At 61.8% G+C, this 57,471-nt stretch carries 51 protein-coding genes; 23 read left to right on the top strand and 28 right to left on the bottom strand.

Features of this window, described 5'->3' with window-relative positions; genetic code table 11:
- Positions 1–105: 105 nt before the first annotated feature.
- Both SM765_RS19145 and SM765_RS19140 read right to left on the bottom strand, forming a co-directional pair.
- Complete coding sequence (locus tag SM765_RS19145; RefSeq protein WP_065272151.1) at positions 106–465, bottom strand: flagellar export chaperone FlgN; 360 nt, start codon at positions 463–465, stop codon at positions 106–108.
- Positions 462–767, bottom strand: coding sequence for a rod-binding protein (locus SM765_RS19140; protein WP_274831681.1), 306 nt, complete (start codon positions 765–767; stop codon positions 462–464). The genes SM765_RS19145 and SM765_RS19140 overlap by 4 nt, the downstream gene beginning before the upstream one ends.
- Positions 768–1,289: 522 nt before the next feature.
- Between SM765_RS19140 and fliK the strand changes: the two genes are divergently transcribed.
- The 3 genes from fliK to SM765_RS19125 all read left to right on the top strand — a co-directional run bounded on the left by fliK (position 1,290) and on the right by SM765_RS19125 (position 4,250).
- Complete coding sequence (gene fliK / locus SM765_RS19135; protein ID WP_274837900.1) at positions 1,290–2,618, top strand: flagellar hook-length control protein FliK; 1,329 nt, start codon at positions 1,290–1,292, stop codon at positions 2,616–2,618.
- Positions 2,619–2,621: 3 nt separating this feature from the next.
- Complete coding sequence (locus tag SM765_RS19130; protein WP_065272154.1) at positions 2,622–3,302, top strand: FlgD immunoglobulin-like domain containing protein; 681 nt, start codon at positions 2,622–2,624, stop codon at positions 3,300–3,302.
- Between the two features lie 132 nt (positions 3,303–3,434).
- A complete protein-coding gene (locus tag SM765_RS19125; RefSeq protein WP_274839014.1) occupies positions 3,435–4,250 on the top strand; it encodes a phosphotransferase family protein in 816 nt (271 codons plus the stop codon).
- Here the strand turns inward: SM765_RS19125 and SM765_RS19120 are convergent.
- The 5 genes from SM765_RS19120 to SM765_RS19100 form a co-directional block, all read right to left on the bottom strand.
- Positions 4,223–5,545: an NAD(P)/FAD-dependent oxidoreductase gene (locus SM765_RS19120; protein WP_274837902.1), complete on the bottom strand. Its 1,323-nt coding sequence runs from the start codon at positions 5,543–5,545 to the stop codon at positions 4,223–4,225. The genes SM765_RS19125 and SM765_RS19120 overlap by 28 nt on opposite strands.
- Positions 5,545–6,360 carry an ABC transporter permease gene (locus SM765_RS19115; RefSeq protein ID WP_065272157.1) on the bottom strand — a complete coding sequence of 272 codons (816 nt, stop codon included), beginning with the start codon at positions 6,358–6,360 and terminating at the stop codon, positions 5,545–5,547. Before SM765_RS19115 ends, SM765_RS19120 begins: the two co-directional genes overlap by 1 nt.
- The gene (locus tag SM765_RS19110) at positions 6,357–7,238 is read right to left on the bottom strand and encodes an ABC transporter permease subunit (RefSeq protein WP_065272158.1); all 882 of its coding nucleotides are present in this window, start codon (positions 7,236–7,238) and stop codon (positions 6,357–6,359) included. The genes SM765_RS19115 and SM765_RS19110 overlap by 4 nt, the downstream gene beginning before the upstream one ends.
- Complete coding sequence (locus SM765_RS19105) at positions 7,238–8,365, bottom strand: ABC transporter ATP-binding protein (RefSeq protein WP_274829389.1); 1,128 nt, start codon at positions 8,363–8,365, stop codon at positions 7,238–7,240. The genes SM765_RS19110 and SM765_RS19105 overlap by 1 nt, the downstream gene beginning before the upstream one ends.
- Before the next feature lie 111 nt (positions 8,366–8,476).
- Positions 8,477–9,562, bottom strand: coding sequence for a polyamine ABC transporter substrate-binding protein (locus tag SM765_RS19100; RefSeq protein ID WP_065272159.1), 1,086 nt, complete (start codon positions 9,560–9,562; stop codon positions 8,477–8,479).
- 141 nt (positions 9,563–9,703) lie between these two features.
- Between SM765_RS19100 and SM765_RS19095 the strand changes: the two genes are divergently transcribed.
- The 6 genes from SM765_RS19095 (at position 9,704) to SM765_RS19070 (ending at position 17,473) form a co-directional block, all read left to right on the top strand.
- Complete coding sequence (locus tag SM765_RS19095; RefSeq protein WP_274829391.1) at positions 9,704–10,390, top strand: GntR family transcriptional regulator; 687 nt, start codon at positions 9,704–9,706, stop codon at positions 10,388–10,390.
- 65 nt (positions 10,391–10,455) lie between these two features.
- Positions 10,456–11,850 (top strand): aspartate aminotransferase family protein, encoded by a 1,395-nt coding sequence (locus SM765_RS19090; RefSeq protein WP_274837903.1) that lies wholly within the window; start codon positions 10,456–10,458, stop codon positions 11,848–11,850.
- A 347-nt stretch (positions 11,851–12,197) separates the two neighbouring features.
- Positions 12,198–13,298 carry an ABC transporter ATP-binding protein gene (locus SM765_RS19085; RefSeq protein ID WP_274829392.1) on the top strand — a complete coding sequence of 367 codons (1,101 nt, stop codon included), beginning with the start codon at positions 12,198–12,200 and terminating at the stop codon, positions 13,296–13,298.
- Positions 13,299–13,382: 84 nt separating this feature from the next.
- The gene (locus SM765_RS19080) at positions 13,383–14,483 is read left to right on the top strand and encodes an extracellular solute-binding protein (RefSeq protein ID WP_065272162.1); all 1,101 of its coding nucleotides are present in this window, start codon (positions 13,383–13,385) and stop codon (positions 14,481–14,483) included.
- A 129-nt stretch (positions 14,484–14,612) separates the two neighbouring features.
- Positions 14,613–16,292, top strand: a complete 1,680-nt coding sequence (locus tag SM765_RS19075) for an ABC transporter permease (protein ID WP_274829393.1) — start codon at positions 14,613–14,615, stop codon at positions 16,290–16,292.
- Positions 16,293–16,297: 5 nt separating this feature from the next.
- Positions 16,298–17,473: an ABC transporter permease gene (locus SM765_RS19070; protein ID WP_065272164.1), complete on the top strand. Its 1,176-nt coding sequence runs from the start codon at positions 16,298–16,300 to the stop codon at positions 17,471–17,473.
- Between the two features lie 78 nt (positions 17,474–17,551).
- On the opposite strand, the gene SM765_RS19065 is transcribed toward SM765_RS19070, so the two are convergent.
- From SM765_RS19065 to dapE, 5 genes are all read right to left on the bottom strand, one after another.
- Positions 17,552–18,898, bottom strand: coding sequence for a lytic murein transglycosylase (locus SM765_RS19065; RefSeq protein ID WP_274837904.1), 1,347 nt, complete (start codon positions 18,896–18,898; stop codon positions 17,552–17,554).
- 131 nt (positions 18,899–19,029) lie between these two features.
- A complete protein-coding gene (rnr, locus tag SM765_RS19060; RefSeq protein WP_274831674.1) occupies positions 19,030–21,315 on the bottom strand; it encodes a ribonuclease R in 2,286 nt (761 codons plus the stop codon).
- A gap of 50 nt (positions 21,316–21,365) precedes the next feature.
- Positions 21,366–21,962, bottom strand: coding sequence for a TIGR04282 family arsenosugar biosynthesis glycosyltransferase (locus SM765_RS19055; protein WP_274837905.1), 597 nt, complete (start codon positions 21,960–21,962; stop codon positions 21,366–21,368).
- A 1-nt stretch (position 21,963) separates the two neighbouring features.
- Entirely contained in the window at positions 21,964–22,389 is a 426-nt protein-coding gene (locus tag SM765_RS19050) for a GNAT family N-acetyltransferase (protein WP_274837906.1), read from the bottom strand.
- Positions 22,386–23,531, bottom strand: a complete 1,146-nt coding sequence (dapE, locus tag SM765_RS19045; RefSeq protein WP_274837907.1) for a succinyl-diaminopimelate desuccinylase — start codon at positions 23,529–23,531, stop codon at positions 22,386–22,388. The genes SM765_RS19050 and dapE overlap by 4 nt, the downstream gene beginning before the upstream one ends.
- Positions 23,532–23,895: 364 nt before the next feature.
- Here dapE and SM765_RS19040 point away from each other — a divergent pair, with 364 nt between their 5' ends.
- Together SM765_RS19040 and SM765_RS19035 are read left to right on the top strand one after the other, a co-directional pair.
- Complete coding sequence (locus SM765_RS19040; RefSeq protein ID WP_274837908.1) at positions 23,896–25,467, top strand: Hint domain-containing protein; 1,572 nt, start codon at positions 23,896–23,898, stop codon at positions 25,465–25,467.
- A 168-nt stretch (positions 25,468–25,635) separates the two neighbouring features.
- The gene (locus tag SM765_RS19035; protein ID WP_065272171.1) at positions 25,636–26,664 is read left to right on the top strand and encodes a transporter substrate-binding domain-containing protein; all 1,029 of its coding nucleotides are present in this window, start codon (positions 25,636–25,638) and stop codon (positions 26,662–26,664) included.
- A 21-nt stretch (positions 26,665–26,685) separates the two neighbouring features.
- Here the strand turns inward: SM765_RS19035 and SM765_RS19030 are convergent, their stop codons facing one another.
- Positions 26,686–27,033, bottom strand: coding sequence for a DUF8846 family protein (locus tag SM765_RS19030; RefSeq protein ID WP_065273666.1), 348 nt, complete (start codon positions 27,031–27,033; stop codon positions 26,686–26,688).
- Between the two features lie 186 nt (positions 27,034–27,219).
- On the opposite strand from SM765_RS19030, the gene SM765_RS19025 reads away from it, so the two are divergent.
- Complete coding sequence (locus tag SM765_RS19025; protein ID WP_065272172.1) at positions 27,220–28,791, top strand: choice-of-anchor L domain-containing protein; 1,572 nt, start codon at positions 27,220–27,222, stop codon at positions 28,789–28,791.
- A gap of 15 nt (positions 28,792–28,806) precedes the next feature.
- Here the strand turns inward: SM765_RS19025 and hutC are convergent, their stop codons facing one another.
- Positions 28,807–29,508 (bottom strand): histidine utilization transcriptional repressor HutC, encoded by a 702-nt coding sequence (gene hutC / locus SM765_RS19020; RefSeq protein WP_274829401.1) that lies wholly within the window; start codon positions 29,506–29,508, stop codon positions 28,807–28,809.
- A 77-nt stretch (positions 29,509–29,585) separates the two neighbouring features.
- A complete protein-coding gene (locus SM765_RS19015) occupies positions 29,586–30,953 on the bottom strand; it encodes a formimidoylglutamate deiminase (protein WP_274837909.1) in 1,368 nt (455 codons plus the stop codon).
- A 74-nt stretch (positions 30,954–31,027) separates the two neighbouring features.
- Here SM765_RS19015 and hutI point away from each other — a divergent pair, with 74 nt between their 5' ends.
- The 4 genes from hutI to hutU are packed head-to-tail and all read left to right on the top strand — an operon-like array spanning position 31,028 to position 36,205.
- The gene (gene hutI, locus SM765_RS19010) at positions 31,028–32,242 is read left to right on the top strand and encodes an imidazolonepropionase (protein ID WP_274837910.1); all 1,215 of its coding nucleotides are present in this window, start codon (positions 31,028–31,030) and stop codon (positions 32,240–32,242) included.
- A complete protein-coding gene (hutH, locus tag SM765_RS19005) occupies positions 32,239–33,762 on the top strand; it encodes a histidine ammonia-lyase (RefSeq protein ID WP_274837911.1) in 1,524 nt (507 codons plus the stop codon). Before hutI ends, hutH begins: the two co-directional genes overlap by 4 nt.
- Entirely contained in the window at positions 33,759–34,541 is a 783-nt protein-coding gene (gene hutG, locus SM765_RS19000) for an N-formylglutamate deformylase (RefSeq protein WP_274837912.1), read from the top strand. Before hutH ends, hutG begins: the two co-directional genes overlap by 4 nt.
- On the top strand, positions 34,538–36,205 hold the full coding sequence (gene hutU, locus SM765_RS18995) for a urocanate hydratase (RefSeq protein WP_274829406.1): 1,668 nt from the start codon (positions 34,538–34,540) through the stop codon (positions 36,203–36,205). Before hutG ends, hutU begins: the two co-directional genes overlap by 4 nt.
- A 55-nt stretch (positions 36,206–36,260) precedes the next feature.
- Here the strand turns inward: hutU and dapD are convergent, their stop codons facing one another.
- From dapD to SM765_RS18980, 3 genes are all read right to left on the bottom strand, one after another.
- Positions 36,261–37,088: a 2,3,4,5-tetrahydropyridine-2,6-dicarboxylate N-succinyltransferase gene (dapD, locus tag SM765_RS18990; RefSeq protein ID WP_065273668.1), complete on the bottom strand. Its 828-nt coding sequence runs from the start codon at positions 37,086–37,088 to the stop codon at positions 36,261–36,263.
- A 108-nt stretch (positions 37,089–37,196) separates the two neighbouring features.
- Positions 37,197–37,796, bottom strand: a complete 600-nt coding sequence (locus SM765_RS18985; RefSeq protein ID WP_065272178.1) for a GntR family transcriptional regulator — start codon at positions 37,794–37,796, stop codon at positions 37,197–37,199.
- A 38-nt stretch (positions 37,797–37,834) separates the two neighbouring features.
- Positions 37,835–38,764, bottom strand: a complete 930-nt coding sequence (locus SM765_RS18980) for a threonine/serine dehydratase (protein ID WP_065272179.1) — start codon at positions 38,762–38,764, stop codon at positions 37,835–37,837.
- Positions 38,765–38,909: 145 nt separating this feature from the next.
- On the opposite strand from SM765_RS18980, the gene SM765_RS18975 reads away from it, so the two are divergent.
- The gene (locus tag SM765_RS18975; RefSeq protein WP_274831662.1) at positions 38,910–39,758 is read left to right on the top strand and encodes an LOG family protein; all 849 of its coding nucleotides are present in this window, start codon (positions 38,910–38,912) and stop codon (positions 39,756–39,758) included.
- A gap of 65 nt (positions 39,759–39,823) precedes the next feature.
- Here the strand turns inward: SM765_RS18975 and SM765_RS18970 are convergent, their stop codons facing one another.
- Complete coding sequence (locus SM765_RS18970; protein ID WP_065272181.1) at positions 39,824–40,042, bottom strand: hypothetical protein; 219 nt, start codon at positions 40,040–40,042, stop codon at positions 39,824–39,826.
- Positions 40,043–40,310: 268 nt separating this feature from the next.
- On the opposite strand from SM765_RS18970, the gene SM765_RS18965 reads away from it, so the two are divergent.
- Positions 40,311–41,606 carry a type I secretion protein gene (locus tag SM765_RS18965; protein ID WP_274837914.1) on the top strand — a complete coding sequence of 432 codons (1,296 nt, stop codon included), beginning with the start codon at positions 40,311–40,313 and terminating at the stop codon, positions 41,604–41,606.
- Positions 41,607–41,677: 71 nt separating this feature from the next.
- Here the strand turns inward: SM765_RS18965 and rlmN are convergent, their stop codons facing one another.
- Both rlmN and SM765_RS18955 read right to left on the bottom strand, forming a co-directional pair.
- Complete coding sequence (rlmN, locus tag SM765_RS18960) at positions 41,678–42,862, bottom strand: dual-specificity RNA methyltransferase RlmN (RefSeq protein WP_274837915.1); 1,185 nt, start codon at positions 42,860–42,862, stop codon at positions 41,678–41,680.
- A gap of 179 nt (positions 42,863–43,041) precedes the next feature.
- Complete coding sequence (locus SM765_RS18955; protein WP_274829412.1) at positions 43,042–43,575, bottom strand: invasion associated locus B family protein; 534 nt, start codon at positions 43,573–43,575, stop codon at positions 43,042–43,044.
- A gap of 182 nt (positions 43,576–43,757) precedes the next feature.
- On the opposite strand from SM765_RS18955, the gene SM765_RS18950 reads away from it, so the two are divergent.
- Positions 43,758–44,756: an asparaginase gene (locus SM765_RS18950; protein ID WP_274829413.1), complete on the top strand. Its 999-nt coding sequence runs from the start codon at positions 43,758–43,760 to the stop codon at positions 44,754–44,756.
- Positions 44,757–44,950: 194 nt separating this feature from the next.
- On the opposite strand, the gene SM765_RS18945 is transcribed toward SM765_RS18950, so the two are convergent.
- The 3 genes from SM765_RS18945 to SM765_RS18935 all read right to left on the bottom strand — a co-directional run bounded on the left by SM765_RS18945 (position 44,951) and on the right by SM765_RS18935 (position 47,768).
- Positions 44,951–45,673: a TSUP family transporter gene (locus SM765_RS18945; RefSeq protein WP_065273669.1), complete on the bottom strand. Its 723-nt coding sequence runs from the start codon at positions 45,671–45,673 to the stop codon at positions 44,951–44,953.
- 59 nt (positions 45,674–45,732) lie between these two features.
- Positions 45,733–46,608, bottom strand: a complete 876-nt coding sequence (gene serB / locus SM765_RS18940) for a phosphoserine phosphatase SerB (protein WP_274829414.1) — start codon at positions 46,606–46,608, stop codon at positions 45,733–45,735.
- A 119-nt stretch (positions 46,609–46,727) separates the two neighbouring features.
- A complete protein-coding gene (locus tag SM765_RS18935) occupies positions 46,728–47,768 on the bottom strand; it encodes an AI-2E family transporter (RefSeq protein ID WP_274829415.1) in 1,041 nt (346 codons plus the stop codon).
- A gap of 259 nt (positions 47,769–48,027) precedes the next feature.
- Between SM765_RS18935 and SM765_RS18930 the strand changes: the two genes are divergently transcribed.
- Both SM765_RS18930 and serA read left to right on the top strand, forming a co-directional pair.
- Positions 48,028–49,173, top strand: a complete 1,146-nt coding sequence (locus SM765_RS18930; RefSeq protein WP_274829416.1) for a phosphoserine transaminase — start codon at positions 48,028–48,030, stop codon at positions 49,171–49,173.
- A gap of 142 nt (positions 49,174–49,315) precedes the next feature.
- Positions 49,316–50,914: a phosphoglycerate dehydrogenase gene (serA, locus tag SM765_RS18925; RefSeq protein WP_274837916.1), complete on the top strand. Its 1,599-nt coding sequence runs from the start codon at positions 49,316–49,318 to the stop codon at positions 50,912–50,914.
- An 80-nt stretch (positions 50,915–50,994) separates the two neighbouring features.
- On the opposite strand, the gene SM765_RS18920 is transcribed toward serA, so the two are convergent.
- Positions 50,995–51,582: a hypothetical protein gene (locus SM765_RS18920; RefSeq protein WP_368981696.1), complete on the bottom strand. Its 588-nt coding sequence runs from the start codon at positions 51,580–51,582 to the stop codon at positions 50,995–50,997.
- A 30-nt stretch (positions 51,583–51,612) separates the two neighbouring features.
- Between SM765_RS18920 and SM765_RS18915 the strand changes: the two genes are divergently transcribed.
- Positions 51,613–52,344, top strand: coding sequence for a metallophosphoesterase family protein (locus SM765_RS18915; RefSeq protein WP_274837917.1), 732 nt, complete (start codon positions 51,613–51,615; stop codon positions 52,342–52,344).
- A 268-nt stretch (positions 52,345–52,612) separates the two neighbouring features.
- Here SM765_RS18915 and tdh read toward each other — a convergent pair whose 3' ends face one another.
- From tdh to SM765_RS18900, 3 genes are all read right to left on the bottom strand, one after another.
- The gene (gene tdh / locus SM765_RS18910; RefSeq protein WP_274837918.1) at positions 52,613–53,668 is read right to left on the bottom strand and encodes an L-threonine 3-dehydrogenase; all 1,056 of its coding nucleotides are present in this window, start codon (positions 53,666–53,668) and stop codon (positions 52,613–52,615) included.
- Positions 53,665–54,852, bottom strand: coding sequence for a glycine C-acetyltransferase (locus tag SM765_RS18905; RefSeq protein ID WP_274837919.1), 1,188 nt, complete (start codon positions 54,850–54,852; stop codon positions 53,665–53,667). Before SM765_RS18905 ends, tdh begins: the two co-directional genes overlap by 4 nt.
- A gap of 229 nt (positions 54,853–55,081) precedes the next feature.
- Entirely contained in the window at positions 55,082–55,648 is a 567-nt protein-coding gene (locus SM765_RS18900; RefSeq protein ID WP_274835441.1) for a helix-turn-helix domain-containing protein, read from the bottom strand.
- A 108-nt stretch (positions 55,649–55,756) separates the two neighbouring features.
- Here SM765_RS18900 and SM765_RS18895 point away from each other — a divergent pair, with 108 nt between their 5' ends.
- Complete coding sequence (locus SM765_RS18895; protein ID WP_065272194.1) at positions 55,757–56,932, top strand: acetyl-CoA C-acyltransferase family protein; 1,176 nt, start codon at positions 55,757–55,759, stop codon at positions 56,930–56,932.
- The last annotated feature ends 539 nt before the right edge of the window (positions 56,933–57,471 follow it).

The following is a 57,471-nucleotide window of genomic DNA, read 5'->3' as shown; positions in this document are numbered from 1 at the left end:
CCACCTCGTTTCCCGAGGCGCAAGCGGACTTTGTTGTGGAGTTTGCTAAAGGAACCCTAATTGCGAGATAAAGCTTCTGTGATATCCTCTTTTGGTTGTATTTCCTTACGCGCGTCTCTCGAGTTTCTGGTCCAAACGGGTGCCATAGCGGGTCTTGCGGCCCGCGCTGTCATATACGTCCAGACCTTTGCGAACCCGGCGCAATTCCGCCATACGTGTTGCGACCGAGCGGATGCCTTCCATGGCGCTTTCCAGAAGGTCCTGATTACGCGTGACCTTGCTTTGCACCTTCGAAAGGGTTTGGCGTTCCAGATCGGAAAAACTGTTGAGCGCTTCGATCGCCTGTTCTTTTCGCGCAAGGATGGCTTCCATTTTTTTCAAATCGCCGTCCATAAGGGCAGCGCGCTCTTCGTCGAGGATGGTATCCAGTTCATCGATGAGGGTCTGGGGATTTTGGTCAGTCATTTCTGAGATTCCTTCAGTGCGTGATAGAGTGATTCGGCGAGCCCGATGCCGCCGGCTTTTGCAATTTGTTCTGCCTGGGCACGGACCAGAAAGCTGGAAAACTGTTCTTCTCCAGCACCGCCGCCGCCAAGTCCTTCGCGTGATTCACCAAGCCCCGCAGATTTCAACATTTCCGCCAAAAATGAAGCTTCTAGCTCGAGCGCCGCCTTGCGCAGAGGGTCATCTTGCGGGGGCTGTTGCACGGGCTGGGGCTTGGCCTGCGGCAGGGCCTGTGACAGGGGGGATATGGTTGCATTCGGCATTTTGGCCTCGGTCTGACAGAAACTACGAATTGCTTCGATTTTTCTGAGACTGCGACATAACCGGTTAAAATTGCCGTAACCGCTTTGAGGTAGAAGGGGGTATCGAGATAGAACGTCTGGAAACCCATGCATACCACATCACTCATAGGTCAGGCCCTTGGCGGAGCCACAGGCAGCAAGACCTCCCCAGCGCAGGATGCTCCGAAGAAGACTCAGGATCGTTCGTTCGCAGATTATGTAAATGACGCATCCTCCAAGCAGGAGGCGGCACAGTCCCAAACATCAGAAACAATCGATAGCGGCATAGCGGATCAGGCTGATTCTCAGGCTGCTGTTGAGGCGGATAGCGCGTCCGCCAGCTCAGAGGACGCGGTTGCCGATCAGGCGACGGGAGAATCGACCGGGAGCGCAGCGGGAGAGGATGTTGAAACGCCGAGCGAAGCGGCCATTTCGGCAGGACATGCGGCTCTGGATGCGGAAAAACGGTCTGCCAGGTCTGCAGATCTGCCTGAAGGTGCGCGCGTGGGGCAGAAGATAGGTCAGGGAGCTGTCGCCGGATCGGCGGTGGCAGAAGACGGCGAAGCAGCCGCTTCAAAAGCGGCCGGGAACACGACAGCTCAGACGGCAGGCGAGGAAAAAGCGCAAGGTCCGGCTGCCGCAGGCGCAGCCTTTGCCGGACGAGAGACGATTGAAAACCAGGCCCCGGCGCGGGCGGCACAGTCAGGTGGTAAAGCCACCGCGGGCGGTGGCGATGTGAAGGTCGGCGAACAGTCGGCCATGACGGTCAATACCGAAGCGGCCCAGGAGGAGGGAGCAAGCCCCGCCAGAACGCAGACCGGAGCCGCAGATCAGGCCGTCGCCAGAGTGGCTCAGGACAAGCCAGGCGCTGCGGCGGCAACCCCGGCCAGCCCTGCAACCGCGGCTGACGCGACCAAATCCGCGACACCGGCTAGTCCGGCAGAGGCGAAAGCATCGTTGAAAGCAGAAGAAAAGGCGGCTGACGCCCGGATGGCTGCAGCAGACAAGGCGACGCCCGCTGCCGCTGCCGCCGCGAGCAAGACATCTTCCGCCGACAGCGTGCCGAAGTCTGTGTTCCAAATGCAGGTCGAAAACGCAGAAGCCGGGGATTCCCGCAAGGCGCGCTATCGCACCCGCAATGGTGATGCGCAGGCCGCTGCCGAAGTGGCCAAGGCATCCACTGCCGCTGCGGGTGTCCAGACAAACGCGGCCACTGCAGTCAACGCAACCACCAATTCCGCCATTGCAATGATGCAGGCGTTGCAGGCAGACACCATGAAACTGTCGCAGGCGCCGGGGCTGCTGGGGGATTCATCCGGTAGCGGGTTGAGCATGACAGCAGATCTTCCCGGGCTGCCGCAGCTTCTGACCGAAGCGGTGTTCCAGCCCGGAATTACGCACCGACCGGAAACCCCGCGTATGATCGCTTCGCAAATGGCCGAAGCATTCGTGGCGAAAGGCGACCGGAACGTGGATGTTTCACTGAACCCCGAAGAGCTGGGCAAGGTGAAGATGCGCGTTGCGACCAGTGAAAACGGCATCACCATGATCATCCAGACAGAACGCCCGGAAACTGGCGATCTGATGCGTCGGCATATCAATGAGTTGGCCGAGGAATTCCGCCGCATGGGGTTCCAGGACATCTCGTTCGAATTCAGCAGCGGTGATTCCGCGGGCGGTCAGGCGCAGCAGGGACTGGGCGATGGCACCGGTGCCGGGACCGGGCATGGCGCCTCGACCGGGGCCACCGATATGAGCGCGACCGATGAGGTCGCTGAAACACAGATACAGAACCTCCGGTTGGGCTCGACCGGCGTTGATATGAGAGTTTGAACCATGACAGATGCTGTAAGCGCGGCCAGTGCCGCGACAACGACACAGGCCAGCGCCGCGAAAGCCACGCGTCCGACCGGACTGGCTTCGGACTTTGAAACCTTCCTGAAAATGCTGACCGCCCAGGCGCGTTATCAGGATCCGCTGGAACCGCTCGATTCGACGGAATATGCATCACAGTTGGCGCAGTTCTCGATGGTGGAGCAACAGGTTCAGGGCAACGATCTGCTGCTCGCCATGCAGAATCAGCTGGGCCTGTCCAACATGGCGGCGATGTCCGGCTGGGTGGGCATGGAGGCCCGCGTTGCGGCGCCGGGTTATTTTGACGGATCCTCTCCGGTGGTTGTGGCCCCCAATCCGGCGGCTGCTGCGGATCAGGTGACAATGGTCGTCACAGATGCTGATGGGACCGAAGTCGCTCGTATCAACCTGCCTGTTTCGGCGGAGCCCTATTCTTGGGATGGCACCGATCAGGAGGGCAATACGCTCGAACCCGGCAGCTATGCCTTCACCATCGAAAGCAGCCGTGACGGCGATGTTCTGCTGACGGATCTGGCCGAGGTCTATACCAAGGTGACGGAAACCCAGATGCAGGGCGGCGATGTGGTCTTGATCACCGAAGGCGGCTCGGCGATCTTGGCATCCACTGTGACGGGGCTTCGCGACGCTCCGGCCGAGACCTGACAATAGGGCAGGGACCGCCGGAACATCGGGGGGCATCGTCCCCTGATACCCTCGCATTTCGCCGGGGGATGAAGACTGGAGCGGACCCTGTCAGCCAAATCGCCTGAATTTCACAGCAGATTCTTTACGTATCTGAACGCCTCGGGATTTGAGGCGCGCGCCCCCCGGATCCTGACCGGGGGGCGTTCGAATCATGTCTGGCGCATGGGCGATTTGGTGGTGAAATTGTTCGAGCCGGGACGAAAAAATCCGCTGTTTGCCAATGATCCCTTGCGGGAAATTGCAGCGCTTTCGGCCTTGTCTGGGACCGGAATGGTGCCGCATCTGGTCACTTCTGGTCATTTCGAGGGGCGCCATTGGTTGGCCTATTCTCATATTGAGGGCGCTCCCTGGCAGCGCGGTGCTGCCGAAGTGGCCCGGCTGCTTGGCAGGTTGCATGATCAGCCGGTTTTCGCAGGCGTTCCCGCAGGCGTGAATGGCAGCGCGATGCTGACGGCGCAGACCGAAAGCATCCTGTCCCAAACCCAAGGTGGCGCGGATCTGCGCGCGTTGCGCCCCGCAGGACAGGTGTCGCCCGCCTCCCGGACCAGCCTCATCCATGGTGATCCGGTGCCAGGCAATCTGGTGGCGCATGACGGAACACTGACCCTGATCGACTGGCAATGCCCGCAGAAAGGCGATCCGGCCGAGGATCTGGCACTTTTTCTGTCGCCCGCAATGCAATTCCTGTACCGCGGCAAAGTCTTGAGCCGCGCGGAGGAGGCCGCCTTTCTTGCGGCCTATCCGGACCGGCAGGTCGTCGAGCGTACAGAGGCCCTGAAGCCCTGGTTCCATTGGCGCATGGCAGCCTATTGTCTGTGGAAAGCGGAGCAAGGCGGGGCACAGGACCGGGCCGCAATGCAGCTGGAGATCGCCGCGCTTCAGTCCATCATCCCTAGCACCGCATAGGCGGGCGGCATCACCACCCGGCGGGCGCGGCCAAAGGGGAATTTCCCCATGCTCTGAACAACGGGTGAATAGGGCAGATCAGGTTGCTTTCCCTGCACCAGATCAGCCAGCAACCGACCGGAATAGCTGCCCATGGCAACCCCATTACCGTGATAGCACAGGCCCGCGAACATCCCTTTTTCACCGGGCACCGGCCCGACAAACGGCACCAGATTGCGCGCCATGGAGACCATGCCAGACCAGAAATGCGTGCCTTCCACTGTGCTCCATTCGGGGAACATGATGTCAAAATGCTGACGCAGTGCACGGCGAATCGCGGTTTCGGAACGTGGCGAGGCAAAAAGCCCACCCCGCATGCCAAACAGGAACCGCCGGTCCGGCATCAGCCGGAAATAATGCAGCAGGTTGCGGGTATCAAAGGCCATCTGATCGCTGAACCAACCCTGCGCCTGAAGCTCCTCATCGCTGAGTGGGCGGGTCACCATCACTGTGGATTGCGCCGGGATATAGCGGCCTGACAGCCAGTCCGGAAGCCCGTCCCAGGAATAGCCGTTCGTGGCCACGATCACCTGATCGGCGTGCAAAGCACCGTCTGGTGTTGTCAGGATATGCCCGCCGCTCGATGCGCGGCTGAGTCCGGTGACCGGGCTGTTCTGAAACAGGCGGGCCCTGGCAGATTGCGCGGCGCGGGCGATGCCGAACAGGTATTTGCGGGGATTGAGACCGAATCCCACCGGGGTAGTCAGGGCGCCAAAAAAGCCGCCGTTCATTCCGTTCGCGGCCAGTTCATGCTGTTCCAGCAACTGCGGTGAGCCGCCCGCAGCGGCAATCTCATCGGCCTGTCGGCGCAGCGCCTTCATGGCGCGCGGGCTGTGGGCCATCTGGGTTTCGCCATCCGAGTGGGTATCGGCATCGATCTGGTGACGGTCCAGCAGCTGGCGCACCAGATCGACGGCGGCGACCTCACCGGCATCATAGATGTCGGTCGCCTCGGCGCCGAATTTGCGTCGCATGGCAGCGCCCGACAGCTTGGCACCGCCGATACAGCAAAAACCGCCGTTGCGTCCGGAGGCACCCCAGCCGGGTGTTTCAGCTTCAAGCAGGGCGACCTTTGCTCCGGCCTCGGCCAAATGCAGGGCGGCGGACATGCCGGTGAAACCGCCGCCGATAATTGCGACATCGGCTGTCACCTCACCGGACAGCCTGGGCCAGTCGGGGGCAGCAATGGTTCCATCCCACCAGCAGCCGTCCCGCGGGCCCGGGCCATAGGCGTAGTCAGAGAAGATCCGCCGCATCAGGTCCGCGCCGCCGCCTGTTCATCCCGTTTCTGCCGCACCATCTGGTGTTTCGTCACCAACGAGGCCGAAATCACGCCGATGGTGACAATGGCAATCATGATGGTCGACAGCGCGTTGATCTCTGGGGAGACCCCAAGGCGCACCGCCGAAAAGATCTTGATCGGCAGGGTGGTGGCCGCTGGTCCCGAGGTGAAAGAGGCAATGACCAGATCATCGAGCGACAGGGTAAAGGCCAGCAGCCAGCCCGAGATCACCGCAGGCGCGATGATGGGCAGGGTCACCAGACGGAATGCCTCCGCCGGGGAACAGCCCAGATCCAGTGCGGCCTCTTCCAGCGACCGGTCGAATGTCACCAATCGCGAGGAGACCACCACCGACACGTAGCACATGGAGAAGGTGGTATGCGCCAGAACGATGGTCAGAATCCCCCGGTCCAGCCCAATGCCGATGAACAGCAGGAGCAGCGACAGACCGGTGATTACCTCGGGCATCACGAGGGGTGCGTAGATCATCCCGGAAAATAGGGTGCGGCCAAAGAACCGCCCGCCGCGCACCATGACATAGGCGGCCATGGTGCCAAGGACCGTCGCGATGGTCGAGGAGAAGACCGCGACCTTGATGGTGACCCAGGCGGCGTTGAGGAAGGCCTCGTTCTGCATCAGCTCGCTGTACCATTTGGTCGAAAAGCCCGCCCAGACGGTGACCAGCTTGCTTTCATTGAAGCTGAAGATCACCAGAATCACCATCGGCACATAAAGAAAGGCAAAGCCAAGCGTCAGCGAAACGGTATTGAACCAGCTCATCCTGTTCATTGTTCGGCCTCCTGCTGTTTCTGCTGGTTGCGTTGGAACAGCACGATGGGAACGATCAAGAGGAGCAGCAGCACTACCGCCACGGCCGAGGCAACCGGCCAGTCCCGGTTCGAGAAGAACTCTTCCCACAGAACCTTGCCGATCATCAGCGTGTCGGATCCGCCGAGCAGAGACGGGATCACGAACTCGCCCAAGGTGGGGATGAAGACGAGGAAACAGCCCGCGATGATGCCGGGTTTCGACAGCGGGATGGTCACCAGCCAAAAGGCGGAGAGCCGCGAACAACCCAGATCCTCGGCCGCTTCGATCAGCGATTCATCCATCCGCTCTAGCGCGGAATAGATCGGCAGGATCATGAAGGGCAGGTAGGTATAGACCACGCCGATATAGACGGCGGTATTGGTGTTGAGGATGGTCAGCGGCTCGTTGATGATCCCCAGCCACAACAGCAACTGGTTGAGGAACCCTTCGTTCGACAGGATGCCCATCCAGGCGTAGACGCGGATCAGGAAGCTGGTCCAGAACGGCAGGATCACCAGCATCATCAGCGTCGCGCGCCATTCGGACGGCGCCCGCGCCATGCCGTAGGCGATCGGATAACCCGCCAGCAGCGTCAGCACTGTCGAGAAGAAGGCGATCTGCAGCGAGCTGAGATAGGCTTTCCAGTATAGATCGTCCTGTGTCAGCCAGACAAAGTTTTCAAAGTCCAGCTCGGACAGGAAGGTCCAGATGCCCGTCGCCCAGTCGAATTGCGGCATATAGGGCGGGCGCGCCAGCGCCACATCCGAAAGCGAGATTTTCAGGACGATGGCAAAAGGCACCAGAAACAGCGCAAAGAGCCACAGGTAGGGGACAATGATCAGGGCAAAGCGGCGCATCAGTTCGCCAGCAGGACGCCTGCCGTGGCGGTCCAGGACAGCCAGACAGTGTCTTCCCATGTAAAGGCCCGGCGCGAGATGCGGCGGGTATTGGCGGCCTGCGCCTTGATCACCGCGCCAGAGGGCAGTTCAACGTGATAGGTCGAGATATTACCGAGATAGGCAATGTCGAGGATCTTGCCCTGCACCGCGTTATCGGCGCCTTCGGGACGGTCTGCCGTGATGGTGACCTTTTCCGGGCGGATGGCCAGATGTGCGGTCTGCCCGTCCGAGAACGTGTTGGGGGTTTTGACCGTCAGCGGTTCCTGCCCTTCTTTCCAGTTCAGGGCATAGCTGTCTTCGCCGGTGGGCGTGACGGTGCCGTCGATGATGTTCACATCACCGATGAAATCGGCGACGTAAACGGAATTGGGGGTCTCGTAGATGCGATCCGGGGTGGCGACCTGCATGATCTTGCCGTTGTCCATCACCGCAACGCGGCTGGCGACGGTCATCGCCTCTTCCTGGTCGTGGGTGACGATGACAAAGGTGGTGCCAGTCTTCTCCTGAATGTCCATCAGCTCGAACTGGGTGTCCTGGCGCAGCTTCTTGTCGAGCGCACCAAGGGGTTCGTCCAGCAGCAGCAGTTTTGGCGCCTTGGCCAGCGACCGCGCCAGTGCCACCCGCTGCCGCTGTCCACCCGAGATCTGGTGCGGTTTGCGGCGGGCGAATTTTTCCAGCCGGGTCAGGCGCAGCATGTTCTCCACCCGCTCGGCGATGTCGTCCTTGGGCATGCCTTCGCGTTTGAGCCCGAAGGCGATATTGTCCCAGATGCTGAGATGCGGGAACAGCGCGTAGGACTGGAACATCATGTTCACCGCGCGCTTGTTCGGCGGCACCGGGGCGATATCCTGACCGGCGAGATAGATCTTACCTTCGGTCGCGGTTTCAAACCCGGCGAGCATCCGCATCAGCGTGGTCTTGCCGCAGCCCGAGGGGCCAAGAAGCGCGAAGAACTCCCGCTCGTATATACCGATTGTCAGATCGTCGATTGCGGTGAACTCACCAAAGCGTTTGGTGACATTTTGGAACTCGATCAGAGGCTTGGCCTCGGGGTCGTTCCAGGGTTCAAAAACGGGAAGTGTCAATCCGGCCCCCTGCGCGGTCCAGGTCCAAAGCGGCACTGGCCCCTTTGGAAGGTGTATTGGCATAGCCCGGCAGGGCACAGGGTGCGCCCTGCCGGATCAGGCGATATCGGATCAGGTGCCCGACTTGATCTTGGTCCACAGACGGGTCACGACGCGCTGCACCTTGGGGGCATAGGGCGTGGTGGTGAACAGGTTGGCCAGGGTGGCTTCATCCGGGTAGATCGCCGGATCGCCGATCACGTCCTCAACCAGGAATTCCTGCGATGCCTTGTTGCCGTTGGCGTAGTAGACGTAGTTTGATGCCGCCGCCATGTTCTGCGGGTCCATGATGAAGTTCAGGAACACATGCGCCGCATCCGGGTTCGGGGCGTCGACCGGAATGGCCATCTGGTCGAACCACATCTGGGCGCCTTCGACGGCCGCATGATAGGCGATTTCGACGCCATTGTCGGCTTCGGCGGCGCGGTCGCGGGCCTGCAGCACGTCACCGGACCAGCCCACTGCCACGCAGATGTCACCATTCGCCAGCGCGTTGATGTATTCGGAGGAATGGAATTTCTGGATATAGGGGCGCACCGCCATGAAGACGCCTTCGGCCTTGGCGATCACGTCCGGGTCATGGCTGTCGGGATCTTCGCCGATGTATTTCAGTGCAGCGGGGATCATTTCTGCCGGGGCATCCAGGAAATGGACGCCGCATTCGGCCAGTTTTTCCATGTTGTCGGGGTTGAAGACCAGCTCAAGCGAGTTGATCGGGGCATCGTCGCCCAGCAGTTCCTTGACCTTGCCAACGTTCACACCGATGCCGGTGGTGCCCCACATGTAGTTGATGGAATAGGCGTTGTCCGGGTCGTACTGTTCGGTGCGGTTTTCGACCACATCCCACATGTTCTTGTGGTTGGGCAGCTTGGACATGTCCAGTTTCTGGAAAGAGCCTGCCATGATCTGGCGCTGCAGGAAGGTGCCGCTGGGCACCACCACGTCATAGCCCGACCCGCCGGCCAGCATTTTGGTTTCCAGAAGTTCGTTGCTGTCGAATACATCGTAGATCAGATCGATCCCGGTCTCTGCCTCGAACTTTTCCAGAAGGGCTTCGTCGATGTAGTCGGACCAGTTATAAACGCGCACCTCTTCCGCGATGGCGGCCGTGCTGCTAAGGGCAACGACGGCGGTCAGTGTCATCGTCTTGAGTGTCATGAGTATCTCCCTGTGCCTGCCGGTTTCATTGCCCGGCTGGGGTGGATTTGATCAAGTTTTGCCTCGTGGGGCAATACTGTTTATGTTTTCACCGGGTGGTTCTTGGTGCAAGCTGCCCAAAAACTAGGAGGATACCCCAAGGTGACAGAGATCACATCTTCGGCCCAGAATGCAGAAGACGGCGCGGCGAAAACGCCGGCCCATGAGGCCGTGTATCAAAAGCTGCGCGCGCAGATCCTGTTCGGTGAACTGGCGCCGGGGCAGGCGGTAACAATCCAGGGTTTGACTGCGGCTTTGGGGGTTGGGATGACACCGGTCCGCGAGGCGATCCGCCGACTTATCTCGGATGGGGCGCTGGTGTTTCAGGGTAACCGGCGTGTTTCCGTTCCCTTGTTGCGGACATCGGATGTCAAAGAGCTTATTTTCGCAAGAAAAACAATTGAGTGTGAGCTTGTCAGGCTCGCAACAACACAGGTTTCGGACGCCGATATCGCTGAGCTGGAGCGCATCGACACGGCGCTGGATCAGGCGATTTCCGCAGGCGATGTGCCGGGGTATCTGGCGCAGAACTACAGTTTCCACACCGCATTATACAGTCGCGCCGCCGCTCCGATCCTGACCGATCTTGCGGATCGCCTGTGGCTGCGCTTTGGCCCGTCCCTGCGGGTGGTCTGTGGCCGCTTTGGCACCCAGAGCTTTCCGGACCGTCACAAGGACATCCTTGAGGCCTTGCGTCGCAGGGATCCCGAAATGGCTGCTTTGGCGATGGAGCGGGACGTTTGTCAGGGCATGGATCAGGTCAGCATGGGGCTGGATCCGGACAACTGATTCGATTGACACCGTGAAATTTGATCATATTCTGGGGCCAATCTCTTATTTTTGGAGCGACTCCCATGAATGCGATCACCAACCACATGCCGACGGCCGAATTGCAGGCCCTGGACGCCGCGCACCACATGCATCCCTTCACCGCCAATGGTGAACTGGCGGAAAAAGGCGCCCGGATCATCACCCGCGCGAGCGGTGTCACGCTGACCGATAGTGAAGGCAACGAGATCCTCGACGCGATGGCGGGCCTGTGGTGCGTCAACATCGGCTATGGCCGTGACGAGCTGGCCGATGTCGCCGCGCGCCAGATGCGCGAGCTGCCTTATTACAATACCTTCTTCCAGACCTCGCATGTGCCGGTCATCGCTCTGGCCAACAAGATTGCGGAACTGGCGCCCGGTGATCTGAACCATGTATTCTTTGCCGGGTCGGGATCTGAGGCGAATGACACCAACATCCGCATGGTGCGTCACTACTGGGCGCTGAAAGGCAAACCGACCAAATCCATCATCATCAGCCGCAAGAACGCCTATCACGGCTCTTCGGTTGGCAGCGGCAGCCTGGGCGGGATGTCGGCGATGCATGAACAGGGCGGCCTGCCGATCCCGGATATTCACCATATCAACCAGCCGCATTGGTGGGCCGAGGGTGGTGACACCTCCCCCGAAGAGTTCGGCCTGCAGCGCGCGCAGGAACTGGAACAGGCGATTCTGGAACTGGGCGAAGACCGCGTCGCAGCCTTTATCGCAGAACCAGTTCAGGGTGCGGGCGGCGTCATTGTGCCCCCGGAAACCTACTGGCCGGAAATTCAGCGCATCTGCGATAAATACGAGATCCTGCTGATCGCGGATGAGGTGATCTGTGGCTTTGGCCGCACCGGCAACTGGTTTGGCAGCCAGACCATGGGCATCCGCCCGGACATCATGACCATCGCCAAGGGGCTGAGTTCGGGCTATGCGCCGATCGGCGGCTCGGTGGTGTCAGATGAGGTCGCCGCCGTGATCGCGAGCGACGAATTCAACCACGGCTATACCTATTCCGGGCACCCGGTGTCCTCGGCGGTGGCGCTGGAAAACCTGCGCATTCTCGAAGAGGAAAACGTGGTTGGTCACGTGCAGGATGTGGCTGCGCCCTATCTGAAAGAGCAATGGGAGGCGCTGATTGATCACCCGCTGGTGGGGGAGGCCAAGATCGTTGGCATGATGGGCTCAATCGCGCTGACACCGAACAAAGAAGCGCGGGCTGCCTTTGCGGCACCTGCCGGAACGGTGGGCTATATCTGCCGCGAGCGGTGCTTTGCCAATAATTTGATCATGCGCCATGTGGGCGACCGGATGATCATCTCTCCTCCGCTGGTCATGACCCCGGCCGAGATCGATACCCTGATCGAACGAGCCCGCCTGTCGTTGGACGAATGCTATGCCGCACTGAAAGAGCAAGACCTGCTGCACAGCGCCTGAACTTAAGCGCAAACACCGAATTTCGGCAGGAAAGCGGTGTTTGGCATGCATTATTTGCCTGAAAAACAGGCCCTGTGCCGGAATCAAAGGATCTTCCCGGCGCAGGGCCTTTTCTTGCACATTTTCGTGAAAGGGAGCCCGTGGCAGAGGATTCTCCTGTATGATCATTTAAAATATGCCGCAAATTCTGCTTTTGCGGTCGCAATCGGTCCGATCCGCTGAAAGCTAGTCCCTAAGCTAGTTTCAAGCACTGAAAGGACGATCCGGTTGCATCCACCATGGTGGGTATGTTTACATCAGTGCAACGAGTGCAGACCAAACTGCCAAATTAACACGGGGAGCCTGTTTTGGCTGATGCGTCAAACAGTGATGCGTTCGTTGAATTCGAACGTGTCCAAAAGAGTTATGATGGCGAAACGCTCGTCGTCAAAGACCTTAACCTGGTGATGCCTAAAGGTGAGTTTCTGACAATGCTTGGGCCGTCTGGCTCTGGCAAGACAACTTGCCTTATGATGCTTGCCGGATTTGAAACCGCCACCCACGGGGATATCCGTCTGGGCGGTGTTTCGATCAACAACATTCCGCCGCACAAGCGTGGCATCGGCATGGTGTTCCAGAACTATGCGCTGTTCCCGCATATGACCATCGCCGAGAACCTCAGCTTTCCGCTGGAAGTCCGCAAGATGGGCAAGTCCGAGCGTGAAGAGAAGGTCAAGCGTGCGCTGGACATGGTGGAAATGGGCGCCTTTGGCGGCCGCCGCCCTGCGCAGCTTTCGGGTGGTCAGCAGCAGCGGGTCGCTTTGGCACGTGCGCTCGTGTTCGAACCCGAGCTGGTTCTGATGGACGAACCGCTGGGCGCGCTGGACAAACAGCTGCGCGAAAAGATGCAGTTCGAGATCACCGATCTTGCCCACCGTCTGGGCATTACCGTGGTCTATGTGACCCACGACCAGACCGAAGCGCTGACCATGTCGGACCGCGTTGCTGTGTTCGACGATGGCCGTATTCAGCAGCTGGCGCCGCCGGATCAGCTTTATGAAGAGCCGGAAAACAGCTTCGTCGCGCAGTTCATTGGTGAGAACAACACCCTTGAAGGCACCGTGAAAGAGATCAACAACGGTCTTGCTCTGGTGCAGCTGGATGGTGGCGAATTGATCGACTGTAAGCCGATCAACGTGTCCCAGCCCGGCGAGCGCACCCGCGTTTCCATCCGCCCCGAGCGGGTCGAATACAACAAGGAACGCCTGCAGGAAGGCGCCCACACCCTGAAGGCCGAAGTGCTGGAATTCATCTACATGGGTGACATCTTCCGTACCCGTCTGCGGGTGGCGGGAAATGACGAATTCATTATCAAGACACGGAACGCACCGGACCAGGTTCGCCTGAAGCCGGGCCAGCAGATTGAAATCGGCTGGCTGCCCGAAGACTGCCGCGCGCTGGACGCCTGACGACGGCGCGCGCTTTGAAACCCCCGGCGGCCAAGTGACCGGGGGATCACAGTTAAATTCAAGATCAACAAGGAGAGAGTGTTTATGAAACTCACCAAACTGACAGCCCTTGCCGCCACGACGGCGCTCTGCGCGCCGATGGCGTTCGCAGAAATGGCAGACGAGATGACCATCGTGTCCTGGGGTGGCGCATATTCGAACTCCCAGCTGAAGGCCTATCACGAGCCCTATGCTGAAAAGACCGGCGTCAAGATCATCAACGACGAAAGCTCGGCCGAAGCGGTTGCGAAGCTGCGCGCGATGAACGAAGCGGGCAACGTGACCTGGGACGTGGTTGACGTGGTTGCTGCGGACGCGATGCGTCTGTGCGACGAAGGTCTGGCGATGGAAATCGACGCGGATGAGCAACTGGCCGCCGCGCCCGATGGCACCCCGGCCTCCGAAGACTTCGGCGAACTGCTGGTGTCCGACTGCTTCATCCCGCAGATCGTTTACTCGACCACCTTCGGCTACCGCACCGACATGGTCGGCGATACGCCTCCGGATGACATCTGCGACGTCTTCGACCTGGAAGCCTATCCGGGCAAGCGCGCGCTGGAGAAGCGTCCGATCAACAACATGGAATGGGCTCTGCTCTGCGACGGCGTTGCAAAGGACGAAGTCTATGACGTGCTGGAGACCGAAGAAGGTCAAGAGCAGGCCCTGGCCAAGCTCGACACCATCAAGGACAGCGTGATCTGGTGGTCTGCTGGCGCCGACACTCCGCAGCTGCTGGCTGACGGCGAAGTCGTGATGGGCTCCACCTACAACGGTCGTCTGTTCTCGGTCATCGAAGAGCAGAAGCAGCCCGTCGCCATGATGTGGGACGCGCAGGTGTTCGACTTGGACGGTTGGATCATTCCGGCAGGTCTGTCCGACGAGCGTAAAGCCCGCGCGCTGGACTACATCATGTTCGCAACCGACACCCAGCGTCTGGCGGACCAGGCCAAGTACATCTCCTACGGTCCGGCCCGTGCGTCCTCCGCTCCGCTGGTTGGCAAGCACGCCGAACTGGGCATCGACATGGCGCCGCACATGCCGACCGATCCGGCAAACGCAAAGAACACGTTCCTCTACAACTACGAGTTCTGGGCTGACTACCGCGACGACATCGACGCCAAATTCCAGGCGTGGCTGGCCAAGTAAGCCGGTCTGAAGACCTCGCCAGAGAGCGCCCGGCGCTCTCTGGCACCCACTCTTCGTATCAGGTCGCATCTGAACGACCGGAAGAGCAAAACCCGCGGGCGACACAGCGGGCAAAACACAGGGATAGATATGAGCGACACCACCCAATCCGGCCCGGTTCTGGCGGCTGACGGCACGCCATTGAAGCGCAGCCTGGCCCGCGCCCTGAGAATGCAAAAGATGCGTGCGCTGATGCTGATCGCACCGCTTCTGCTCTTCATCCTTCTGACCTTCATTCTCCCGATCGGCGACATGCTGTTCCGCTCGGTCGAGAACCGGATCGTTTCGGACACGCTTCCCAAGACCGTGGTCACCCTTGCCGACTGGGACGCCAAAAGCGGTGAAGCCCCCGGCGACGCGGTATATGAAGAGCTATATTACGATTTATTTGTGGCGGCAGAGGCCAAGGAGCATACCAAGCTCGGCACCCGCCTGAACTATGAACAGACCGGTATTTCCTCCCTGTTCCGCAGCAGCGGCCGCAAGGTTGATGACATCGGCAAGGACCACGTCAAAGCCATCGAACGCGCTGCCGATCGCGCCCTCAAGGATGAGGCGCTCTGGTTCGAAATCATGACCGGTGGCAGTGGCGCGGCGGGCAATTCCGATCTGCTGACCGCACAGCGCGAAAAGATGCGCAATCTCACGGATGAGGTTTTCCCGGCCGATATCGGCTTTGTTCCCGGCGCCGAGATTTCCGAACTCTTCCCGCGCATGGCGACCGCCTATACCGATTTCGCGCTGTTCACGGCGATCATTGATCAGGATGTCGTGGCCGAAGAAGATCCCTGGGAAAGCGTTTTCGTGGCCTTTGCCACCGAAGTGCAGGCCCCCGGTGGCGCAGAAAAACTGGCTAGCTATAGCGGCCCCGGCGCGGCTGAACTTCAGGCCGCGGGCGCAGCACTGGCCGATCTGGAGCCGATTTCCTTCAAGGCAGCCTTCCTCGATATCGACGAAGACTGGGGCGACGTCGACAACTGGCGCACCATCCAGACCTACAGCCCGAAATATACCAGCGGCTATTTCCTGAACTCCATCGACATGCAGAAAGGCCCGGATGGCGCCGAAGCGCGCCCCGAGAACCAGCAGATCTACATCACGCTGCTCAAGCGTACGATGTTCATGTCTCTGGTGATCACGGGTTCCTGTATTCTGCTAGGGTACCCGGTGGCCTGGATCCTTGCGAACCTGCCGACACGCTCGGCCAACCTGCTGATGATCCTGGTGCTGCTGCCTTTCTGGACCTCGCTTCTGGTGCGGACATCGGCGTGGAAGGTGATGCTGCAGCAACAGGGCGTCATCAACGACGTGCTGGTCTGGCTGGGGCTTGTGGCGGATGACGCCCGGCTGGTGATGATTAACAACCAGTTCGGTACCATCGTGGCGATGACCCACATCCTGCTGCCCTTCATGATCCTGCCGATGTATTCGGTGATGCAGACGATCAACCCATCCTACCTGCGCGCGGCGAAGTCGCTGGGCGCGACCAACTGGACGGCCTTCTGGCGGGTTTATTTCCCGCAGTCGGTGCCCGGTATCGGCGCGGGGTCGATCCTCGTCTTCATTCTGGCCATCGGCTACTACATCACCCCGGAAATCGTCGGCGGCACCAAGGGTGTCTTCATCTCGAACCGGATCGCCTATCACATCTCGTCTTCGCTGAACTGGGGCCTCGCGGCTGCACTTGGCGCGATCCTTCTGGTCGTCGTTCTGGTGCTATACTGGGCCTATGACAAGATCGTCGGCATCGACAACGTGAAACTGGGATAATCGACATGGCATTGACTCCTGTTACAAATCAAACCCCCGGTTTCACCGCTGCTGTGGCAGCTGGCGCCGGAGCCTTCTTTGGTCTCTTCGTGGGCACCGCTCAGGCCACCGGCCTGATCGGGATCCTCGTCGGCGGCGCCATCTTGGGCGTACTTGGATTTGTCTTTGCGGGTATGACCGACAAGGAAAAACCGCTGCGCTGGGCGACCTTTGCGCTGTTCCTGGTGCTGGGCTACCTGTTCGGCGGGCTGCCCGCCGCGGTGGTGGGCGGCTTGTTCGGCTGGTTCGCGGGCTGGTTCATCTTCTGGCTGGCGACCTCGCGCTACCGGGCGCATCTGCCGCCCTATCTGACCCCCGGTCAGGTGTTGTGGCATTACAGTTTCCGGGTGATCTGCGGCGTTATCTTCGTCTTCCTGATCACGCCGATCCTTGTGGTGATGCCGCTCAGCTTCAATGCCGAGAACTTCTTCACTTTCACCCCGGAAATGCTGCGCTTTGATCCGGCTGGCTATTCGCTGAAGCACTACAAGGACTTCTTCAGCAATGACGACTGGCAGCAGGCGCTGTGGAACTCGATTAAGATCGCGCCGATGGCGACGATCCTGTCGGTCAGCTTCGGCACCTTGGCGGCGATTGGTCTGAGCCAGCCGCACGTGCCCTTCCGCCGCGCGATCATGGCGATCCTGATCTCTCCGATGATCGTGCCGCTGATCATTTCGGCTGCGGGCATGTACTTCTTCTACAGCCGCATCGGGATGCAGGGCACCTACTTTGGCGTGGTTCTGGCCCACGCGGCGCTGGGGATTCCCTTCGTGATCATCACCGTGACTGCGACGCTGGTGGGCTTTGACCGTTCGCTGACCCGCGCTGCGGCGAACATGGGCGCCGATCCGGTGACCACCTTCTTCCGGGTGCAGATGCCGCTGATCCTGCCCGGTGTGATTTCCGGTGGTCTCTTTGCCTTCATCACCTCCTTTGACGAGGTGGTCGTGGTGCTCTTTGTCGGCTCCGCCGGGCAGAAGACGTTGCCGTGGCAGATGTTCACCGGCCTGCGCGAACAGATCTCGCCCACCATTCTGGCGGTTGCGACCATCCTTGTGGGGATCTCAATCTGCCTGCTGACGGTGCTGGAACTGCTGCGTCGCCGCTCCGAACGTCTGCGCGGCATGAGCCCAGGCTGATACGCCACAGAACGCTGAAATAAAGAAGGCCCCGCAGAGGATGCGGGGCCTTTTCTTTTGCTCGTCGTGAGGTGTGGCTCAGCGCAGGCGCCGCAGTAGCTTGAGCGAAGCATAACCATCCGGGATCAGGCCTTTCGACGCCTGATAGCCGCGGATCGCGGCCAGCGTCTTGGGGCCGATCTTCCCATCGACGCCGCCGGTGTTGAAACCGGCCCGCGACAGGCGCTGCTGCAGCTCCTTGCGTTCCCGGAAATTCAGGGAGCGGTCGCCGCGCGGCCATTCCGCCTGGATCGCCGGTCCGCCTGCGATGCGGTCGGACAGGTGCCCCACCCCGATCACATAGGCATCGGCGGCGTTATAGCGCTCGATGACCGAGAAGTTCTTGAAGATCATGAAGGCGGCGCCATTCCCGCCGGCGGGCAGCAAGATCGAGGCCGTGCCATGGTTGGGAACGGCGCGCCCGTTGGTTCCAACAACACCCAGCCGGGCCCATTCCGCGGGGGATTTCTTCACCGACCGGCTAGCCAGACCATAGTTGAACCCGCGCGGTAGCTGCACTTCGACGCCCCAGGGCTGGCCTTTGACCCAGCCGAACCGCTTCAGATAAGCGGCGGTCGAGGCCAGCGCATCAGAGGGGTCTTCCGACCAGATGTCGCGTTTGCCATCGCCAGTGAAATCCACAGCATAGGCCAGATAGGAGGTGGGTATGAACTGGGTGTGCCCCATGGCCCCGGCCCAGCTGCCGGTCATCTTGCGCGGGGCGACGTCGCCCGATTGCAGGATCTTCAGCGCCGCGATCAGCTGCTTTTCAAAGAACCGCCCGCGGCGTCCGTCATAGGCCAGCGTCGCCAGCGATTGAATGACGTTCATATTGCCGCGGTGGTTGCCATAGTTGCTTTCCATGCCCCAGACGGCGACCACGACCTCCTTGTCGACACCATAGGTGGCTTCGATCCGGTTCAGCCGCCGCCGCTGTTCACGCAGGGCCTTTTTGCCGTTCTTGACCCGGGAGTCCGAGACGGCGCTGTCTAGGTATTCCCAGATCGTCTTGGTGAACTCGGACTGGTTGCGGTCGCGGCGAATGACGTCGTTGTCATACTCCACCCCGCGAAAGGCGCGGTTCAGGGTCGAAGAGGAGATCCCCTGTGTCATGGCACGGCGCCGGAATCCGTTGATCCACGCCTGAAAGCCACTGTTGGCGGCGACCGGCACCACCTGATCGTCCTGAACGATGTCTGGTGCCAGCCCGCTGGGGCGGCTCAAGGGGCGCAACGAGATCGCCGCCGCCAGCTGGTAAGAGCCATCAGCCGCCGGGGCGCCGCGTTCGACCGGGCGCTCAGGGGGGCGCAGGGATTCGTCGGGTCCGGCCTGTGCTGCAACTGCGCCGGTCGCGGCAAGGGCTGCCGCCTTCATCCAGATCCGCATGGGAATACTACCTTGGTTCAGTGTCTGCTCAGCTTGAATGTAATCATTGCAGGTCCATCGCAAAAGGGTGCAATCGGCAGGCGCGCAAGGCGCCGCCGAACCGGCGTAGCAGGCCGGATCTATTGGCTGTTTTACTTGCGGCGTTTGCGTTCGACCTTGCGCTTGGTCTTGGCGGCCTTGTGTTTGGATTTTGCCGCCTTGCGTTTGACGGTGCGGCCCGCCGGGCTGCGTCGTCCGCGCCCACTGCCACCTTTGGGCAGGGCCTGATCCTCAATCGACAGCAGCTCCAGCTCCAAACCGCCGGTGACCGGCGCGGCCTGTGTCAGCCTGACGGTGACGCGCTGACCGATGGCAAGCGTGAGACCGGTATCGGCCCCCATCAGCGTCCCGGCATCAGCATCGAAATGGAAGAACTCGCGTCCGATAGTACGCACGGGCACCAGCCCGTCGGCATGGGTTTCATCCAGTTTCACGAAGGCGCCGAACCGAGCAATGCCGCTGATCCGGCCGGTAAATTCATTGCCGACCCGTTCCGACAGGTAGGCCGCCAGATAGCGGTCCGTGGTGTCACGTTCCGCGATCATCGAGCGGCGCTCGGTCTCGGAAATATGAGTGGCGGTGTCGTCCAGCCGCTCGATTTCATCGGGGGTGAGGCCATCCTTGCCATTGTCCGGCCCCCAGCCATGGGCGGTAATCAGCGCTCGGTGCACGATCAGATCCGCATAGCGCCGGATGGGGGATGTGAAATGCGCATAGTTGCGAAGGGCCAGCCCGAAATGGCCAAAGTTTTCAGGGTTGTAATAGGCCTGCTGCATCGACCGCAGGGTCGAGATATTGATCAGCTCTGCATCGTCCGTGCCCGCCGCCGCATTGAGCAGCGCGTTCAGATGCCGGGTTTGCAGCACCTGTCCCTTGGCGAGGTTCAGACCCGCCGCCTGCGCTGTTTCGCGCAGCGCCTCAAGTTTCTCTGGCGCCGGTTCTTCGTGCACGCGGAACACCAGCGGTGTGCGTTTCTTGATCAGGGTCTCGGCAGCCGCGACATTGGCAAGCACCATGAATTCCTCGATCAGCCGGTGCGCCTCCAGCCGGTCACGGAAATTGACCGAGGCAACCTGTCCGTCGTCATCCAACACGATGCGCCGTTCCGGCAGATCCAGATCCAGCGGCTGACGCGCGGCGCGGGCCTTGGTCAGGGCGCGATAGGCGGCATAAAGCGGTTTGATCACGTCCTCGAGCAGGGGCGCGGTCTTCTCGCTCGGGCGCCCGTCCATGGCGTCCTGCACTTCTTGATAGCTAAGCGCGGCGCTGGAGTTTATCAGCGCCCGCATGAAGCGATGGCCGATCTTGTTGCCCTCCGCATCGACCTGCATCCGCACCACCACAGAGGCGCGCGGCACGTTTTCATGCAGCGAGCACAGATCGCCTGACAGCCGGTCCGGCAGCATCGGCACCACGCGGTCGGGGAAATAGCTGGAGTTGCCCCGTTTGCGCGCCTCGCGGTCCAATGCGGAGCCGGGCCGTACATAGGCGGCCACATCGGCAATCGCGACCCAGATCACATGGCCGCCGGGGTTCTTGGGATCGGTGTCGGCCTCGGCGAAACAGGCATCGTCGCGGTCGCGCGCATCCACCGGGTCGATGGTGATCAGCGGCAGGTCGCGCAGGTCTTCGCGTCCTTTCAGGCCAATGGGTTTGGCGGCGTCCGCCTCGGCCATCACCTGATCGGGGAATTGGTCAGGAATGCCGTGCTGGTGGATCGCGATCAGCGATACCGCCTTGGGCGCCGATGGGTCGCCCAGACGTTCGACGACGCGCGCGCGCGGCAGGCCCAGACGGGTCTTGGGACCGGCCTGTTCGGCCTCGACCAGTTCACCATCCTTGGCGCCGCCCGTTGCATCCGGCGCCACGCTCCATTCGGTCGAGCTGGATTTGTCAATCGGGACAATCCGGCCCCCTTCGGCACCGGTGCGAAAGACGCCAAGCACCCGTTTGGGGTTGGTACCGATACGGCGGATCAGCCGGGCTTCGTAATTGTGATCCGCGCCTTTGACGGCGGTCAGCCGGGCCAGGATCCGGTCGCCTTCCCCCAATGCGGGATCCGAGGCGCGCGGCATCAGCAGGATAATGGGTTCCACCCCTTCGCCATGCCATTCCATCGGGCGGCCAAACAGATCGCCGTCCCGGTCTGGACGTTTGACCGTCAGGATGGTGACGGGCGGCAATTGTTCTGGATCGCGGTAGGTTTTCCTGCGCTTCTCCAGGTGCCCTTCGGCCTCCAGTTCCTTCAATACGCGCTTGAGGTCGATACGGTCAGCCCCCTTGATGCCAAAGGCCTTGGCAATGTCGCGTTTCGAGTTCTGGGTCGGGTGGGCGGAAATCCAGTCGAGGATTTCGGCCTTGGAGGGGATACGGGTCATATCTCCCGCGTATCATGACCCGAAGACAAGGTCATGATGAAAAGAGCGGGTCAGCTGCGGCTTTGACGCAGATCTGCTGCCGTGTCCACGTCGTTCAAGATGTCTGTCTGCGCAATGCGCCAGCCCGGCAGTGTCGCAACAGAATCGGCCAGCGCGTGCTCGCTGGACCAGCGCACGTTCTGAAACAGGGTCTGCGGCAGGCGGGCCGGGTGTTTTGCCCCGACCAGCCAGTAGCCACCATCGGTGGCCGGGCCAAAGACCGCATCCGAGTGTCCCAGCGCCGCAAAAGCACGGGCGATATGGGCGCGGGTGATGCCGGGAATATCGGCGCCGATCAGGCAGACGGGGCCATGCGCCGGGGCAGAGGACACGCCTTTGAGCATCCGCTTCATGCGCTGCCCCAGATCACCGCCGCCCTGCGCCAAACGCGGCAGATCAGCGGGCCAGACGCGGGAGGTGACGGCCCGGTCCGGGGCCACGGCCAGAACGATCTGCCAGCGCGGATCGCGCAAGGCGCGGATCAGCCGGGCCGATTGATGACGAAACCACCAGGTTGCAGGGATCACGCCGATCCCCTGTCCCAACCGCGTTTTGACCCGGCCCGGGCGCGGTTCCTTGATCATGATGACAAGGGTTTGTCTTTTCATCTTAGGTCAGATCCAGAACCATATCGCGGTGATCGATCCCGGCGTCATCATAGACGGGGCCGGTGGCCGCAAATCCCAGCTTTTCATAAAAGCCGAGGGCGTGCAGCTGGGCGCCCAGCTTGGCGCGGGACATACCGGGTGTCTGGCGGGCGATCTCCACCGCCTTTTGGATCAGCGCCTTGCCTAGACCGGTTCCCCGGCCCGCCTGTGTGACGCAAACGCGCCCGATCTTGGCGGTGTCACCGGCAAAGACGATGCGCGCGGTGCCGATGGGGTGTCCATCCTGCGTGGCCAGAAGATGGGTTGCCACCTCGTCCAGCGCGTCGATCTCTTCCTCGACCGGCACGCCCTGTTCCGTGACGAAAACGTCGAACCGCAGGCGAAAACAGGCCTCGCGGTCCTCGGTGACCGCAATCTGCGCCGTCATGCGAAATAGTCTTTCAGGATGCGGGAATAGATGGCTTTCAGCTGGTGAATCTGCGCGATTTCAACGTTTTCATCCACCTGATGCATGGTCTTGCCCACGAGGCCGAACTCCACCACCGGGCAGTGCGATTTGACAAAGCGCGCGTCCGAGGTGCCGCCTGTGGTGGACAGCTCCGGCGTGACGCCGGTTTCCGCCGCCACTGCGGTTGAGACCAGATCGGAGAGTGCGCCCGGCGGCGTGATGAAGCTTTCGCCCGAGATTTTGACCTGCATGTCGATGGTGGTGCCGAACTCGGCTTCGACTTTGTCGGCTTCTGCCCGCAGCCATTCCGTCAGGCTGGCGCCGCTGTGGGCATCGTTGAAACGGATGTTCGCGGTGGCGCGGCTTTGCGCCGGGATCACGTTGGTCGCCGGGTTGCCGGTGTCGATGGTGACAACCGCGAGCGTCGAGGCGTCGAAATGCTCGGTGCCCTGATCCAGCTCGTGACTGGCGAGACGATCCATCAGCCGCGCCATGGCGTTGAGCGGATTGTTGGCCCGGTGCGGATAGGCGGAATGGCCCTGTTTGCCGGTCACGGTGAACCAGGCTGACAGCGACCCGCGGCGCCCGATCTTGATCATCTCGCCCATGGTGTTGGGGCAGGTGGGTTCCCCCACCAGGCAGACCGACATGGCCTCCCCCTGTTCCTGCATATAGTCCAGCAGCGCGGTGGTGCCGTCCAGCGCATCGCCTTCTTCATCGCCGGTGATGGTCAGGATGACGGCGCCGTCGGGCGGGGTGGTCTGCACAAAATCGATGGCGGCAGCGGCAAAGGCGGCAACGCCCGATTTCATGTCGGTGGCGCCCCGGCCATAAAGGATGCCGTCTTTTTCCTCGGCGCCAAAAGGATCGACGGTCCAGGCTGCTTCATCGCCCACGGGCACCACATCGGTGTGACCGTTGAAGCCAAAGGTGCGGGCGTGGCCTTTTGCACCCCAGCGGGCAAACAGGTTGCTGATCCCGCCGCGGTCTGCCCGGGCGCAGTCAAAGCCTGCTGCGCTTAGAATCTGCTCCAGCAGCTCCAGCGCGCCGCCCTCTTCAGGGGTGACCGACGGGCAGCGGATCAGATCGGCGGTCAGGCGGGCGGGATCGGTCGGGGACATGCGGTGGGCTCCTGAAATTCCGGTTTGTCATGGCCTAGCGTGGATCCCGGCAAGGTGCAAACCGCCAGAAGGTCGCCAAGGGGGCAGGTCATGGGACTGTGAAGGGGCGGAGAGGGGGCGAAACGTGGCGCAAAAAAGGTCATTTTGTGCACCCCCTTCAGAGGCGGGGACAGGCAAAAAGAATCGTGTTAATAATCCATTAACCAAGAAGACCTGAGGCAGGTCACCAACGCGCAGTACAGGTCCATGTGGCCACTGCATCCCGGAAAACAGGACCCGGAAGGGTCTTTACCCCGCATGGCGCCGAAAAGGCGTTTCAATGCGCCGGATGGTCTGTCTCATCGTTATGAGTGAGGGCAGGGCAATGGTGGCAGCGTCTGAACTGAACTACAATCTGGCGGCGTCTGCCGATCAGATGGCGGAAGAGATCTTTGGCACCGGCGTCACGGTGGTCAGCGCGAGCTATTCCGGTGACAGTCGTTCCTCTGCAATCTACTCGGGGGGCGATACAATAGCCCCCGGTGCAACGCCGGGCGATACTGGGGTGATCCTGTCGACGGGCCGCGCGGATGACTACACCAATTCCAGCGGCGAGGCGAACCAGCGGGCCAACCAGTCCACCAATACCAGCGGTGAGAACGACAACGCCGATTTCAACGCGGCTGCTGGCGCGCGGACCTATGATGCCTCCTATCTGGATGTGAGTTTCATTCCGGATGGCGAAGTGATGACGATGCAGTTCATCTTCTCCTCAGAGGAATTTCCGGAATACCAGGATTCGATCTATCAAGACTCGGTCTCGGTCTGGATCAATGGCGAACAGGTACAGTTGGAGGTGGGTAGCGACACCGCCAACCCGGACACTGTCAGTTCTACCAACAATCAGAACCTCTATCTCGACAATACCGGCGATGCCTATAACACCGAAATGGACGGGCTGACGCTCACCATGACGCTAACGATGGTGGTCAACCCGGATGAGGTGAACACCCTGCGCATCGGTATCGCCGATGTGGGCGACAACAAATACGACAGTAACCTTCTGATCGCTGGGGATTCGATCCAGACAGATCTGGTGGCGCAGACGGATCTGGCGCACGTGCAGGCCGACGGCAGAAAGACGATCGATGTGCTGGCCAACGATACAAATGTGTCGGGCAGCACGCTGACGATTACCCATCTGAATGGTGTCGCGGTCACAGCAGGATCGCTGGTGACGCTGAGCACTGGACAGACGGTCGAGCTGAACGGTGATGGCACGCTGACCTTGGTCGGGGATGGCGACGTGGAGGATTTCACCTTCACCTATACCGTCAGCAACGGGACCAATTCAGATACCGGGGTGGTGAATGCGACTTCGATCCCCTGCTTTGTTGCGGGCACGCTGATCCGCACCCCGCGCGGCGAAGTGCCGGTCGAGAGCCTAATGCCCGGGGATCTGGTCATGACCCGCGATGACGGGCCGCAGCCGGTGCGCTGGACCGGATCGCGCCGGGTTGCCGGGACCGGGGAATTGGCACCGGTACGGATTGCTGCGGGCAGCTTTGGCGCGCACCGGACATTGTCCGTCTCTCCGCAGCACCGGGTGCTGGTGCGCGGCGCTGCGGCGGAACTCCTGTTTGGCGAACCCGAGGTTCTGGTGACGGCGCGGGATCTGATCAATGACAGAACGGTCCGGCCCTCTCCCTGCCGCGAGGTGGAGTATGTCCACCTGATGTTCGACCGCCATCAGGTGATCTATTCTGAGGACCTGCCCAGCGAAAGCTTCCTGCCCGGTCCGGAAACCCCGAACCTGTTCGAACGGAGGGTGTTGGACGAAATCTGCGCCCTGTTCCCCGAGTTGGACCCGGAAACCGGCACCGGTTATGGACCTGCGGCCCGGCGGGCCCTGTCCGGGGCTGAGGGGCGTTTGCTGTCGGCTATGCAGATCGGCTGAGCAAGAAGTCTGCCTCCTGTGCCGCGCCATTGGGCAGGGCAGAGCATGACCCGAGGGGAGCGCGCGGCATCACGCTTGCGTGAAGCTATTATACGGCCTAAGACATTTCTGATTTCCTTAATCCAGGGTCGTGATTTCGACGTGTCTTTCTTCCGTCTTCTTCCATTGATGATGTTTGCCCTCTGGGGACAGGTTAGCCTGGCCCAGATGCTGACGGTCAACACCGTGACGCGGCCGCCGTTTTCAATGGTGGAAAATGGGGTCGATACCGGATTCTCGATCGAGCTGGTGGAGGCGATGGCTGATCGCCTTGGCTGGAACTACGAGATCAACCGGACCGAGACCTTTGCCGAGATGCTGGAGGGCGTGCGCAACGGCACGGTGGATATGGCGGCGGCCAATATCTCGATCACGGCGGCGCGCGAAACCGAAATGGATTTCAGCCAGCCAGTGTTCGAAAGCGGGCTGCAGATCATGGTGCATGCCGAGGACGTGCGGGCGCCGTCGCTGTGGCGGGCCATGCTGTCCTGGGATCTGGCGATTGCCATCGGTCTGGCGTTCCTGCTGCTGTTCGGGGGTGGCATGCTGATGTGGACATTCGAACGCCGCGCCCAGCCCTATTTCGACCGACCGCTGAAAGAGGCCTGGTTTCCGTCCTTCTGGTGGGCGCTGAATCTGGTGGTGAATGGCGGTTTTGAAGAGCGGGTGCCTCGCACTCCTATCGGTCGCCTGTTCGGGGTGCTGCTGGTGATTTCATCGCTGTTCGTGGTGTCGGTCTTTGTCGCAAAGATCACCACGGCGATGACGGTCGAGGCGATCACCGGCAAGGTGAATTCCGTCAATGACCTTTATGGCCAGCGGGTTGGCACCATCGAGGGTTCGACGGCGTCGGGTTTCCTGCAGCGGCGGGATATCGATTTCTATGGCTACCCGGGGCTGGAAGAGCTGATCGAAGCTTTTGAGGGGCGCAAGATCGACGCGGTGGTCTTTGACGCGCCGGTGCTGAATTACTACGTCACACACGAAGGCGAGGCCCACGGGCGCACCATCGGGTCTGCTTTCCTGCGGGAGAATTACGGTCTTCTGTTCCCGCAGGGCTCAGAGCACACGGAAGAAGCCAACCGCGCGCTCTTGGCACTGCAAGAAGACGGCACTTATGATCAGCTTTATAAACGCTGGTTCGGCGGATCGAGGTGATCTGGACCCCCGGTTACGCGTTCAGTGGATGGTGGGTTCTTCCCCGTCAAAGAACGGCGTCATCTGAGCGACGATAACGGCGTTCTCCGCCAGTGCGCGGTCCATCAACTCGCGCTCTTCCTCACCGATCTCGTGACCTTCGGCTTCGCGCTCGGCCAGGGTGCCGTATCCGGTCACATCCAGCGGCGCGGTGTCGGCCTGTTTCAGGATCGCCACGGTTTCGCGCACGGCTTCGGCTTCATCCACGCCCGAGGCATAGACCATCAGCGCAGCGCCCGAGGCGCCATCGGGCAGCCCGTCGCCTTCTTTGCGGCCAATCTGAACCAGCAGCGTATAGACCTGCTGGCGGGAGGGTTTCTTCTTTTCCATGGCGCAGGCCATACGCGGGGCGCGCTGCGCGGTCAATCGTCTTAGAGCCTGCAGAAGTGGTCTGCGCGGTTGTCATTTGCGCTGGTTTACCGATCCTCAACTCCGGGTCTGCTAAGGGAGGCGGGGCCGGTTCTCACGCGCCGGGCCGATTTTCTGTTTTGCTCATGCTTTTTCAGGACCGATCTTATGCCCATTGCATCCGAGTTGCCCGTCGATACCTCAGCCTCTGCGGCGCAGATGGCGGATGCGATGTTCGGCAGCGGAATTACCGTTCTCAATGCCAGCTACACAGGCGCCAAAGACGCCTCAGGCATCTATTCGGATGGCGACACGGTTGCCTCTGAAATCACCCCCTCGGACACCGGCGTGATCCTGTCGACTGGCAATGCGGCGGATGTGACCAACAGCAGCGGTGACGTGAACACCAGCTCGCGGACCACGACGCGCCACGGAGAAGCGGGCGATTCCGACCTGACCGATCTGGCGGGTATGCAGACCTATGATGCGGCGGTGTTCGAGGCTAATTTTATTCCCGCGGGCTCGACGCTGACCATGCAGTTCGTGTTCTCCTCGGAAGAGTATTTGGAGTACGTCAACAAGGGGTTCAACGACGCGGTCGGGGTCTGGGTCAACGGCGAGCAGGCCGAGCTGACGATTGGCAGCGGTGACATTTCCATCGACAATATCAACGATGGGTCGAACCAGGATCTTTATGTCGACAACAACCAGCATGACGACACCTACAATACCGAAATGGATGGCTTCACCATCACGTTGACGCTGACCGCGCCGGTCAAGCCGGGGCAGGTGAACTCGATCAAGATCGGCATCGCGGATGCGGGTGATGATAAATACGATTCCAACCTGCTGATCGCTGGGGACTCTATCCAGACCGCGCTGGTGGCAGGGGATGACGCAATCACGCTGGATGAGGGCAGTTCGGACACGCTGGATGTGCTGACCAATGACAGCCACACGCCCGGCACGACGCTGACCATCACCCATATCAACGGCCAGCCGGTGGTGGCGGGTAGCACCGTCACCCTGTCGGGCGGCCAGCGCATCACCCTGAATGACGATGGCACCTTTGACATTGCCGCGCAGGATGATGTCGACGATCCCGAGACCACGACTTTTACCTATACGGTTGCCGATGGGCTGGGGAATACCGACACGGGTCTGGTGAAAATGACCACGGTCCCCTGTTTCGTGGCCGGGACGTTAATTGATACCGCCGCGGGGCTGCAGCCGGTGGAGAGGCTGGAGCCGGGTACTCTGGTTCATACCCGTGACAATGGATTGCAGCCGCTGCGCTGGGTCGGCCGCAGCCACCGCCGCGCAGAGGGCGCCGATGCGCCGGTTGTCCTGGTCGCAGGCGCGCTGGGCGATCACGCTGCGCTAGAGCTGTCGCCCTGCCACCGGGTTCTTGTGTCCTCGGATCGGGCAGAGCTGTTGTTTGGTGCGCCGCAGGTTCTGGTCAAGGCCAAGGATCTGGTCAACGGCGACAGCATCCGCATGCGCCGTGATGGCGGCCCGGTGACCTATGTGCACCTGCTGTTTGACCGGCACGAGATCATCCGGGGCAACGGGTTGGAGAGCGAAAGCTATCATCCCGGCCTTGAAACCGCTGCCAGTTTTGATGGTGAAACGCGGGCGGAGATCCTGCACCTCATTGGCGGCGACTGGTCCGCCTACGGCCCTTCTGCCCGTCCGGCGCTGAAAGGATACGAAAGCCAGCTACTGCTGAAGGCTGGCTAAGGTTCAGGTGCGGGATCAGTACTGGGTGCGCATCCGGTAGCCCGGGTGAAAATGCATCCGGACAAAAGTCACTGGCTGCTCCTGAAACCAGGTTGCCCGTTCCATGAGGAACAGTGGTGTGCCCTCTTGCGTGCCAAGGAACCCGGCCAGCGCGGCATCCGCCGCCACCGAGGACAGGGTGATTTCGGCATTTGAAAAGGGGACCCGTGACAGCAGCCATTCATTCGGCCCGGTCTGCGAAAAATCCGCCTCCGCGACATCCGGTACCGCGTCGATATTGATCCAGCGGTCCTCGAACTGAAAGGGGCTGTTGTCGGCGTAATGCATGCATTGCAGATGCAGGACCTCTGCCCCCGCCGTCAGCCCCATCTGCGAGGACAGCCACCCCGGCGCAGGCACGGCGGCACGGCTGACCAGCCGGTAGCGATACACCGCATTCATGTCTTCGACCTGCTGGCGGGTCACGGTGATTTCCAGCCGCGCCTGTTTCACCGGCGCGATGGCAACGCGCGTGCCGCTCTTGCGCTTGCGGTCGATGATGCCACGTTCGGCCAGTTCGCGCAGCGCGCGGTTCACCGTGGCGCGGGCGCAGCCGAATTCCTCGGACAACTCCTGTTCAGTGGGGAGTAGGGCACCCTGATCCCAAACCCGGTCCTGAATGCGGCGCAGCACCTCGTCCCGGATATCCTGAAAACTGGTTTTCTTTTGTGGCTGCACCGGCTGTCCTGCTGCTGGTTGTGGCGAAAGGGTCGATCCGTTCTCGGCGCCCGGGCGCGTTTTGTAAAGTCGCGCGGTCAGAGTGCGGCGCGCAAGGACTGCACTGCGTCGCCGAAGGCGGCCAGAATCTGCTCCCGGCCCACGTGGCGCCCCTGTTTCACCTGATGACGTCCGGCGCTCCAGACATCGGTGACGGCGCCGTCACCCGCGGCGAAGCACAGACCGTCCAGCAGTTGTTCGGGCGTCAGCGCACAGAGAGCAGGCAGAGAGGTGTCGACGGCAATAAGATCGGCCAGCGCCCCGGTCTCGATCTGTCCGGCGGCGCGGCCCAGCGCCTGCGCCCCGCCCCGGGCGGCGCCCAGATACAGGGTGTCGCCGACGGATCCCGGTCCCGGGGTCATCACGTTGCGGGCCAGATCGCGCAAGCGCTGGGAATACTCCAGCTGGCGCAGCTCTTCGGGCAGGGCGATGCGGATATTGGAATCCGATCCGATCCCGAAGCGCCCGCCATGGGCCAGATATTCCGCCCCATTGAAGGGGCCATCGCCCAGATTTGCCTCGGTGATCGGGCACAGCCCCGCAACCGCGCCCGATGTGGCCAGTGCTCGGGTTTCCGCCTCGGTCATATGGGTGGCGTGGATCAGGCACCAGTCCTTGCCCACCGGCGCGTTGTTCAGCAGCCATTCGACAGGACGGGCGCCCAGCCAGTCTTGGATATCCTTCACCTCGGCGGGTTGTTCGGCGATATGGATATGGACCGGCGCGCCGTCTTGGATCTTCAGGACCTCTGCCAGATCTTCGGGGCTGGTGGCGCGCAGGGAGTGCGGAGCGATGCCAACGCGGGTGTCGGCGGGCAGGTCTCGGTCAGCATTTCTGCGAACCTGCGCCACAAGATCGGCAAACCCGTCCACCGAATTGCCGAACCGCAATTGCCCACCTGTCAGAGGCTGCTGCCCAGCCCCGCCATAGGAATACAAAACCGGCAGATGCGTCAGGCCGATACCGGTCTCGTCAGCGGCGGCAAAGACCCGGTTGCTCAGCTCGGCAGGGTCATCATAGAGGGCGCCACCGGGTTGGTGGTGGACATAGTGGAACTCACCCACGGCGGTGTACCCGGCCTCAAGCATCTCCATGAAAGTCAGCGCAGCGATGGCCTGATACTGCTCAGGGCTGAGGTGGTCGAGAAAGCGATACATCAGCTGCCGCCAGGTCCAGAAACTGTCCTGCCCGGCGGCGCGGTATTCGCTCATCCCCGCCATCGCCCGCTGAAAACTATGCGAGTGCAGGTTGGCCAGCCCCGGCAGCAGCGTGTCGACGCAGGTATCCCCATCGCCGGGCGCCGCATTGGCGGTGATCTTTGCAATGGCTCCACTCTCAATCCTCAGCCGGACGTTCTGAACCCATCCCGATGGGGTGCGGGCCTGCCGTGCAAAAATTGTCTGCATCTGATCACCTTATGTATAGACATAATATGAATATGCTCATATCAATCCTGCATCAAGAACTTTGTGAGGGGCTGATGACTGACGCATCCCGATACGTGCTGACCGGAGGACCTGCTGCCACGCTGGTGCAGGGGCGCGCGCCTTATGGGCTGATTCCCGCAGCGGCTGTCGCCATCAAGGATGGCCTGATCGACTGGATCGGAGCTGAGGCTGACCTGCCTGATACTTACGCAGACTGGGACCGGCAGGATCTCGAAGGGCGGCTGCTGACGCCTGCGCTCATCGACTGCCACACCCATCTGGTGTTCGGCGGAGACCGGGCGCGGGAATTTGAAATGCGTCTGAACGGCGCATCCTATGCAGAACTCGCCCGTGCCGGGGGCGGCATCGTCTCGACCGTTTCGGCCACTCGCGCCGCGTCAGAACAGGAACTGGTTGCGAGCGCCCTGCCGCGTCTGGATGCGCTGATCGCCGAAGGGATCACCACGGTCGAAATCAAATCCGGCTATGGGCTGGACCGCGAGGCTGAGCTGACAATGCTGCGCGCCGCCCGTCGGTTGGGGCAGATGCGCCCGGTGACAGTCATCACGACCTTTCTGGGCGCCCACGCCGTGCCGCCGGAATACACCGGCCGTGCTGGGGCCTATCTGCAGGAGGTCTGCTTGCCCACCCTGCGCGCGGCCCATGATGAAGGGCTGGTCGATGCGGTGGACGGGTTCTGCGAAAACATCGCTTTCTCCCCGGCTGAGATCGAACAGGTCTTTGTCTGCGCGCAGGAACTGGGTCTGCCGGTCAAACTGCATGCCGAGCAGCTGAGCCGTCAGGGCGGCACCGCGCTGGCCGCGCGTTATGGGGCGCTGTCGGTCGATCACCTTGAATATGCCAATGCGGCGGATGCTGCGGCAATGGCCGGGGCAGGCAGTGTCGCGACCATCCTGCCCGGTGCCTATTACATGATCCGGGAAACCCAGGCGCCGCCCATCGCGCTGTTTCGTGACCACGGCGTGCCGATGGCGCTGGCAACGGACTGCAATCCCGGTTCCTCGCCGATGACCTCGCTCCTGATGGCGATGAACATGGGTTGCACCCTGTTCCGCATGACCCCGGAAGAGACACTGGCCGGGGTGACCTGCCATGCGGCGCAGGCGCTGGGCCTTTCGGACCGGGGCCGCATAGCGGCGGGCCTGCGCGCCGATCTGGCCATCTGGAACGTCAGCCGCCCGGCCGAGCTGTCCTATCGCATCGGTTTCAACCCGCTCCACGCACGTATTTTCGAAGGCAGACCATGATTGAGATGACCCCGGGCGCGGTGACGCTGCAAACGCTCGAAACCCTGTATCGCTCTGACACCCCGGTCCGGCTGGACCCGGCGGCGCGCTCCGCTGTCGAGGCTGCGGCCCGGATGGTGGCAGAGGCCGCAGCGGGCGATGCGGCGGTCTATGGCATCAACACAGGATTCGGCAAACTCGCCTCGACCCGGATCGCGCCGGAAGACACCGCCACCCTGCAACGCAATCTGATCCTCAGCCATTGCTGCGGTGTCGGCGATCCGCTGCCTGCAGACCGCACCCGCTTGATGATGGCGCTCAAACTGCTCTCGATGGGACGGGGCGCCTCCGGTGTGCGCTGGGCGGTGATCGCCCAGATCGAGGCTATGCTGGCATGCGGGGTCATTCCCGTTGTGCCCTCGCAAGGCTCTGTCGGCGCCTCGGGCGATCTGGCACCGCTGGCGCATATGGCGGCGGTGATGATCGGCGAAGGCGAGGCTACCTATGACGGGGCGCGCATGCCCGGCGCCAGGGCGCTGGAACTGGCGGGGCTGGAGCCGATCGTTCTGGGGCCAAAGGAAGGGCTGGGCCTGATCAACGGCACCCAGTTTTCCACCGCCTGCGCTCTAGCCGGATTGTTTGATGCCTGGCGTCTGGCCGAAGCCTCCATCGTGGTGGCGGCGCTGACAACGGATGCGATCATGGGGTCCACCGCGCCGCTGATCGCGGATATTCACGCACTCAGGGGGCATGCCGGACAGATCGACGTGGCCCGCGAGATGCGCGCCATCATGAGTGGTAGCGAGATCCGCGAAAGCCACCGTGACGGTGACAGCCGGGTGCAGGATCCCTATTGCATCCGCTGTCAGCCGCAGGTGCTGGGCGCGGCGCTGGACGTGCTGCGGATGGCTGCCGCAACGCTGGAGATCGAGGCGAACGCCGTCACCGACAATCCGCTGGTGCTGGTCGAGGCTGGGAAGATCGTGTCGGGCGGCAATTTTCACGCCGAATACGTTGGCTTCGCCGCTGATCAGATTGCCCTCGCCGTGGCGGAGATCGGTGCCATCGCGCAGCGCCGCGTGGCGCTGATGGTGGATCCGTCGCTGTCCTTTGACCTGCCGCCCTTCTTAACCCCCGATCCGGGGCTCAATTCCGGTTTCATGATTGCCGAGGTCACGACTGCGGCCCTGATGAGCGAGAACAAGCATCTCGCCAATCCCTGTGTCACCGATTCCACCCCCACCTCTGCCAATCAGGAAGATCACGTGTCGATGGCCGCCCATGGCGCACTGCGGCTGGGGCGGATGAACGCGAATCTGTCTGTGATCCTTGGCGTCGAATTGCTCTGCGCCGCCCAAGGGGTCGAGGCACGGGCGCCGCTGGTGACCTCTGATCGGCTGACGGAGGTGCTGCAGGCGCTGCGGGCGGAGATCCCGCCGCTCGCCGAAGATCGCTACCTCGCCCCCGAGATTGAGGCCGCCAGCGCCATGATCCGCAGCGGTGAAATCGCCCGGGCCGCCGGAACAGAGGTGCTGCGATGATCGAGGTTACCCGTGGCTCTGCTCCTTTGGTTCTGGGGCTGCCGCATACCGGCACCGACGTTCCGCCGGAAATCTGGGCGGGGCTGAACGAGGTGGGTCGGGCACTGGCCGATACCGACTGGCACATTCACGACCTTTTCGCGGGGCTGGTGGAAGAGGTCACCACCGTGCGCACCCCGGTCCATCGCTATGTCATCGACGTGAACCGCGATCCGGCGGGTGTCAGCCTGTATCCCGGGCAGAACACCACGACGTTGGTGCCGCTGACCGATTTCGACGGACGGGCGATCTGGACAGCAGGGGCGGAGCCGGACGAAGCAGAGATCGCCCGCCGCCGCGACGCCTATCATGCGCCCTATCACGCCGCGCTTGCGGCAGAGCTGGAGCGGGTCAGGGCACAGCACGGCTTTGCCATTCTCTATGACTGCCATTCGATCCGGGGCGAAATTCCCTTCCTCTTTGACGGGCTGCTGCCGGATTTCAACGTCGGCACCAATATGGGCACGACCTGCGATCCGGAGATCGAGGCGCTGACCCTGGCCCATTGCGAGGCGGCAGAAGGCTACACCGCGATCCTGAACGGGCGTTTCAAGGGCGGTTGGACCACTCGCCACTATGGCCGCCCTGCGGAAGGCCTGCATGCGATCCAGATGGAACTGGCGCAGCGCTGCTATTGCCTTGAACAGGCGCCCTGGACCTATGACGCTGCCCGCGCTGACCGGCTGCAGGCGCATCTGAGCCGTATTCTCACCGATCTGAAAACCTGGAGGCCGACATGAGCGATCCCCGCAAGAACAACCGCGATATCTATCCCCCCACCGGCCCCGAGATCAGCGCAAAAAGCTGGCTGACCGAGGCGCCGCTGCGGATGCTGATGAACAACCTGCACCCGGATGTGGCGGAAAATCCGCACGAACTGGTGGTCTATGGCGGTATCGGGCGTGCGGCGCGGACCTGGAAGGACTTCGATCTGATCGTCGACAACCTGCGCGCGCTCGAAGAAGATCAGACCCTGCTGGTGCAATCGGGCAAACCCGTTGGCGTCTTCCAGACCCACAAGGATGCGCCGCGCGTGTTGATCGCCAACTCGAACCTTGTGCCGCATTGGGCGAATTGGGACCATTTCAACGAACTCGATAAAAAGGGGCTGATGATGTACGGCCAGATGACCGCCGGGTCCTGGATCTACATCGGCACCCAGGGCATCGTGCAGGGCACCTATGAAACCTTTGCCGAGGCAGGTCGTCAGCACTATGGCGGCGATATGCGTGGCAAGTGGATCCTGACTGGCGGACTTGGCGGCATGGGCGGTGCGCAGCCTCTGGCAGCGGTCTTTGCGGGCGCCTGCTGTCTGGCGGTGGAATGCAACCCCGACAGCATCGATTTTCGCCTGCGCACGAAATACCTCGACGAGAAGGCCGAGACCCTGGACGAGGCCCTGGCGATGATCGACCGCTGGACTGCCGCCGGAGAGGCAAAATCCGTTGGCCTTCTGGGCAATGCGGCCGATGTCTTTGCCGAGTTGGTTGCCCGCGGCGTCCGCCCCGATCTGGTGACGGACCAGACCTCGGCCCATGACCCGGTGAATGGTTACCTGCCGCAGGGCTGGACCATGGGCGAGTGGAAGCAGAAGCGAGAAACAGACCCTAAAGCGGTGGAAAAGGCCGCTCGTGCCTCGATGAAGGTGCAGGTCGAGGCGATGTGCCAGTTCCACGCGATGGGCATTCCCACAGTCGACTACGGCAACAACATCCGCCAGATGGCGCTGGAGGAGGGGCTGGAAAACGCCTTTGACTTCCCCGGTTTCGTGCCCGCCTATATCCGCCCGCTGTTCTGCCGGGGCATTGGTCCCTTCCGCTGGTGTGCCCTGTCGGGCGATCCCGAGGATATCCGCAAGACCGACGCCAAGATGAAAGAGCTGTTCCCCGAGAACGAGGGCCTGCATCGCTGGCTTGATATGGCAGAGGAACGGATCGCCTTTCAGGGCCTGCCTGCGAGGATCTGCTGGATCGGCCTTGGCGACCGGCATCGGGCCGGGCTGGCCTTCAACGAGATGGTTCGCAATGGCGAGTTGTCGGCGCCGGTCGTCATCGGCCGCGATCACCTCGATAGCGGCTCGGTCGCCTCGCCCAATCGCGAGACGGAGGCGATGATGGATGGATCCGACGCGGTGTCGGACTGGCCGCTGCTGAATGCGCTGCTCAATACCGCCTCGGGGGCGACCTGGGTGTCGCTGCACCATGGCGGTGGGGTTGGGATGGGCTTTTCGCAGCACTCCGGCGTGGTGATCTGCTGCGATGGCAGCGAGGACGCCGACCGCCGTATCGCACGGGTGCTGTGGAACGATCCGGCCACCGGCGTCATGCGCCACGCCGATGCAGGATATGAGATCGCCAAGGACTGCGCGCGTGAGCACCAGCTGAACCTGCCGGGCATCCTCTAACGAAAAACGCGCCCCGGAGGGGGCGCGTTTCCAACAGTGCCAGTCAAGGCCGGGATCAGTCGCGCAGCAGCTCGTTGATGCCGGTCTTGGAGCGGGTCTGCGCATCGACGCGCTTCACGATTACCGCACAGTAAAGGTTGATGCCGTTCTTCGACGGCATGGAGCCGGAGACCACGACCGAGTAAGGCGGCACTTCGCCATACATCACTTCGCCGGTTTCACGGTCGACGATCTTGGTCGACTTGCCGATGTAGACGCCCATGCCCAGCACCGAGCCTTCGCGCACGATGCAGCCTTCGACCACTTCGGAACGGGCGCCGATGAAGCAGTTGTCCTCGATGATGGTGGGGCCGGCCTGCATGGGTTCCAGAACGCCGCCGATGCCGACGCCGCCCGACAGGTGAACGTTCTTGCCGATCTGTGCGCAGGAGCCGACGGTGGCCCAGGTGTCGACCATGGTGCCCTCATCGACGTAGGCGCCGAGGTTCACGAAGGAGGGCATCAGGACCACGCCCGGCGCGATGAAGGCGGATTTGCGCACGACGCAGTTCGGCACGGCGCGGAAGCCTGCGGCCTTCCACTGGTTTTCACCCCAGCCCAGGAATTTGCTGTCGACCTTGTCCCACCAGCCAGAGCCCTGCGGGCCGCCGGACTGGATTTCCATGTCCTTGATGCGGAAGCCCAGCAGCACGGCCTTCTTGGCCCATTGGTTCACATGCCAGTCGCCGTTTTCCAGCTTTTCGGCCACGCGCAAGCTGCCGCTGTCGAGCGCGTTAAGCGTATCTTCGATTGCTTCGCGCTGCTCGCCGGTGGTGGCGGGGGTGATGGTGTCACGAGCCTCCCAGGCGGCTTCGATTGCGGTTTCCAGCTGTGCGTTGGACATGCGTGTATCTCCGGCAAGAATGTCGTTTCGCGCTTTCATAGCGGTATTCGGGGGGAAGGTCATGTGCGGATTGCGGTGAAACAGCGGCTTTGAGCGTCCTCAGACGATCTATCGCACCCGGCGCAGGTGGCGGCGCAGGATTTCGCAGGCCGCTGCCGCATCGCGGCGCATCATCGCCTGCACGATGGCGGCGTGGTCCTTGTCGGCGCGCTGCCGCCACTGGTGCTGCCAGTTGGCAAACAGGTGCCGGGCCGCTGCGATGTGCAAATCGTCGATCGAGGCCAGCAGCCGCGGCATCCCGCAGGGTGCCAGGATGATGCGGTGGAACTGGCGGTTGAGCCGTTCCCAGCTGGCCATGTCCTCGGCCTCGTCGCAGGCGATACGGGCTGTGTCGGCGGCGGCGATGTCGGCGTCGCTGAGCCGGGGGAAGGCATGGGTCAGCGCCAGCACCTCCAGCGCCACCCGCATTTCGATCACCTCGCGGATCTCGGCCGGATCCAGCGCGCTGACGCGGGTGCCCCGGCGCGGCTCTGACCGTGCCAGCCCGTGCGCCTCAAGCCGCAACAGCGCCTCGCGCACTGGCACATGGCTGGTGTCGAATTCGCGGGCGATGTGGTCCTGACGCAGCTTTTCGCCCGCGGGCAATTGCCCGGTGACGATGCGCTCGCTCAGCGCGCTATAGATCCTGTCTGCGATCGTGGCGGTCATGGCCCTGCGATAGGGTGCCTTTGGCCCTGCCGCAAGCCTTAGCCCTGCGGCTGAAGCGGATCTGGGGCGATATTGCCACCACAGACCAGCACAGCCACACGTTCGCCGGGGGCAGGCTGGTAGGCGCCGGACATCAGCGCCGCCAGTGCGGTTGCGCCCGCCGGTTCGGTCAGGATGCGCCGCTCGCGCCACAGGGCATGCTGCGCGCGGGTGATGGCCTCGTCCGGAACCGTGACCGATGTGACGCCGCGCGCCTGCGCCAGATCATAGCAGATCGACCCGATGCGTTTGGCGCCAAGCGCGTTGGCGGCGACGCCTGAAACCTCGACATCGATCGGTGCCCCGGCGGCCAGTGCGGCATTGAGCGCGCAGGAGGTGTCGGGTTCGACCGCGACGATCTTCTTGGCGCCATTGAACCAGGCCAGCGCCCCGGCGATCAGCCCGCCACCGCCGACCGCGATCACCACGGTGTCGGCTTCCAGTCCCTGATCCTGCCATTCGGCGAAACAGGTGCCCTGACCGGCCACGGTGCCGGGCGCATCATAGGCATGCACCTGCATGGCGCCTGTTTCCTGTTCATAGGCCTGCGCCAGTTCCAGCGCGTTGGCATAGGCGCCGGGCACCACCTGAAGATCGGCGCCGGTGTCGCGGATCAGTGAAATTTTCGCGGGGCCTGCCATCTCGGGCACGTAGATGCGGGCGCGATGACCCAGTTTGCTGGCGGCATAGGCCACTGCCGCGCCGTGGTTCCCGCCCGAGGCTGCGACGATGCCTGCCTCTGGAACATCACAGCTGAGCAGGGTGTTGAAGGCGCCACGCGCCTTGAAGCTGCCGGTATGCTGCATGTGTTCAAGCTTCAGCTCGATCGGCCGGTCCAGATCAAACCCTTTCGTCTGCAACACGGGGGTCACCTGCACGTGGTCCCGAATGCGCTCTGCCGCTGCTGCGATATCGCTTGTCCAATCCATGTCGTCCGCCTTTTCTTGTCTTTCGGCGGGAGACTACGCCACTTCGCTCCGGGTGCAAGAGCCGAGCGGTGCGCGTGGGCTGGCGCCGGGGGCAGGGCAGCGATAGACAGGGCATCAGTTGAGCATAACACGCAGGTCTTTTCACATGAGCGACGATCGCAAAAGCCGGTTTCCAGACGCCCAGTCCGACCGGAGCCGGGCCGAACATCTGCCGCATACGCCGCAGACCCGGTCCCCGTCCTACCGGCTGGCCTTTGACGACAGCGATTTCATGCTGCGGGACGAGCTGCGCCCTGTGCGGTTGCAGCTGGAACTTTTGAAACCGCAGTTGCTGCTGGATGAAAAGGGGATCGAAAGCACCATCGTCATGTTCGGCGGCGCGCGCATTCCCAGCCCGCAAAACAAGGAGCAGGCCCGCACGCAGACCCTTGCGGATCTTTCTCATTTCTACGACGAGGCGCGGGAATTTGCCCGGCTGATGACGCTGACATCCCTGGAGACTGTTGGACAGCACAATGTCATCGTGACGGGCGGCGGGCCGGGCGTGATGGAGGCAGGGAACCTAGGTGCCAGCGATGCCGGGGGGCATTCGATCGGCCTTGGCATCGTTCTGCCGCATGAGCAGGCACCGAACCTCTATGTGACGCCGGATCTCAGCTTTAACTTCCACTATTTCGCGGTGCGCAAGATGCACTTTCTGATGCGGGCCCGGGCGATCACCGTTTTTCCGGGTGGCTTTGGTACTCTGGATGAACTGTTCGAGAGCCTCACCCTGATCCAGACCGGCCGCATGGAACGGGTGCCCTTCATTCTATTCGGGCGCGCGTTCTGGGAAAAAATCATCAACTGGGAGGCCCTGGCGGATGCCGGGACCATTTCCGATCAGGATCTCGACCTGTTCCGGTTCGTCGAAACGGCACAAGAGGCCGTGGAGATTATCGATAACTGGGAGCCTGCTCCGGCGCGCGGCGCTTTGCCGGACCGCGACATGTAATCAGACTGCCGAGCCAAATTCGGCCGCACCGCATCCGTCACCAATGCGTGGGGGATGCGGGCTGCTCAGAAAAACTCCGGCGGCAACACGCCAACCGCGATGCCCTGGGGCAGACGGGTCAGGATCTGTTCGCCTTCGATCGTCTTGATGCCATAGCCATAGCCACGCAGGCGAAATTGCCATTCACGGGTGCTCAGCGCCTTTTCACGCTCATCACGGATCATGGTCAGAACGCCCGGTTCAATGGCGCCAACAGTGCGGGTTTCGATGGGTTCCTGTTGCATTGCGATTCCCTTTTCAACAGCATTGTTTTCAGAATCGAAACTGTTCTAGCCGAATGGCGAAATTGCACCCGAATATAGGAAAAAATGAGGCAGCCCATTTCGCTAAATGGCGATATTCGGACCTCAATCATTCCCGTTTAATCCCTGAAATTATTAAAAACTTATTAAAGATGCGCTGAACTGCGCGGTTTCCGCCAATCTCAAGCCGCATGGCAGCCACATTCCCTGACGAAACGTTGATGCGTGGAATTGGTGTGTGGAGATTGGGATGTCTGAGGTATCCGATTATTCGGCCCTATTATATTATCTGGACGATGACGTCTTTCGCTGGAACGGACAGACATCCGTGGGCACGCAGGTCGTTGTCACCTACAGTTTTGTCGAAACGCAGGATCTGGCGCCGGTATCGACAGATCCCTATGGCGCGAGCTCCTATTGGTCCTTCAGTGAGGTGCAGCGCGGTTATTTCCGGCAGGTGACAGAAGAGTTTGAGGCCACAGCCGGGATACGGTTCGTCGAGGTGGACGGCCCGGCCATGGTCAATGTCTTCGGTTTTAACGGTGGCAGCGCGGGCGGCTGGGCCGATATCGCGCTATCTCAGGACGGTCACACCAGTCAGGGAGACCTTGCGATCGGGACCAGCGCCCTTAGCCCCGGTAGTTATGGGTACGAAACCATGCTGCACGAGTTGGGGCATTCGATGGGGCTGAAGCATCCGCATGACGGGGATCTGACCCTGAAAGAGAGCCTGGATAACCAGGAAAACACCGTGATGACCTACAGCTATGATGGCTACAGCGTCACGGATCTCGGAACAATGGACGCCCAGGCGCTGCAGGACATCTATGGTGACGCCAGCGCCTTTGAAGATTGGAATGTCGGGCTCAATCGCGCGGGCAAGGTCAAGATCCGCGCGACGGGCGAGGACGATGTGATGGTCTCCACCGATCAGGCCACCGTGCTGGTGGGGCGCGGGGGAGACGACCAGCTCATCGGCCGCGAAGCAAAAGACGTGATGCGCGGCGGCGCAGGACAGGACACGCTGATCGGTGGGCTCGGCAATGACAAGCTGAATGGCGGCGGCGGTGGCGACGTGCTTTATGGCGGCATCGGAGAGGAAGACTACTCGGGCGGCGAGGACGATTCCGATGTGCTCCACGGACGCGGCGGACGTGACCAGATCTTCGGTGGCGGCGGTGACGATCGGTTGACCGGTGCGCGGGGCGCGGACACCCTTGAGGGTGGCAACGGAAACGACCGCTTGCTGGGAGGCGGTGGCGGCGACGTTTTGAACGGTGGCGACGGAGATGACGTCCTGACCGGTGGCGGCGGCGCGGATGTCTTCGTCTTTACGGACGATGATTTCTATGATGCGAATACCATCACCGATTTCACATCCGGCGTCGATGTAATCGATGTTTCGCAGGTCGATCCTGAATATTTTGGTGAACTGACCTTCCAGCAGGACGGCGCTGATACTGTGCTTAGCTACTACGACTGGTTCGAGATCCGGCTGCAGGGCTTTGCCGGCAACCTGACCGAAGGCGACATTCTGTACCTATAGAAATACCGTCTCGCGCGTTTCGGCAGACCGGTGTTGCGGTCTGCCTTTTCTCAGTCGGCCTATCACGAGCCTCAGGACGATGTGCCTGTCTCGGCCTCGATCTGCTTGCGGCTCTTGCGGGCGCGTTCGGTGGCCGATTTCAGCTGACCGCAGGCAGCCAGAATATCCTCGCCGCGCGGGGTGCGGATCGGCGAGGCATAGCCTGCCTGGTAGATGATATTGGCAAAGGCGTGGATGCGGTTGTTCGACGACCGTTTGTAGGGCGCGCCGGGCCATTCGTTGAACGGGATCAGGTTCACTTTGGCCGGAATGCCCTTGATCAACTCTACCAGACGATGCGCGTCTTCGTCGCTGTCATTCACATCTTTCAGCATCACATATTCAAAGGTGATGCGTTCGGAATTGGTCAGCCGCGGATAATCGCGCAGCGCGTTCAGCAGCGCCTCGATGTTCCAGCGCTTGTTGATCGGCACCAGCTTGTTGCGCACCTCGTCGGTGGTGGCGTGAAAGGACACCGCCAGCAGGCAGCCGATTTCCTCGGCGGTGCGGGCGATTTCCGGCACCACGCCCGAGGTCGACAGGGTGATCCGGCGGCGCGACAGGGAAATCCCCTCGGGGTCCATGGCGATCTTCATCGCATCGCGCACGTTCTCGAAATTATAAAGCGGCTCGCCCATGCCCATCAGCACGATGTTCGACAAAAGACGGGTTTCGTCCTTGGGCGCGCCGGGTACGGGCCATTCTTCCAGATCGTCGCGCGCCATCATAACCTGCCCGACGATTTCACCCGCTGTCAGATTGCGCACCAGTTTCTGGGTGCCGGTGTGGCAGAAGGAACAGGTCAGGGTGCATCCCACCTGGCTGGAGATACACAGGGTGCCGCGGCCTTCCTCGGGGATATAGACCACCTCGACCTCGTGCCCGCCGGCGATGCGCACCAGATACTTGCGGGTGCCGTCGCTCGACACCTGCTTGCTGACCATCTCGGGGATGGCGATTTCGAAATGCTCGGCCAGCTGGGCGCGGTAGGCCTTGGCGAGATTGGTCATCTCAGCAAAGTCGCGTTTGCCCCATTGGTAGATCCATTGCCAGATCTGCCCGACCCGCATCTTGGCCTGCTTTTCCGGCGTGCCGTGCTCGATCAGCGCCGCGCGCATCTGCTCGCGGGTGAGACCCACAAGGTTGATCTTGCCGCCCTCGGGCTGTTTGCGGGGCAGGGTCAGAACGTCTTGGGTGATCGGCGCGTTGGCGGTCATGGCAGGGCGACTCGGATTTATGGGCTGGATGCGGCTCTATATAGGAGTTTGACCAAAGATCAAAAGATTTCCTCCCCAGATAGCACTGCAGAGGGGCTTGGGGTGGGGCGATAGCAAAAGCCCCGACTGCTGTCGCGGCCGGGGCAAAACGGTACTTTTATGCGAAGGGCCCGGCTTAATTACTGGGTGCAGCGCTTTTCCGCATCCTCGACTGCGGCAGTGAACCCAAGCAAGGAGAACCGGTCCTTGGTTTGGGTGCCGCGAGCCGAACGGGCGGTCAGCACCGCGTCTGATCCCCGTTTCATCGCGGTGATGATTTTAGCATCATCCGCTGGGGTCGCGGGCCAGGCCCATTCACCTTCGGTGAAGAGTTCGAATTCGGAATCCCCGATCACCATGTTGACGGTCGATCCGGGCGCGAAGGGGTATCCACCGGTAAAGCTGACCTGACCTTTGTCACTGTCATCCGGGCGATAGAGCACGAACAGCTGAATGTCGCTGCGGCGCACGGCGACAACCCGACCATCACGCGTATTGACGGTTTCCTTGGGGGCGGAAACGCCCCAGCATTCGGTTGGGTTTTCGCCTTGAAAAACGCTCCAATCCACGTTGGCGCCAACGCGGTTATCCGTTTTTGCTTGCTGTGCGTTCGCGCTGGTGGCCAATGCGGCCACACACAGGCCCGCGGCCAAGCGGGCGAGTTTCGATGCCATTTGTCCCGACTCCAAGACTGTCATAACCTCAATTTCAGGGAAATCGTACCGGGGCTGGCAGCGTTTTGACCGCCGTCTTTGCCCGTTTCCCCTGCTTGCCTTACTGAAGCACACTAACGTAACAATCACCACGAGCGAAAGTGCGTTTTGGCAGGATTTCGCCAAGAAGCGAGGCAGATATCATGAATAAACCCGTACCTATGGCCGAGATCTGGCGTGGCTCCCTTTTGGAAAGCCTGCATCTGGGGCATGCGGTCATCTGTGACGCCAGCGGCCAGATCGTGCGAAGCTGGGGTGACCCGGAGGCGGTGATCTATCCGCGCAGCTCGGCCAAGATGATCCAGGCGCTGCCGTTGATGACCTCCGGCGCCGCCGCAAAATACGGGCTGACATCCGAGCAGCTGGCGCTGTCCTGTGCCTCGCACAATGGCGCCCATATCCACACCGACCGGGTCAATGCCTGGCTCGGTCAGCTGGGGCTGGCGGATAGTGATTTCCGCTGCGGCCCGCAGGAACCGGCCGACATCCCGGCGCGCAATGAGCTGATCAAGACCGATCAAAGCCCCTGCCAGGTGCACAACAACTGCTCGGGCAAACACGCGGGCTTCCTGACCCTGAACCAGCATCTTGGCGGTGGGGCGGACTATGTCGAGATCGATCACCCGGTGCAGCAGGCCTGCCTGTCTGCCTTTGAAGAGGTCACCGGACTGGAGAGCCCCGGATATGGTATCGATGGCTGCTCGGCGCCGAATTTTGCCACCACCGTGCACGGTTTGGCGCGGGCGATGGGCTGGTTTGCCTCGGCGCACACACGGTCCGACCGGGCCTCTGAAGGGGCGGCGCAGCTGGTGGCGGCGATGGCGAAACACCCCGAGCTGGTCGCCGGGGAAACCCGCGCCTGCACCAACCTGATGCGCGCCATGGGCGGCCGGGTGGCGATCAAGACCGGGGCAGAGGCGGTGTTCGTCGCCATCCTGCCCGAGCAGCAGCTGGGCGTTGCGCTGAAGGTCACCGATGGCGCAACCCGGGCCAGCGAATGCGCCATTGCGGCCATTCTGGTGGGGCTTGGCGTTCTGGAGGCGGATCACCCGGAAACTCGCAAATATCTGAATGCGCCGCTTCTGAACCGGCGTAATATCGATTGCGGCGCCATCCGTCCCGCTGCCGAACTGGCATTCTGAATCGCTAGGGCGGGCTCCCGCCCGTCGGTCAGCTTTTGAAAAGCCGCCCTCCCGTTGGGCCCAGCGCCGCGCGATGCGCGGCGCTGGGCCCAAGGCCGCCATGGGGTGACGGCCCCAGGGCCGTTGCACCTGCGGGCGCGGGAGAGGCCCGGACGCTATATGGCGCGCCTTCTCGTCGGCCCGGGGTTCTGCCTTTAGAGCATGTCGAAGATCAGTTTCATCGCCAGCGCCACCGAAGTCAGAACCAGCAGCGGTTTGATCAACCGAGCGCCAATCTTCTGCGCCAGCCCGGCGCCCAGCCGCGCCCCTGCGATCTGCGCAAGACCCATGGCCAGTCCGGTCATCCACCAGGGCGTCGCAACAAAGGCAAAGGCGACCAGCGCCCCGGCGTTCGAAGCCAGGTTCAGCAGCTTGGTGTGGGCCGTCGCCTTGAGAATGCCGTAGCCCGCCAGCGACACGAAGGCGAGCATGTAAAAACTGCCCGCACCCGGTCCCAGCAGCCCATCGTAGGCCGCGCAGAGCGGCACCATGGTGCCCGCGAACAAGGCAGGTGACAGGCGGCGCGCGCGGTCGAGATCGCCAAGCCCCTTCTTGGTGGCAAAGAAGACCGCGATTCCGATCAGTAGCAGTGGCAGGATCATCCGGATCCACTCTGTCGGCAGAACCGAGACCAGAAGCGCCCCGGCGATCGCTGCGACAAAGGCGATCAGCGCTGATCCCCCCTGCCGACGCAGGTCCACATGGCCGCCGCGGGCATAGGACAGGGCCGCGGTGGCGGCGCCGAACAGGCCCTGGATCTTGTTGGTGGCCAATGCGGTGACCGGGTTGGCTCCCGCGATCAGCAGCACGGGAACCGTGATCAGTCCGCCGCCCCCGGCGACGGCATCGATGAACCCGGCAAGAAACCCGGCTGTCATCAACAGCAGAAGGGTTTCGATCCCGACCTCAAAGCCGGGCAATAGGTCGAGCACGTCTATCAGGCCTGGAAATCGCTGCGGGCATAGCCCTGCACATAAAGCAGCGCAGTGAGATCCCCGTGATTGATCCGGATATCACATTCCGCCGCCACCGACGGCTTGGCGTGCAGCGCTACGCCTGCCCCCGCACGGCTGAGCATGCCAAGATCATTAGCACCATCCCCGACGGCGATCACCTCCGCCTCAGTCAGACCCAGCCGGGCGGTGATCTCTTCCAGCGCGTTGACCTTGGCCTCGCGTCCCAGGATCGGGCGGGCCACATCACCGGTCAGCGTGCCCTCTGCCGTCAGCAAGGTATTGGCGCGGTTTTCGTCAAAGCCGAGCTGGCCCGCGACCCGCGCGGTAAAGGCAGTGAACCCGCCCGAGACCAGCGCCGTATAGGCGCCGTTTGCCTTCATCGTGGCGACGAGCTCTGCCCCGCCCGGCATCAGGGTGATACGGGTGTTCAGAACCTCGGTGATCATGCCTTCGGACAGGCCTTTCAGCAGGCCGACCCGTTCGGTCAGGGCGCCTTCGAAATCAAGCTCGCCGTTCATCGCGCGGGCGGTGATGTCCTTTACCCGTTCCCCGACGCCAGCGACCTCTGCCAGCTCGTCGATGCATTCCTGCTGGATCATGGTGGAATCCATATCCGCCAGCAGCATGCGTTTGCGGCGTCCCTCGGTCGGCTGGATGACCAGATCGACAGCCATGTTCTGCAGGTCCTGCCAGACGTCCCATTGGTTATCCGGCAGTGTCTCCAGCACAAACTCGGCGGCCACGTCGGGGGCCAGCCACTGGGCCTCGCCGCCGCCCCAGGCATTGCGCAGGGACTCGACCAGGGTCGCCTCAAGGCAGGGCGCCGCAGGATTGCAAAGCAGGGTGACGGTATACATGAGCAGGCTCCGGAGCGGGGGAGAGACAGGAACAGGGTGAATTGCGGCATGTCATAGCGAGGCGGGATCGCCGGGGCCAGCCCCTGCGGCCAATCGCGCATGTGTGCCCGCGCCAGTGGTCAGACCTTGCCGTTCTGCGACATCAGCACCGCCAACCAGCGGGTGGTCGGGATTTCGGCCAGGATGATCATCACCATCGCGGTTAGTGGTACCGCAAGAATGGCGCCGGTCATGCCCCAAAGCTCGGTCCACAGCGCCAGCGCCAGCAGAACCGAAAACGGGCTGAGGTTGACCGAATGCCCAAGGTATTTCGGCTCAACGTAGTAACCGATGATCATCTGGGGCGTCATCAGCGTCACCAGCGCCAGCGCCGCGTGGCCGAAGGAGCCGAACTGGATCAGGCTGATGGTGACCGGAAAGAACACCGCGATGATCGAGCCGATATAGGGAATGTAATTGAGCAGCCCGATCAGGATCGCCCAGAAGGCCGGGTGGGCAATCCCCAGCATTAGAAGGATCGCATAGGACACCAGCCCCAGAATGACGTTCACCAGCGTCTTTGCTGCCAGATACCCTCCGATCTTGTCGTTGATCTTGCGGGCCAGCTCCAGTGTGCGCTCGGCATCTTCCGGCTCGTTCATTGCCATCAGGGTCTTTTCCGGCAGCCGGTCCAGTTCCGTCAGGATGAACACGGCGTATAGCGCGGCGCTGACGATCAGGGTGCCGCCGTTGCTGATGGTGGCAAGCATCGCGGGCATCAGCGTGGTGGCGTCGATCAGGTCCAGCAGGCTTTCGCCCAGGTTGGCCCAGCTGGGCACTTCGTCGACGCCGAGATAGGTCAGGAAATCGTGTTGCAGCTTATCGAGATTGGCGGCGTATTGCGGCAGGGCGGCAGAGATCGCCGTGGCGCTGGCTGTAATGAAGGAGGCCAGCACCATGAAGGCGGCAAGAATGGCCAGCAGCACCAGCAGCCGCCGCGCAGTACGGGGCAGGCGGCCGAACCCCGGCACATCGGCCAGAACCTCGGCGGCGGTGGTCAGGATGTAGACGGCGATCACGGCCACGAGGATCGGCAACAGCACGGCCTGACCGGCGGTCAGCAGCCAGCCCACCATCAGCAGCAGCGCAAAGGAATAGGTCACCAGCGCCAGTTTGCTCATCCGCGAAATCCGATTCGAAACACCATGGAGACAGACAACAGCATCCCATACCTCGCCGCAATGACAGAGCCTGTACGGGGCAGATCGGGTGCCGATCCGGGGTGGAAAGTTTCCGAAAGGCGTCAGGAGGGGTCGCAATTGCGCGCCAGATCGCCGCAATCTGTCGTTTTGCGTATTGCGCGGCCGCGCGGCAGGCCTTAGCTCCGTCCGTGGGACACCCCTCCCCAACGAGGGGCATTTATCTGGAAGGATAGCATCAATGGCTAACCAGCAACCGGCTACGCGGCCGGCCAATCCGCGTTTTTCCTCTGGCCCCTGTGCCAAACCCCCCACATTCGATCTGACCAAACTCGCAGATGCGCCTCTGGGCCGCTCGCACCGTGCCGCTGTCGGCAAGGACAAGCTGAAGGCCGCCATCGAAGGCACCCGCGAAGTTCTGGGGATCCCCGCTGACTACAAGATCGGCATCGTGCCCGCATCGGACACCGGTGCCATGGAAATGGCCATGTGGAGCCTGCTGGGCGCCCGCGGCGTCGAGATGCTCGCCTGGGAGAGCTTCGGTTCCGGCTGGATCACCGATGTGGTCAAGCAGCTGAAACTGGATGCCGTCGCCAAGACCGCAGACTACGGCGAGATCGTCGATCTGGCCTCGGTCGATTTTGCCAATGACGTCGTCTTTACCTGGAACGGCACCACCTCGGGTGTTCGCGTCCCGAATGGCGACTGGATCCCGGCGGATCGCGAAGGTCTGACCCTTTGCGATGCCACCTCGGCCGCCTTTGCGCAGGACCTGCCCTGGGACAAGCTGGATGTGACCACCTTCTCTTGGCAAAAGGTGCTGGGCGGCGAAGCGGCCCACGGCATGCTGATCCTCTCACCGCGCGCGGTTGAGCGCCTGGAAAGCTACACGCCCGCATGGCCGCTGCCGAAAATCTTCCGCCTGACCAAGGGCGGCAAGCTGATCGACGGTATCTTCTCCGGTGCGACCATCAACACGCCCTCCATGCTGGCGGTCGAAGACTACCTCTTCGCGCTGGACTGGGCGCGTTCGGTTGGCGGTCTTGAAGGGCTGCAGAACCGCGCCAATGCCAACACCAAGGCGGTTGCCGATTTCGTCGAACTGCATGACTGGATCGATTTCCTGGCCAAGGATCCGGCGACCCTGTCGAACACCTCGGTCTGCCTGAAGTTCACCGATGACCGCATCAAGGACGGCGCCGCCTTTGCCAAGGCCGTGGCCAAACGTCTGGAAGCGGAAAACATCGCGCTGGACATCGGCGCCTATCGTGACGCGCCTGCCGGCCTGCGGATCTGGTGCGGTGGCACGGTCGAAACCTCGGATATCGAGGCCATGCTGCCCTGGCTCGAATGGGCCTTTGAGGCCGAGATCGCCGCGCAAGGCTGATCAAGCGACTTCGCCCGGCGGCACCGCCGGGCAGCGCCCGACCCTCCCCAAGGAGGGCGCTTTGCACCCACCAGGGTCGGACGCTTCCCTCGTTCAAAATTGACGGCCTTTCCACAGGCCCCCGCACAAAGGACCACCAGACATGGCCCCCAAAGTACTCATTTCCGACAAACTCTCCGAAGCCGCCGTTCAGATCTTCCGTGATCGCGGCATCGAGGTCGACTTCCAGCCCGACCTTGGCAAGGACAAGGACAAGCTGGCCGAGGTGATCGGCAACTACGATGGTCTTGCCATCCGCTCGGCCACCAAGGTCACCGAGAAGATCCTCGAGAACGCCACCAACCTCAAGGTGATCGGCCGCGCCGGTATCGGCACCGACAACATCGACAAGGAAGCCGCGTCGAAAAAAGGCGTGATCGTGATGAACACGCCCTTTGGCAACATGATCACCACCGCCGAACACGCCATCGCGATGATGTTCGCCGTTGCTCGCCAGATCCCCGAAGCCTCCGCCTCTACCCACGCGGGCAAATGGGAAAAATCCAAGTTCATGGGTGTTGAACTCACCGGCAAGACCCTGGGCGTCATCGGTGCGGGCAACATCGGCGGCATCGTCTGTGACCGTGCCCGTGGCCTGAAGATGAAAGTCGTTGCCTATGACCCCTTCCTCGGTCAGGAGAAGGCCGACAAGATGGGCGTCGAAAAGGTCGAGCTGGACGAGCTTCTGTCCCGCGCCGATTTCATCACCCTGCACGTGCCGCTGACCGATCAGACCAAGAATATCCTGTCGGCTGAAAACCTCGCCAAGACCAAGAAGGGCGTGCGCATCATCAACTGTGCCCGCGGTGGCCTGGTCGATGAAGAGGCGTTGGCGGAAGCACTGAAATCCGGTCACGTTGCCGGTGCGGCCTTCGACGTCTTCTCGGAAGAGCCGGCCAAGGACAACGTGCTGTTCAATCTGCCCAACGTGGTTTGCACCCCGCACCTGGGCGCCGCCACCACCGAAGCCCAGGAAAACGTCGCCCTGCAGGTGGCCGAGCAGATGGCCAACTACCTGCTGACCGGCGCCGTAGAGAACGCGCTCAACATGCCCTCGGTCACGGCGGAAGAAGCCAAGGTCATGGGACCCTGGATCAAGCTGTCCGAGCATCTGGGCGCCTTCATCGGCCAGATGACCGATGACGAGCCGATCAAGGCGATCAACATCCTCTATGATGGCTGCGCGTCCGAGATGAACCTTGAGGCGCTGAACTGCTCGCTGATCGCGGGGATCATGAAGTCGATCAACCCGGATGTGAACATGGTCTCCGCCCCGATGATCGCCAAGGAGCGCGGCATCAAGGTGTCGACCACCAATCAGGAACAGTCCGGTGCCTTTGAAGGCTACGTGAAGGTGACCGTCGCCACCCCGACGCGTGAACGCTCCATCGCGGGCACCGTGTTCTCGGATGGCAAGCCGCGCTTCATCCAGATCAAGGGCATCAACATCGACGCCGAAGTGGGTGAGCACATGCTCTACACCACCAACAACGACGTGCCGGGCATCATCGGTACTCTGGGTAAGACCATGGGCGATCACGGCGTCAACATCGCGAACTTTACCCTGGGCCGCGCTGTGGCTGGTGGTGAAGCGATCGCGCTCTTGTATGTCGATGGTGTGGTCCCGGCCGAGGCCCGCGCCAAGCTGGCCGAAACCGGCCTGTTCAACCAGATCAAGCCGCTGCAATTCGACGTCAAATAACCTGCCTTATGGCCTGAAATCGGAGAAGCCGCCCCTTCACTTGGGGCGGCTTTTTCATGTTCCGCTGAGCTGCGCGCCGCTTATTTCCGGATCGATCGCAGGACGACCACAAAAAACACCAGCATCCCCGCCAGGGTCAGCACCGAGCCGAGCTTGGCCAGCATTTCATTGTGACTGGCAATGGCCATGGCAATGCCCGGCACGATCAGGCCCAGCCCGGCGGCAGACAGCGCAAAATGCAGCTTTGGCAGCAGCCCCTGATCCGCGGCTGGCACCAGATGATAGTAAAAGCCGAAGATCGCAAAGCTGACCCAGCCGATCAGGTTGAGATGCCCATGCGCCGGCGACAGGACGTGATCGCCCGTCGCGGCCATCTGGATGCCCCAGACCATACCCCCAAGCGCCGCGCTGACCGCGACAATGAAAAATGCGGATGAAATACCTTTCATCTGATCGTCCCCCTTGAACTCACCAAAAACGCCTGCCGTATCATCCCATGCCTGCCTTGAATGGCGGATCGGTTGCGGCAGGTGGCGACAACTGTGACCGGTTTCCGGTTTTCGATCCACATATTTCCCGCGCTGCGCCACCGGGCAGAGGGCGTCATTCGCGGCTAACCTTCGGCGTCCCACAGGCTGCCCCTTGTGGTAGGGCGGTGCATCGGCCATCTATTCCCTATAGCAGCCAAGGAGATGCCCATGCCCGCGCCGATCTACGCCATAGGAGACATTCACGGACAGCGCGAGATGCTGGAAGAGGCGCTGGAGCGGATCGCGGCGGATGGTGGTCCCGATGCTCAGGTGGTGTTTCTTGGCGATTACGTGGATCGCGGGCCGGATTGCCGGGGTGTCTTGGACCTGCTGATCGAAGGGCAGGAGGCAGGCAAGAACTGGACCTGCCTGATGGGCAACCACGACCGCATGTTCGCGATGTTCATGGAGGACTATCCCCGCAACGATGCCCGACTGCTGGTCGGCTATCACTGGCTGCACGAGAAGATCGGCGGGGTGCAGACGCTGGCCTCTTACGGGGTCGATGTTCCGGAACGGGCGCGTATCCACGAGGTGCACGAAGAAGCGCGCGCCGCATTGCCGGAGCGCCACCGGGATTTTCTGGCGGCCCTGCCCAGCCACCATGAACAGGGCGAGTTGTTGTTCGTCCATGCGGGCATCCGTCCCGGCGTGCCGCTGCAGGCGCAGACCGAGGATGACAAGATCTGGATCCGGCATGAATTCCTCGACGACACCCGCCCACACCCTTGGCTGGTGGTGCATGGCCACACCCATGTCCCAAGCGCTGAGCATCGCGGCAACCGTGTCAATCTGGACAGCGGCGCAGGCTTTGGCCGCCCGCTGAGTGCTGCCGTCTTCGAAGGAAAGGACTGCTGGCTTCTGAGCGATCAGGGGCGCAAAAGCATAGGCTCCGCCTAACCAAAAGAACCGCGTTTTTTACGCAGAATCCCAGCGCTTTTCGTCGCAAATCACAGAGAAGTGTGCTAATAGTGAACTGTGGCTGGACGCTACTTTACGAGTTTTATTCTGTTTTTCTTCTCGGTTCTGGGATGACATGTTTTAGCGCCAGTCACGCCAATTTATCGCGCTTGACCAGATTGCAAACCGCCCCTTGATAGGGCGGTTTTTTGTTGTTTTATTGGGTGCTGCGCATGATTTTGGGCGTTGTTCTGTCCGCGCCGTTTGGTCAAGTCCAGTCTAGAATCACCTTGCCGCACTGACCGGATTTCATGGTCGAAAACCCATCTTTGAACGAATCTATTCCGAATCGGTTTGTGATGATTTCCGAGATATCGAGGCCGTTCTGCAGCATGGCGATCATCTTGTACCAGGTCTCGAAAATCTCGCGCCCGTAGACCCCTTTCAGGGTGATCGCCTTGAAGACGATGCGGCTCCAGTCGACCGGGGATTTTCCGGGCGGAATGCCAAGAAGCGCGATCTTGCCGCCCATCACCAGTGCTTCGATCATCTGATCAAGCGCGGATTGGTTTCCTGACATCTCAAGCCCGACATCAAAGCCCTGGGTCATGCCCAGTTCCGCGATGACGTTTTGCAAGTCTTCCTGAGCCACGTTCACGGCACGGACATCCGCGACCTTTTCGGCAAGGGCCAGCCGCGCTGGGTTCACATCGGTGATCGCCACATGGCGCGCACCAACGTGGCGGGCAACCGCTGCGGCCATGATGCCGATGGGTCCGGCGCCGGTGATCAGCACGTCCTCCCCCACCAGATCAAAGCTGAGCGCGGTGTGAACCGCATTGCCCAGAGGGTCCAGAATCGCGCCGATGTCATCCGGAATTTCATCCGGCAAAGGCACCACGTTAAAGGCGGGCAGGCGCAGATACTCGGCAAAGGCACCCTGTTCGTTGACGCCGATGCCGCGGGTTTCGGGATCCAGATGGAACTTGCCAGCCCGCCACTGGCGCGAGTGATGGCCGATCAGATGCCCTTCGCCCGAGCAGCGTTGACCAATCTTCAGATCCGTCACGTTGCTGCCAAGCTCGACGATCTCCCCGGCGAACTCATGCCCGGTGATCAGCGGGACGGGCACAGTGCGTTGCGCCCAGTCGTCCCAGTTCCAGATATGCAGATCGGTGCCGCAGATGCCGGTCTTGTTGATCTTGATCAGCACATCATCCGCGCCGATCTCGGGCACCGGGGCCTCGACCATCCAGAGGCCCTCTTCGGGTCTGGATTTTTCCAGGGCCTTCATGGTGTTCGGTATCCTGTCAGGCCGTGTCATGAGATCACTCCCAGCGATTTGCCCACCTTGCCAAAGGCGGCAAGGGCGCGGGTCAGTTCTTCTTGCGTCAGGGCCGCGTTCATCTGGGTGCGGATACGCGCCTGGCCGCGCGGCACCACCGGGAAGAAGAAGCCAGAGACATAGACGCCTTCGTCAAAAAGCTGCGCCGCCATGTCCTGCGCCAGCTGCGCCTCGCCCAGCATCACCGGGACAATGGGATGCTCGCCGGGCAATAGATCAAAGCCTAGGCTTTCCAGCCCCGCGCGCCAGAACCGGGTGTTCTCGAACAGGCGTGTGCGCAGATCCGCGCCCTGTTCGACAAGGTTCAGCGCCTCGATCCCGGCAGCAACGATGGAGGGCGGCAGCGAATTGGAGAACAGATAGGGCCGCGCCCGCTGCCGCAGCAGGTCGATCACTGGCTGCGGCCCGGCGATATAACCGCCGATGGCCCCCCCAAGTGCTTTGCCCAAAGTTCCCGTCAGAATGTCCACATCGACACCGAAATGATCCGGCGTCCCGGCGCCATGCGGCCCCATGAACCCCGTGGCGTGGCAATCGTCCACCATCACCACGGCGTCGTATTTGTCCGCGAGCGCGCGGATCTCAGGCAGTTTGGCCAGGTAGCCATCCATCGAGAAGACGCCATCGGTGGCGATCATGATATGGCGTGCGCCATCCTCGCGGGCCTGTTTCAGCCAGGCCTCCAGATCATTCATGTCACTGTTGAGGTAGCGATAGCGTTTCGCTTTGCACAGGCGCACCCCGTCGATAATCGAGGCATGGTTGAGGCTGTCCGAGATGATGGCATCCTCGGGGCCGAGCAGAGGTTCGAACAGCCCGCCATTTGCATCAAAACAGGCGGCAAAGAGGATGGCGTCATCCTTGTTCAGGAACTTTGCCAGCTTCTGCTCCAGCTCGCGGTGGATGTCCTGGGTGCCGCAGATAAACCGGACCGAGGCCATACCGAACCCCTTGTCATCCATGACATTGCAGGCGGCGGAGATCAGATCGGGGTGATCCGCCAGTCCCAGATAGTTGTTGGCGCAGAGGTTGATGACCTCGCGGTCGCCCACCGTGATTTCGCCCCCCTGTGGGGAGGTGATCATTCGTTCCCGCTTGGTCAGACCTTCGGCTTCGATCGCGTCCAGGGTCTTGGCGATATCGGTCAAAAAGGCGTTGGACATGGGGAATCTCCTTCTACGTCGGAAGTGTGTCTATCATAACGGATTTGATTCCCAAATAGGGGAAATTCTTAATGACGGAAAAATATCCGTGAAACTGGAATTTTGGATTGAGATGGTATTGGAATCTAATGACCGGATGGCATCAATGTGCTCAGCGCCCGCCGTGGGGTGGGCAGGGGCGTGCCTGCCGCATGCGCGACAGGCCAACAGGATCGGCTCCGGATCGGGCTCAGCCGTTCTTGACGATCAGAAAGACCCGTGCGGCGCTATCTGGTGCGGTGATGTTGTGGGGTATATCGGCGGCATAGCGCGCGGTGTCCCCTGCGTGCAGGCGCATATGGGCGCTGCCAGATGTGACAGTGATGTCGCCCTCCAGCACCGTCAGATGCTCGGCCGTTCCGCGTCCGTGCGGCTGGCTGTCCAGCGCGCCGCCCGCATCAAGCAGGATATCGTAAACCTCGTGCCCGCCTGCGTCCTCGGGCGGGGAGAGGATGCGGATCCGGCAGCCTTGCCCCATATTGTCGATGGTGGGCACATCACCGTCGCGCAGCACCTCGATCCGGTCCGCCTTGTCAGCAGCGTCCAGCAGCCCGGCAAAATCCACCTGCAAGGCGCGCGTCAGGTTCCATAAGGTGGCAATCGTGGGGCTGGATTCACCGCGCTCAATCTGGCTGACCATGGAACGCGAGACGCCCGACAGGTTCGCCACGGCTTCCAGGCTTAGGCCCTTGGCGCGGCGGGCCTCTTTCAGGCGCGATGGCAGTAATGTCAGGATATCGTCTGTGTTTTCCGGCATAACGGAACCGTGCGGTTTGCGTCTTGATTTGTCAATGACGGTACGTTTGACAAGACAGCGGATGCTGCATCTGCATAATGCGCGCAACTGACTCGTGAGGAGAGAAAAATGACCGATATCGTGATCCTGGACGGCGCCCGGACCGCCATTGGCACCTTTGGTGGCGCTTTGGCGAACACTGCCCCCATCGACCTGGCCACCGTGGCTTCCAAGGCGGCGCTGGAGCGTTCGGGCGTGGCCCCGGAACAGATCGGCCACGTGGTCTTTGGCCATGTGATCAACACTGAACCGCGCGATATGTACCTGTCCCGTGTCGCAGCAATGCAGGCAGGCATTCCCAACGGCACCCCGGCGATGAACGTGAACCGTCTGTGCGGATCGGGTGCGCAGGCCATCGTGTCGGGTATCCAGTCGCTGATGCTGGGGGATGCGGATTACGCCCTGACCGGCGGCGCCGAGAACATGTCGCGCAGCCCCTTCATCACGCCGTCGGCGCGCTGGGGTCAGAAGATGGGCGATGTGAAATCGCTGGACATGATGCTGGGCGCGCTGAGCTGCCCCTTTGGCACTGGCCACATGGGAGTCACTGCGGAAAACGTGGCGGATGAACACGGCGTCACCCGCGAGCAGATGGATGAATTCGCGATGACCAGCCAGACCCGCGCCGCGGCGGCGATCGAGGCGGGGCATTTCGCCAGCCAGATCGTGCCGGTTGAGGTCAAGGTCAAGCGCGACATGGTGCCGTTTGAGGTGGACGAACACCCCAAGGCAACCTCGATGGAGGCGCTGGCCGGTCTGCGTCCGGTGTTCCAGAAGGATGGCCGTGTGACCGCGGGCAACGCCTCGGGCATCAATGATGGTGCAGCGGCGCTGGTTCTGGCGCGGGCCGAGGCGGCTGAAAAAGCCGGTCTCACGCCCAAGGCGCGGGTCGTCGGATACGCCCATGCTGGTGTGCGCCCCGAGGTGATGGGCATCGGCCCGGTCCCTGCGGTGCAGAACTTGCTGAAGAAAACCGGCCTGAAGGCGAGCGATTTCGACGTGATCGAATCCAACGAAGCCTTTGCCGCGCAGGCGCTGGCTGTGAACAAGGAACTGGGACTTGATCCAGCCAAGGTGAACCCGAATGGCGGCGCCATCGCACTGGGCCACCCGGTTGGCGCCACCGGCGCGCTGATCACCATCAAGACGCTGTATGAACTGGAGCGCACTGGCGGCAAGCTGGGCCTCATCACCATGTGCATCGGCGGCGGTCAGGGCATCGCCCTGGCGATCGAACGTCTCTGATAAGCGATAACTGGCGCGTGTGGCAGGTCCACGCGCGCCGGGTTTCAGGGGGCAGACCTCCAACAGGAGGGCAAATCCGCGCGGGAGACCTTGTTCTTGCTTGCCGCGGTCAGCCTGCAAATACTGCTGTGCTGCTTTTGGTCGTTTCTGCTGATATTGATTTACCTCAACTACAAAACCATGTGGCGCGCCTAGTCTCCGAGTCCGGTGGACGCGATGGAGCGGTGTTTTGATAGGTGCACTTTCGAACAGAGTTTTGAGGGCTTTATCGATGTTCGCGGCGTCTCTCTGTGTCGGTTGTGATCAAGAGACCGCTGGCGCAGCGGGATTGACTGCGTCAAATGTTCTGGTCGCCCCCTTGGTCTACCCAGTAGCGGCTGCAGCGCAGTTGGGTAGAAACCAAGAGAACACTGTTCAACCCGTTCTTGTCACGACTGGTGATGGAAAGGTTCTCTCGCCAAGTGACCTGCTCCCCTGAAAAGTCCGCGGTTTGAAGTTAGCCTGTTCTCCAAACGAGGAGACAAACGATGCGGAAGAGC

The organism is Pseudophaeobacter sp. 1A09344, from assembly GCF_041008745.1.
Taxonomy (GTDB): domain Bacteria; phylum Pseudomonadota; class Alphaproteobacteria; order Rhodobacterales; family Rhodobacteraceae; genus Phycobacter; species Phycobacter gallaeciensis_A.
Note: the sequence above shows the minus strand (reverse complement) of the source record. Positions and strands in the feature narration are given on the sequence as shown.

Coding starts and splice junctions, on each gene's coding strand:
- hutH (WP_274837911.1), top strand. CDS start 32,239: ATGATTGAGATGACCCCGGGCGCGGTGACGCTGCAAACGCTCGAAACC.
- SM765_RS18895 (WP_065272194.1), top strand. CDS start 55,757: ATGACCGATATCGTGATCCTGGACGGCGCCCGGACCGCCATTGGCACC.
- SM765_RS19130 (WP_065272154.1), top strand. CDS start 2,622: ATGACAGATGCTGTAAGCGCGGCCAGTGCCGCGACAACGACACAGGCC.
- SM765_RS19100 (WP_065272159.1), bottom strand. CDS start 9,562: ATGACACTCAAGACGATGACACTGACCGCCGTCGTTGCCCTTAGCAGC.
- SM765_RS18900 (WP_274835441.1), bottom strand. CDS start 55,648: ATGCCGGAAAACACAGACGATATCCTGACATTACTGCCATCGCGCCTG.
- SM765_RS18945 (WP_065273669.1), bottom strand. CDS start 45,673: ATGACAGCCGGGTTTCTTGCCGGGTTCATCGATGCCGTCGCCGGGGGC.
- tdh (WP_274837918.1), bottom strand. CDS start 53,668: ATGACACGGCCTGACAGGATACCGAACACCATGAAGGCCCTGGAAAAA.
- SM765_RS18920 (WP_368981696.1), bottom strand. CDS start 51,582: ATGGCCGATGCACCGCCCTACCACAAGGGGCAGCCTGTGGGACGCCGA.
- SM765_RS18985 (WP_065272178.1), bottom strand. CDS start 37,796: ATGACCGCCACGATCGCAGACAGGATCTATAGCGCGCTGAGCGAGCGC.
- rnr (WP_274831674.1), bottom strand. CDS start 21,315: ATGACCCGTATCCCCTCCAAGGCCGAAATCCTCGACTGGATTTCCGCC.
- SM765_RS19015 (WP_274837909.1), bottom strand. CDS start 30,953: ATGCAGACAATTTTTGCACGGCAGGCCCGCACCCCATCGGGATGGGTT.
- SM765_RS18935 (WP_274829415.1), bottom strand. CDS start 47,768: ATGAGCAAACTGGCGCTGGTGACCTATTCCTTTGCGCTGCTGCTGATG.
- SM765_RS19110 (WP_065272158.1), bottom strand. CDS start 7,238: ATGCGCCGCTTTGCCCTGATCATTGTCCCCTACCTGTGGCTCTTTGCG.
- SM765_RS19115 (WP_065272157.1), bottom strand. CDS start 6,360: ATGAACAGGATGAGCTGGTTCAATACCGTTTCGCTGACGCTTGGCTTT.
- hutG (WP_274837912.1), top strand. CDS start 33,759: ATGATCGAGGTTACCCGTGGCTCTGCTCCTTTGGTTCTGGGGCTGCCG.
- SM765_RS19040 (WP_274837908.1), top strand. CDS start 23,896: ATGGTGGCAGCGTCTGAACTGAACTACAATCTGGCGGCGTCTGCCGAT.
- SM765_RS19070 (WP_065272164.1), top strand. CDS start 16,298: ATGGCATTGACTCCTGTTACAAATCAAACCCCCGGTTTCACCGCTGCT.
- dapD (WP_065273668.1), bottom strand. CDS start 37,088: ATGTCCAACGCACAGCTGGAAACCGCAATCGAAGCCGCCTGGGAGGCT.
- serA (WP_274837916.1), top strand. CDS start 49,316: ATGGCCCCCAAAGTACTCATTTCCGACAAACTCTCCGAAGCCGCCGTT.
- SM765_RS18975 (WP_274831662.1), top strand. CDS start 38,910: ATGAGCGACGATCGCAAAAGCCGGTTTCCAGACGCCCAGTCCGACCGG.
- serB (WP_274829414.1), bottom strand. CDS start 46,608: ATGTATACCGTCACCCTGCTTTGCAATCCTGCGGCGCCCTGCCTTGAG.
- SM765_RS18930 (WP_274829416.1), top strand. CDS start 48,028: ATGGCTAACCAGCAACCGGCTACGCGGCCGGCCAATCCGCGTTTTTCC.
- SM765_RS19055 (WP_274837905.1), bottom strand. CDS start 21,962: ATGAAAAGACAAACCCTTGTCATCATGATCAAGGAACCGCGCCCGGGC.
- hutU (WP_274829406.1), top strand. CDS start 34,538: ATGAGCGATCCCCGCAAGAACAACCGCGATATCTATCCCCCCACCGGC.
- SM765_RS19065 (WP_274837904.1), bottom strand. CDS start 18,898: ATGCGGATCTGGATGAAGGCGGCAGCCCTTGCCGCGACCGGCGCAGTT.
- SM765_RS18905 (WP_274837919.1), bottom strand. CDS start 54,852: ATGTCCAACGCCTTTTTGACCGATATCGCCAAGACCCTGGACGCGATC.
- SM765_RS18955 (WP_274829412.1), bottom strand. CDS start 43,575: ATGGCATCGAAACTCGCCCGCTTGGCCGCGGGCCTGTGTGTGGCCGCA.
- SM765_RS18980 (WP_065272179.1), bottom strand. CDS start 38,764: ATGGATTGGACAAGCGATATCGCAGCAGCGGCAGAGCGCATTCGGGAC.
- SM765_RS18970 (WP_065272181.1), bottom strand. CDS start 40,042: ATGCAACAGGAACCCATCGAAACCCGCACTGTTGGCGCCATTGAACCG.
- SM765_RS19120 (WP_274837902.1), bottom strand. CDS start 5,545: ATGCGGCGGATCTTCTCTGACTACGCCTATGGCCCGGGCCCGCGGGAC.
- SM765_RS19025 (WP_065272172.1), top strand. CDS start 27,220: ATGCCCATTGCATCCGAGTTGCCCGTCGATACCTCAGCCTCTGCGGCG.
- SM765_RS19090 (WP_274837903.1), top strand. CDS start 10,456: ATGAATGCGATCACCAACCACATGCCGACGGCCGAATTGCAGGCCCTG.
- SM765_RS19145 (WP_065272151.1), bottom strand. CDS start 465: ATGACTGACCAAAATCCCCAGACCCTCATCGATGAACTGGATACCATC.
- rlmN (WP_274837915.1), bottom strand. CDS start 42,862: ATGACCGCCAACGCGCCGATCACCCAAGACGTTCTGACCCTGCCCCGC.
- SM765_RS18950 (WP_274829413.1), top strand. CDS start 43,758: ATGAATAAACCCGTACCTATGGCCGAGATCTGGCGTGGCTCCCTTTTG.
- SM765_RS19035 (WP_065272171.1), top strand. CDS start 25,636: ATGATGTTTGCCCTCTGGGGACAGGTTAGCCTGGCCCAGATGCTGACG.
- SM765_RS19075 (WP_274829393.1), top strand. CDS start 14,613: ATGAGCGACACCACCCAATCCGGCCCGGTTCTGGCGGCTGACGGCACG.
- SM765_RS18965 (WP_274837914.1), top strand. CDS start 40,311: ATGTCTGAGGTATCCGATTATTCGGCCCTATTATATTATCTGGACGAT.
- SM765_RS19140 (WP_274831681.1), bottom strand. CDS start 767: ATGCCGAATGCAACCATATCCCCCCTGTCACAGGCCCTGCCGCAGGCC.
- hutI (WP_274837910.1), top strand. CDS start 31,028: ATGACTGACGCATCCCGATACGTGCTGACCGGAGGACCTGCTGCCACG.
- dapE (WP_274837907.1), bottom strand. CDS start 23,531: ATGTCCCCGACCGATCCCGCCCGCCTGACCGCCGATCTGATCCGCTGC.
- SM765_RS18915 (WP_274837917.1), top strand. CDS start 51,613: ATGCCCGCGCCGATCTACGCCATAGGAGACATTCACGGACAGCGCGAG.
- SM765_RS19080 (WP_065272162.1), top strand. CDS start 13,383: ATGAAACTCACCAAACTGACAGCCCTTGCCGCCACGACGGCGCTCTGC.
- SM765_RS19030 (WP_065273666.1), bottom strand. CDS start 27,033: ATGGAAAAGAAGAAACCCTCCCGCCAGCAGGTCTATACGCTGCTGGTT.
- SM765_RS19050 (WP_274837906.1), bottom strand. CDS start 22,389: ATGACGGCGCAGATTGCGGTCACCGAGGACCGCGAGGCCTGTTTTCGC.